The following is a 57,671-nucleotide window of genomic DNA, read 5'->3' on the forward strand; positions in this document are numbered from 1 at the left end:
GATAAAGGGCCAAGAACAGATTATATTCAAGTAAACTCCGAGCAGTCCTGGACTAAGGCCTACTTTTGGGAAGATTTTGAAAATGGGGTTGATATATCCGGTTCAACAGATGATTACTGGAATAAAACATATTTAGCTATTGCCGCGGCAAATACGGCTTTGCAATACATAGACAAACATCCGGAACAGGCTGATTTGCGCCCATACAGAGGAGAAGCTTTATTAGCTAGGGCTTATGCGCATTTTATGCTGGTGAGTTTATACGCAAATATCTACAAGCCAGGTGAGGCTAACAATAGTCCTGGGATTCCCTTCGTAACCGACCCCGAAATTACAGTTTCGCCACAATACAAGAGGGGAACGGTTGCGGAGGTTTACAATAAAATTGAACGGGATTTAACAGAAGGTTTGTTGTTAATTGATAATTCTGTATATAAAACTGCTCAAAAGTATCATTTTAGTCAGAACTCAGCCAATGCATTTGCGGCAAGGTTTTATTTGTTCAAAGGAGATTTTGCTAAAGTGATTGCACACACAGGAAAAGTGTTGACAAGTGGTGAGCAGGCAAAAAGTATGCTTAGACCCTGGAACAGCACTTATGCACCTATGATTGCAACGGCAATGGAAGTTGTGTTCACAAAATCATCACAAAATTCTAACTTGTTAATGGGGGAGGCGGAATCTGCCTGGGCAAGAAACTTTTATATCAGATATGGTTTAGGAAAGATTATTACCAATTCGGTATTGTTTGGCCCAAATATCTCGGGAGGTGAGTATGCGTATAAGGCGACACCATATGTAGAACCACTTTGGACTACTTGTAAATTCAACGAACTATTTTTTGAAACGACAATTGGATCTGGTTTTGGAGATCCTTATATCATGGTACCCTTATTTACCGCTGATGAATTGATCATGAATCGTGCAGAAGCTTATGCCTCAACCAATCAATTTGATTTGGCTTTGCAGGATATTAATACTTTTTTAAGTACGAGAATTACAGGATACAGTGTTGCTGCGAATGGGGTTACCTTAACAAAAATTGCCGATTACTACGGTATTGCAGATCCTAAAGCAGGTGTAATTAAGACTATTTTGGATTTAAAAAGAGCAGAGTTTGTTACTGAAGGTTTACGCTGGTTTGACATCCTGAGGCATGATCTAACAGTTAAGCACAATAAACTTGATGCGAATGAAAACAGTACAACGATTGAACTTAAGCCAGGTGATCCGCGCAGGGTGTTCCAATTACCGATTCCTGCACTTAAAGCGGGGTTAGCACTTAATCCACGATAAACTAAAAGTTATGAAAAAGATTTATTTATACCTGATTCTGCTGTTAACAGTAATGGCATCATGTAAAAAGGAGCAGGCTTTAAATGTTGATATTACCAAGTCAAATTTAGATACCTATGCAAAAGGGGAGCTTGACGATTGGTTGGAGACCAATTTTTTAAATCCATATAATATGGAGATCCTTTACCGATTTGATCGGTACCAGGCAAGTATTGATAAAGAAATCGCACCTGTAATGGAAGATAAAGTCCGGCCAATTATGGAGGGGGTAAACCTTGTCTTTATAAAACCATATTTAGAGCTGGCAGGAAAAGGATTTCTTTTACCTATACTACCTAAGGAAATTGCATTGTTTGGAAGTGGTGAATATTCTGACGATCAGCTTACGCTGGGTACAGCCGATGCAGGAAGACAGATTAATTTGTACGTGGTCAATAGTTATGACAAAGATGATGTTTTAAGTGTAATGGGGACACCGGAGCGACCGGCTGCTTTTCATACTATGCATCATGAATTTGCCCATATACTACACCAGAATGTTCCGGTACCTCCAGGTTATGAAGAAATATCATCCAGCTATGTCGGCTCGGCATGGGTGGGATCAGGTAATACAACTGCAACCGCAAAAAGCTTAGGCTTTATTACACGCTATGCCCGAAACAATAAGAATGAAGATTTTGCTGAAATGATTGCAACACTATTGGTGGGGGGGCAAGATCAATTTGATGCTTATGTAAATACAGCAACCAGTGAAACCGCTATTGCAAAATTAAGGGCAAAAGAGCAGGTTGTAGTGGATTACTTTAGAAATGGTCATGGACTCGATTTCAGAAACTTGCAGGCGAAAGTCCGGACGGCTATTGAAACCTATGCACCGGTTACAATAGTTCCGGTCCCTACCTGGTTATCACGAGGATCTTATAAAGGCTTTTCCGTGGATAAAAATGCGGATAGTCAAAGTTCTGCATTTGTAACTGCTTTCAATAGTGCAATTGCAGCAGCGAGTTCGCCTCAATATGATTCGCCTATCACTCCGACTTTCGAGTTGGTATTTGCGAACCCGGCAGTAAACAGAACGGCTATGATTCTTAAATTCACAGATGGTACTTATTCTTATTGGTACAATATGACAGCAACCGTAACAACTGGAGCATCAGGAACAATAAAATTAGTCAGGGCTGCACCAGGTACTACTGCGGCCTATGGAAATGGGACTTTTTTACAGGCTGCTGTAGCTCCATTATTGGATTACTTAACTACGAAGACTTTTAAAGTAAACTGGATAGAAGATGTGCTTCCGGGCTCGAGAAGCACTTTATTAGGCTTTTTTGATCAGTCAGATAGTAAACTAGGGTTTTATGGCCGTATTCAAAGATAACATGTCATAAATTGAAATCAGGATTATACATGAGAAAAATATTTATAATGGGCATTTTTGCATTATTGATAATGCAAGCCTGTAAAAAAAATGAACAGGAATTGATCGATGGGAAAAGACCGGAAGAGCGTGTTGCGGCCGATCTCGAAAAATACAGAAGTGAACTAGTTAATAGCAAGAACGGCTGGGTAGCTTATTTAAGTACTACGATTGTTGGCGGTGGGTATAGTTTTTATATGTCGTTTGATAAGGACAATAAAGTAATTATGCGTGCTGATTACAACAGTGATATTGCTCTGGAATCAGTTCAGAGTACATATAGGGTAAAACAAGTTATGGCGCCCTCAATTATCTTTGATACCTATAATCTGTTACATTTATTGCAGGATCCAGATTCTGAGTCTTTTAATGGTAATAATGCCGTGGGTTACGGATCTGATTTTGAGTTTGAAATTAGGGAACAAATTGGTGATACGATAAAGTTGATCGGTAAAAAACGGAATGCACCATTAATTTTAGTGAAAGCTACTGCTGAGCAAAAGGCATTTTACACCAGTGATCAATTTTCTGAAAGTATTGACGGAATCACTAATTTTGTAATTGATCACCCGTTTACGTATATTCTTGATCCAAAAAATAATAGTAAGAAAATACAGGTATCTATCAATACCGACGTTCGTTCCAGAGCTTTTTCGTTAATTTCTGCAAGTGGGAATGAAATTGTCACGAATTCGGGGATTTTTTCTTTCTCGGAAAGAGGTGTCAGATTAAATAACCCGGTTAAAAATGGTGACGAAATTTATACAGAGGTACTTTGGGATAAGGAGACAAAAAAACTCTTTCTAGTTTCAGTAACGGGAAGTAAAACAGAGCTACTTTCTTCTAGTGCTCCTATATTACCTTTGGATTTGCTTTTGGGGTCAGTTTATTCATCTATTACCGTACCTTATGCGACACAATATCCGGGATGGTCTGCAAATTTCGTCGCCAGGAGAGCAGCAGCAGCAAATGCTATATTAACTGGAGGTTATAATTTAAGACTTGATTTAATGCAGTTTTTATTTAATACTAAAGCGAACACTTTAACAATAAATGCTGCTGTATATCAAGGTGCAAATGGTTTTCTAGCAGTTTTTTCTTATACTTATGTAAAGGCTGCAGATGGCACTTTGAAATTTACTTTTACTGATGCAAATGGAAATGGATCTCTAATCATTTCTGGAATGGCACCGTTACTGACTGATCGCATAAATGCAGATAACTTTAAACTCGACTATTTTGTAAATCCAAATACCGGTGCTGTTTTGGGGCAGTTTATAAGTGTTGAACATCCCGATTTTACATTTTCTGGGACACTAGAATAAGAAACCTACGCTACCGATGTTTTCAAGGAGAGGATGTAGTATGATTATACATCCTCTTTTTTACCCTTTTTTAATATTTATCTATAGGAGAATTCTGTACGTTTCGAAATTATTGAATCACAGGATGATCATTTTTAACGATTTATAAAATAAATACTATGAAAACTAAATTCTATTTCTATTTCATACTGGGGCTGCTGTTATTCACGGTGTACTCATCTTGTAAGAAAGACAAGGGCAATGTAGCCTCTGAATTTGAATTAAGGCAATACAATTCTAATCTTAAAAGGTTAACTGGAGTTATTGGGAAACTTCACAATGAAGGCATCACAGAGGCCCTCTCAAATAACAAAGAAGGATTGATTGGTGCAGGCAAATCGCTATTGCCAATGTCACCTACAATATACACAACTCCTCCGTTGAACGGCACATACAATGAACTGGATCTTAAAAATATTATAAGTTCCATTTACGATTATGTACTAAGCCAACCTGAGTTTTTTGGATCAGAAAGAGGAATACCTCAGCAAGTGGTTCCCGATCTTGTCTCAATAGTTAATGAACCAAACCCTGCTACGATAAACCTTAAGATAGATGCTACAATAACATTGCTAAGACAACAGAACTATATATCTCTAAGAGAAGCTGGAATGATCAAAGAACTCCAAAACATCTTTATAAATGGTTATGCCTTAAATATGACTCAAATAAATGCTGGAATATATTTTACGGACAAACTAGATGAATTACGTGCAAAATATGCTGATATCGAATGGGGAATTAATGAGGGAGAAGGCTTTCTTGGTATGCTCGAAATTGCAACAAGTTCGAATCAATATTGGCACGAAGTACAGTCACTAGATCTTGAAGATCCTATCGTTCAGGTTGACATGGGTGCGTACGTTTTGGCTTGGGGATGGCTGGTGTATAATGAAGCGATGGCTGGGACTTTACAATCAAGAGATCAATGGAAAAGAATAAGCAGATCGACACAGGCGGCTATAACAGCTAGCACATTGCGTACAATAAAAATATATTCGGTACCAATAAATACTCTTATTGTTAACGAGGCAGTCTTGATACCTCCCAGGGTAATAGGTAAGCCAGATAGTCCAGCAGTTTTAGGACAATATTTCCCAGAACCATTGACTACAGATTTTGTATACTACTCAATGTTACCTATGCATATTGGAGTCAACCTTGCTCCGTCTGTTAAGATTCATATTTATAAAAAGGGGGATCAATACTTTTATGCTCCGAATTGTGATCCTCTTTATATATTACCTAATGGGTATTATGTTCTTAAAAAGGATTTGCTTACACAAAAATACTATCAAATTGTTAATGGTCGAGTATTTAAAATTGGCAAAGCTAGTAATAAGCCGAACGCCACACTTCCCCCTTATGTTTGGGAGAATCCATTTAAGCTAATACTTTAGTCGCATTATTAATGTCTAGATTATTTATTGACAAAAAAATAGTTTAAATATAGAGAGCCTGACTATTTAATGTTGACTTTAGATAGTCAGGCTTTTAAAAAAGTATTAATGTTGATAATCAATTGTTTGTTGTGTTTTAAGCATGGTTTTTTACACTAAATATGCAAAAAAATCAGTATTTTATTTTAAAACGTTGCAAGTTTTATTATTTCGATAGCGCTTATAAAAGAGTGCTTGGCAAAATGACCAGCAAGGAATCACCAACATTCTTCTTTACCGGAATAATTAATTAACATCTACCAATGTTGAAGTTTAAGGCCGGGGTACTTTGTACTTCCGGTCTTTTCTTTTAATGAGCCTAATGTTCTTTTACCTATATTTGCAGAATGAAAAGGATCGCATTCATATTCATCTTCATAATGCTGTCTGCTGTAGCAGTAAGTAATACCGCCAGTGCACAATGTGCCATGTGCTCGGTTAATGCCGAACAAAGTGTTAAAAATGGAAATACACAAGGTAAAGGACTAAATGCCGGTATCTTATACCTGTTGGCTATTCCTTATGTTTTACTTACAGGAATAGGAATTTTATGGTATACCAAATACCGTAAAAAAACGATTCAGGACATTTCACATTCCTAGATTAGTTCAATTACCCCGCACCAGGTGTGCGTCCCATAAATTATGGAAAAAAAAACATCCAAACTTTACGCTATAGTACATGGTAAATGCCCGCATTGCCGAAGGGGTGATATCTTTTTGGGAAGCTTATATGGGTTCAATATACAACGAACAAATACAGTTTGCGGACATTGCGAACAACGCTTTGAAATAGAACCGGGATATTTTTATGCGGCTATGTACGTAAGCTATGCGATGAACTGTGCAGAGATGATTACACTTGCCGTAGCTACCTATGTTTTATCAGGTGGTAACCTTGATTTTGATTCCTTCTGGTTGTATATCGGTGTAATTTTTACAGGATGTTTACTTTTATCTCCCTTCAACTATCGGTATTCCCGCGTGATTTTATTACATTGGCTATCTCCAAAAATAAAGTATAACGCCTATTACGATAAGCCATGATTAAGCCCGAAACACTTGCCTTTATATCAGATGTAGCCGCAAATAACAATCGCGAATGGTTCGCTGAAAATAAAGAAAGGTATGAAGTAGCCAAAGCCGATGTACTGGCATTTGTTGATCAGCTGATTCCGGAACTTGCTGCCGTAGACCCAGCCTTTTCAATAGATACCCAATCGAAGAAATGTTTGCTGCGTATTTACAGGGACGTCCGTTTTAGTAAGAATAAAGATCCTTATAAAAATAACTACGGTATCTTTTTCGCTGTAAAAGGTAAAGGTGTAAATGAACCCGGCTATTATCTGCATATACAACCTGGGGGCTGCTTTTTTGCAGCAGGACTTTGGATGCCGCAAGCTGCCGATCTTAAAAAAATCAGAGAGGAGATTGATTATAATACTTCGGAGTTCCTGGATATCATCCATGCGAAAGACTTTAAAAATATCTTTCAGTTGAGTGAGGAAGACAAGCTGAAAAAAGCACCTAAAGGATATGAAATAGATCATCCACAGATAGAACTTTTGAAGCTGAAGAGCTTTATCGCTACATTTCCGATAAAGGATGAAGAATTTTTTAAGCCGGAAATCGTTAATAAGTTGAAAAATGCTTTTAAGAGCGTTTATCCTTTTATCTTATTTTTGAGAAATGCAGTAGAACAATAGCCGCTGCTTAGGGAAAAATAAAACACAAATGAACTATAATGGTTTGCTATGTTGGTTTTTAGCTGACATACGCAAGCTTGTAATCCTTTAACAACCAATATACACTAATGAAGAAAATCAATTTATTTTTATTTGTTGCATTGTTTGCGAGTGCATTCAGCTCTTGCGTTGTTCTATCACCGCAGAAGTATAAGTCGCTGCTGGCAAAGCAAGATTCTTTAAACAAAGGCTGGAATGATTCGCAAATGATGAATGAGAACCTGGAAAGCCTGATTGCCAAATTGAGAAAAGATACAACAGGGCTGAGTAGCGCTTTAAACGATTTAAAGGGACGTTATTCGGAAATGGATAACAACTATAGTACGTTACGCAGTAATAGCTCCAGTGAGATTAATAAGCTGTCTGCTGATCTAAAGAAACGTGAGCAACGATTAAAAGAAGTGGAAGAGATTTTGCGTAAACGTGATGCGGCCACTAATCAGCTCAAAGAAAAATTGCAACAAGCTTTACTGGGTTTTACCAAAAACGGTTTAACAGTAGAGATTCGCAATGGTAAAGTATACGTTTCGCTAATGGATAAGTTGCTGTTCCCGTCGGGTAGCATTATCATTGATGAAAAAGGAAAACAAGCGTTAAGTCAGTTAGCTGATGTGTTAAAACAACAGCCAGAGATAAATATTGCGGTTGAAGGGCATACCGATTCTCAGAAAATCACTAACCTGGGGCAGATTAAAGACAACTGGGATTTAAGTGTTTTACGTTCTACTTCTGTAGTAAGATACCTGACTGAAGTAAGTAAAGTTGAAGCGGTACGTATGACAGCAACTGGTAAAGGAGAGTTCCAGCCATTAGGCCCAAATAATTCTGCGGAAGCAAGAAGTAAAAACCGCAGGATCGAGATCGTTCTTTCACCAAAACTGGATGAGTTGTATAACCTCATTAAGCAATAGATTTTTAAATCTTATACAAAAAAAGGATGAAGAAGCTCTTCATCCTTTTTTTGTATAACAATTCTGGTAGAGGTTTAGAAAGGACTTTTAAAATCTTTAAAATTGTCTAATCCCTGGTCTTTATCGGAAAGTAAAAATGTTGATTCCGGCATATATTGGGTCCATTCTATATTTAGATCCGGGTCATTCCACATCACGCCTATTTCAGAGTTTTTATCGTAATAGTTGCTCACTTTGTAAGTGAAAATCGTCTGGTCTTCCAGGGTTAAGAAACCATGTAGAAAGCCTGGCGGTACCCAAAGTTGTTTGTGGTTCTCTTCGCTCAGTTCAACCGTAAAATGTTCTCCATAGGTAGGGGAACCCTTTCTGATGTCGACTGCAATATCAACCACCATTCCCTGTAATACACGTACCAGTTTTCCTTGTTCAAAAGGCGTACTTTGTGCATGTAGGCCCCTAAGTGCTCCTTTTTGGGAAAAGGATTGATTGTCTTGTACAAATGTTACGTCGATGCCAGCGTCTGCATACATCTTAGCATTGTAGCTCTCGTAAAAATAACCCCTACTGTCTTTCCATACTTTGGGTTCGATAATCAATAAGCCTTCAAGCGGCGTTTTAGTAATTTGCATATTTTTGCTTAAACGATATATTCCATTAAAGTGCGAAAAGATACTAGTTTATTTTCATAAAGTGCGGTCACTTCAGCTTGTAATGCCGGGGCAAATTTTTCCTGATAATCCAGGTAATCTGCCATATGCTCCACAACATACTGTGCGCAATAGGTCACGCCTTCATTAGGGGAATCAAGCACCCTTAACAAGCGGTGGGATACAAATTTTCCAGATGCCATAACATTTGGAATGTGTACTTCTTCCATCCATTTCAGCCAGCTGTCAGCTGCTGTGTCATCAATTATTGTAGTTACATTGTATAATAGCATGCCGCAAAGATAATACTAAGTGCCAACATTATCACCGCGAAGTTTACGGAACCGTTTTCGCGCTTCGGTGGTAAACATGCTGCCCGGATAATCGTTAATTAATTTTTGATACAGGATTTTTGATTGCTCCGGATCTTTTAGGTTCTTCTCATATAAATCAGCAAGGGTAAAAATGGCGTCATCTGCCCAGATACTACTGCTTTGTTGCTCGATAAGTAGTTTAAGCGCTTTTACAGCGTTTTGAATCTCATTGGTTTTGATATAAATTTTTGATTTTGTCATTAATATATCATCAACAAGACTGTTATTGGGGAACACGATGGCTATACTGTCCAGCTTGGCAATGGCCTGTGCTGACAGGTTTCTGAATTGTAGCATTTCTGCATCAGCATACATCTTGAGTGCATTGCTGTCTAATGTCGACTGCAGGTTATCGGATATGAGTAAGCTTAGGTTTAAGGCGTCATTTGCTATTAATTGTGAGGTTGAGGCTTTTAAAACATCGGCCTGTGATTTGGCATAAACGAAATTACCCTGATAAAAGGAAAGTCGGGCCGAGCGGTACCTGGCCTCATTACCAATATCCTGGTTTTCAAATTGCTTGGCTACCTGTTCGTAGATCAAAAAAGCTTCCCAGGGCTGATTGGTTAAAATGTAAACATCACCCAATTCCAGTTTAATCTGTCCGGTTTCAGTTGCTGCTATGCCGGGTATAGTTAGCATACTCTCCAATAGCAGCTCCGCCTTAGTGAGGTCTTTAAGATAATAGGCCTGGAGATTCGCCATTCTTTTTAATGCAAAAAGAGTCTGATTGTTTTTGCCGTATTCATCAATGATCGTCTGATAGGCATTTGCAAGTTCTGAAATTGCCTTTTTTTCAAATTGTCCGCCAATAACCAGCTGGTACTGGGCATTGATCATTTCGACTTTTGATGGCAGGTAATAAGGGCTCCCTTTACCCTTTGTAAGCAAATATTCAAAAGCTTTTATGGCTGTAGTATAGGCTTTGTTATCAACGAAAGTACTGGCCGTATTAAAGAGGATCGAACCATCATCTTTAATTCTCTTATCCTGGGCAATGAGCTGTCTTAGCGCCATTTCATATTCCTGTTGCTGCAAGTACTGCCAGATGAGTAATTTGGTATAAATCTCTGTCTGAGGTTCTTTTTGTATCTTTTTTAAAAGAGCTGACTGTAAAGTCTGGTAATCAGTATTGTCTTCGAATACAGATGACAACACACTTTCTGCCTGTGGTAACAATTGTGGTATTTCAGGTAAAGCATTCAGGTATTCCTGGATCAGCATATTTTTATCTTTTTTATAGCGATAAATACTGAGCAGCTCGTAAGTAAAGGGTTTGTTGTCGTTTAATATTTTTCTACCTTGCAGAAAAGCAGTGATTGCGAGGTCGTAGGCTTTAAAATTGTAAAAATAATTGGCAATCTCCCTGATTTTAAACTCATCGGCAGGCAGGTTATTGATGAGTTGCATGTACAGTTTATTTGCCGCATCTACCTGGCCTTTATCCTGGTAAATTCTTGCCAGCGATATGCCATATTGAATGTTTTCTTTATCTTGTTTAATGAGTTTCTTTACAAGCTTTTCGGCGTCGTCGTACCTTTTTAAGGCAAGTAATGAGTTAAAATAAAGCTCAAAGTATGTGCTGTTCTTTGTTTTGTTGAATAGCTTTTCTAATAGTTCGGCTGCCTGTTGATACTGACCCTGTTGATAAAACTGATAGGCCAGGGCATCATCCACATTGTCTTGTGCCTGGCAAAACAAGTGTGTGAAAAACAATAGAACAAAAACAATTAATTTTTTCATTTGAGAATAAGAGATTCCGGAATCTAAAATTAACGATTTTAAGGCTAATATTTGTATATTAACTGTTGTAACAAAGTGTTTTCTCCTCAAGTAGCTGTGGCGTAAGCTGGCTTGGAAGAGTGGTTTCGAGGATGGGGTATTCTTTTGCTATCAGTTTGGCTTAATATTGGTTTTCTTTCGGTCTGAGCAAAAGGTTAGCAAAAGAAAAGCAAAAGGACAGCAAAAGCGGAGCAAAAGAAATGATGAACTTTTCTGGAGAAAATCACTTTTTTCGTACTGTATACTAACTGGGTTGTACCGTAACAATAAGGCTTTAAAGTAACAATATTGGTGTATTGCCTATTTGCAAAGCTTCGGTTGTGTAACTTTGCAAACTAGTTAGCGATATGATTGGATTAAAAAAATACTTTTTCCTTGTTCTTGTGCTCTTTTCTTTTGCCTGTCAGCAACACAAAGAAACCAGGATTATACCTGTTGATGATTTCTTCAAATCACAGAATAGGGTAGGCTACAGGTTGTCTCCTGATGGGAAAAAGCTCTCTTATCTTAAATCTGAAGGTGCAAGTAGGAATATTTATATTGAAGATATTGAGAGTGGTAAAGGGAAGAGCATTACCCATTTTAAAGGGATAAATATTGTTTTCTATTTCTGGGTAAGCAGTAATGAACTGATTTATTATAAGGAGGTTGACGCCGGGACCAATCAGTCGGACATGTATATTATCGACAAAGAAGGGAAGAATGAACGTCAGTTGGTAAGAAATGAAAAGAGCCGTTTAAGGATTATTGAAGATCAGTTGACTGATGATAAATACCTGTTGGTGTCTTCAAATAGACGCGATTCTACTGTTTTTGATGTATACCGTTTAAATGTTCGCAATGGGAATATGGAAATGGCTGCCAAAAATCCGGGAAATATCATCAGCTGGCGAACGGATTCTGAAGGAAAACTCAGATTGGCTGTAAGTAGCGATGGTGTGAATTCCACAATTCTTTATCGTGCAACTGAACGTGAACCTTTTAAGAAGGTCTTGACCAGTAATTTTAAGGATACTTTTACTCCTGTTGCTTTTAGTCATAGTGAACCGAATATCATTTATGCTATATCAGATATCAATAGGGACAAAACTGCATTGGTTGAAGTTGATTGTAATACAGGCAAAGAAGTCAAGAACCTTTTTTGTAATGATACTTTGAATATTACAGAAGCGCAGTATTCAAGAAAAAAGCAGAAGATGTCTTTTGTGGTTTATGAGACCTGGAAAAAGGAAAAGTATTTTCTGGATGATTCGGTAAGGAAGGTGTACGAGAACCTGGATAAGCTTTTACCTAAAACCGAGACCCGTATCTTTGATAGAGATGAGGCTGAAAATGTATTTATACTAAGATCATTTACGGATCGAAATCCAGGATCCTACTACCTTTATTTCACAAATACCGGGAAGTTAAAGAAACTGGGAGATTTCAACTCTTCTATTGATGAAAAGGAAATGTGTGAAATGAAGCAGGTTAGTTACCGTTCGAGGGATGGTTTACTGATCCATGGATATTTAACACTTCCTTTAAATCAAAAGGCCGAAAATTTGCCGGTAGTTGTGGTGCCACATGACGGGCCGGTCTCAAGAAATTTATGGGGTTATAACCCGGAGGTTCAATTTTTGGCCAATAGGGGTTATGCAGTATTTCAGGTCAATTACCGTGGCTCTTCGGGTTACGGAAAGAACTTTGTGGCTGCAGGATTTAAAGAATGGGGCGGTAAAATTCAGGATGATATTGATGATGGCGTAAAATGGTTAATTAGCCGTAAAATAGCTGACCCTAAGAGAGTCGCGCTTTGCGGAACTGGCTTCGGGGGATATATTGCATTAAATGGTTTGTGTTCCAGCAAGAATATGTACGCTTGTGCCATATCCAATTCAGGTGTGATCAACCTCTTTACTTATCTAAAATCTATTCCGTCTTATCAACAGCCTATTTTGCAGATGTATTATGAAATTATAGGTAATCCGCTAACGGATATTGATAAAATGCGCCAGGTATCACCTTTATTTCAGACAGATAAAATTAATGCCCCGGTATTGCTGGCTCAGAACATCAAAGATCCTACAAACAATTCTGGCGAAACCATGCAGTTCGTTAAAAACCTTAAGAAACGAAATGTAAACATTACTTACATTGAAAATGATGGCGATATTTTTGTAGGTAGAAATGAAGTCTTAAGGCACAATTTCTATAATGCTGTAGACGAATTCTTAGAATTTAACCTGAAAAGGAAGTAGATTCATAAATATGGCTTCAGAGAAAAGAGACGGTTACCGTAAGAATTTTTCGTTGATACTTACTTTCATCATTCTGATGTCGGTCCTGTTCCTGCTGTCTTTAGGATTGGCCTATAGGTTTAGTACAAAGTACATAGAAAATGAGTTTGTTTCTGAAAAGGTAAATGTACTTGAACAAACTATTAAACCTTACAATGATTTCTTTCAAAAGAAGCTTCCTGAGGTTTCTTTTTATAATGGATATCTGGATTCAGCCACGGCTTCGCATTTCGTAGATACAGTTTTGCAGGAATATCCTTTTGTCTCAAAAGTAATTTTTTACGATTCAGAGATCAGTAACACACCTGTTAGTGATGGGTTGAACACAGGTAAGTTTTCTTTTGGGCCAAAGAATATTTATCAGTTTGGTAGTCTTGTACCTCTTGATTCTGTCGAATTGTTTTCAAGAAGTAATACAAAAAATTTTATTGTTGGCAATGATTTTAATACACTGGCGTTAAAGCTGGTTTCCTATATTGAAAGTCTGGACACAACGCGAATGCCGAGTCAGGACGAGCTGTTTAGTAACTTTAGTAATGTACGCTCCAATAAGATTACTTATCTCAATATCCCCAGATTTGAAGATTTGAAAATTTACAAGGAGATGTTACGTAGGGAATTGCTGCCCAGTCCTGTTTATGAACAGGATATGTTGTCTTTCCAACTAGATCCTTATAAGTTAAGGATCATCAATACCCGGCCGAATTTATACCAGTACATCAAGATTGAACAGCTGACTTATGATCCGTTGGATACTACAGAGGTATATTTAAGTACAGAGATTACATTACCAGGGGCATTCTCTGACTACAAGTTATATTTTATTTCTTCAAAATCATTCGTAGAGCACGAGATCTTCAGCTACTTTCTGCCTATCGCATTGGCTATTTTCTTTTTTTATGGGATTTTGGTACTGGTTGCGGTTCTGATTTACAGAAACCTGAACATTAATCAGAAGATGTTTAAGCTTCAATACGATTTTGTGAATAATCTCACGCACGAGTTTAAAACGCCCGTCAGTGTGATTAAAATTGCAGGAAACAATATTAAGAGCGCGAATTCGCTGACTGATCGGGAACTTAAGTTATATGGGAGAATATTGGATGAAGAGGCGGATAAATTGAATGGGTTGATGAATAAATTGCTGGCTTTTACTCAGATAGAAAATAAATCTATACAGTTGAACCGTGATCGTATCAAAATTGTAGATTTTATAGAAAGTACAGTTGAATCACATCGCTTAAAACACCCTGATTTTGATTTTACCTATGAGGTTAGTGGCTTAAAAACTTTTGTAACGGATCCGGTGTTGCTGGGGTCTTTGTTTGATAACCTGGCTGAAAATGCGTATAAATACTCTCCGCCCGAGCGGAAAAAGCTTCACATTAGCGCCCGGTTAATAAAGGGAAAAGTAGTTTTCAGATTTATAGATGAGGGGATAGGTATACCTGCCTCAGAAATTAATAATATATTTAAGAAGTTTTTCAGGATCCAGAATCAGTACAATCAAAACGGAAGTGTCGGACTTGGGCTCGCTTTTTGTAAGGAACTGGTTAATTTTATGGAAGGGGAGATTACAGTGAAGAGTAAAGTAAATAAAGGATCTGAATTTAAAATAGTATTACCATATAATGATTAGAACATATGTCAAAAGGAGTTAGAATACTGATTGTTGAAGATGATGAGAACTTACGCTTTTTAGTCGTACATCGTTTAAAAACAGAGGGATACGAGGTCTCGGAAGTTGGTGACGGTGAAACTGCAGTGCGTGTTATTATGGCCGAAAAGCCTGATATTGTATTGCTGGACTGGATGTTACCTGGTAAACAAGGATCTGAAGTATGCGAAGAGGTACGTAAACAAGGTTTTGATAACCTGATCATTATGATGACTGCCAAAGCACAGGACGTAGATAAGATAGATGCCTATCATTTTGGTGTTTCTGATTATGTAACCAAGCCTTTTAATATGGATGTACTGGTTGCTATGCTGGACAGTAAGGTGAAGTTTATTTTAAACAATGAGCGTTCAGAAGTGCATCGTTTTGGAAATATGGAACATCATCCAAACGTACATACTTTGTTTAGAGATGGAAGAAAGATTGAATTAACAATCCTGGAAAATAGAATTTTACTTTATTTTTTAAGAAACCCTAACAAGGTAATTAACAGAGACGAGTTAATGCTAGTTGTTTGGGGATACAATTCTGACGTAAATACACGTACATTGGATATGCATATTGTTCGTTTACGTAAGAAGATTGAACAGAACCCTGATAATCCGCAATTATTGCAAACTGTTAGGGGGGTAGGATACCGCTTTAATCCTGCTTAAAATCTAAAGCTTACCAGTACAAGTATCAGGTATTGCAGTAACATTGTTCCATCGAGGTAAAAGAAATAGTAATACTCATTTTTTTCGATGTTTGATTTTAGTATGAGCCAGCCGGTGAGGAGTAGGGTCAGGGTTAAGGCAATGATATCTGCATTTATCGTTTGACTAAACAAGAGCAGTAAGACCAGGTATCCTGCAAGCAGGAACTGGCAGAAAAGATATGCCTTTTTCTCGCCCAATATAACTGGAATTGTTTTTAGGGCATATAGCTTATCCTGGAATAAATCCCTGATGTCAAACGGGATGGTAATTGCCGCAATGAATAGGAATCGCTTAGCTACCAGAAGCAATGTTTCTGCTGATGAAATGTTGATCTGGTAGTTGTGTTCCAATTCAACAACGGGAAGCAGTACGCAGCTTACAGACCATATCAGTGCAATTAAAAACAGTTTGATACCTGGTATGTTGCGTAAGCCTATCTTTTGGTTATTGAGCGTTAAAAAGGGGATATTGTAACCTAGCGCCAGTGCTGCGGTAAATATCATTAGCAACTTACCTTCGATGCTTAGAAAAAGCAAACCTAAAGGAATCAGACAAAGCACTGAAATTAAAGTGATGGATATGATTAGTCTATGATGCGAGAAAATCCATCTTACCCTAACGTAAGATGATTTTTCAGGGTGTTTAGGTTTGGATAAGAGCATACTAAAATTATATATCCCCAGTGTCCCAAAAAATATAATGGCAAGAATATACCTGTCTGGTTTCGCATCTAACAAATGGTAGGTGACCAACCCCTGGGCTACTGCGCAAATGGCAATAAACAAATTGCTAAAGAGCAAAAAGTCCAGAATTGACAACAGCACTTTCTTTATCATGCGTGGTTAACGGTTTGAATTAGGCTCGTTTCAATTCAAATATCGTTATTTCTGGTAAGATTCCAACTCTTCCGGGGTAACCTAAAAAGCCATAACCTACATTCACGTATAACTGTTGGTTTTGTTCCTGGTATAATCCAGCCCATTCTTTGTAAATGTACTGCACAGGGCTCCATTGGAAATCTTTGGTTCGCACGCCAAATTGCATCCCGTGTGTATGGCCGCTAAACATAGCATCTATTTGAGGATACTTTTCAAGCACCTGTCCACGCCAGTGTGAGGGATCGTGCGATAAAAGTAATTTTACCGGCAGGTCATCTGTATCTTTAACTGCAAGATCCATGCGTCCGTATTTTGGAAAGCGGCCCATTCCCCAGTTTTCAATACCCAGAATGCCGATCTCCTCGCCGTCTACTTTTAACCTTCGGTTTTCGTTCATTAACAAATCCCAACCCATTAATTTGTGCGTTTTTATTACTTCCTGAAGGTTTTTTGCCTTAGCAACGGAAGGTGCTTTGCCATAATAGTAATCGCCATAGTCGTGATTACCTAACGTTGAGTAGACCCCCAGTGGTGCCTTTATTTTTGCGAAGATATCTTGATAGTCACGCATCTCCGTAGCCTTGTCATTAACAATATCACCGGTAAAGAAAACGAAATCTGGTTTTTCTCCAAGTAACATTTCTACTCCACCAAGTACTGCTTTAGGATTGTAAAAACTACCAGAGTGCACGTCAGATATCTGGGCCATTTTTATGCCATCGAAAGCCTTTGGTAAGTTTGGCAGAATAAGCTTTTGGCGTTTTATTTTGTAGTCGTAAGCACCTGATACAATTCCCCAGCTTAAAGAACCGAGAGGTACTGCAGCAGTGAGCATTCCTGCTTTCACAATAAAGGCAGAACGGCTGATGGGTTCAGCACTATCAGTTATGGCAGTAACTTGTTTTGTTGCTCCTGTTTTTTGTTTCTTGTTTATTCTTATGAGTTTAATAAAGGCTCTTCTCAGGTCATCGAGTAGTAAAAAAGGCAGCATGACTGCTTTACAGCCAACAGTTAAAAAGAAAGCGACAAGAATGACCGCTCTTAGCGTTAGGTACAGGTTCATGTAGATCCCCGCAAACACGCCAATTACCAGCCCGATGGTATAAGTCCACCAGACGATGGTAAATGTTTTTTTTGTGCCTGGACTCCACTTTTTGAATACAGATAGTATGGCACGGTAGCAGTAATAGTCAAAAATTAATAAAAAGACGGATAAAAAGATGATTAGGGATAATCGGCCCATAGGTATTTAATTGTATTTTAATGAAGGTAAAGTATGTTAGTCTTCGGTTTGTAAATTAACGTTAAACAAGCTGTCGAACATATCAGAGAAACCGTAACCACCTTCCATATATCTTTTGCTTAGTTGAGAATGCTCGGCTAAAGCATGTAAAATTAACTCCATCAACAGGAAGCTCTGGTGTTCCAGAAGGTCTTCATGAAAAGCGTTAGCCACTTCCTCAAGTCCATTAACTCTTCTCAGTTCTTTTTTGTATTGAACGGTGTTCATTTTATCAGAAATTTCAATGGAATTTCCTTCAGTAAACCATTCTAATACCTTTATATATGGATTAACGGATTTTCGTTTTTTCTCTCTTTCAGGATCTGGTAAATATCTGGTGAAAAGTGTTTTTATGGCTTTGCCGATGAGCATGTGTGCTACTTTAGCAGGGCCTTCCAGTTCTCCTTCGTAAACCAGTTCGATTTTTCCGGTTATGGCGGGTATAATACCACTAAGGTCTGCTATACGTACCTCTGCCTTGGTTTCTCTTGTCAGTAGTGCCCTCCGCTCAGCGGTGCTGATCAGATTTTCATAAGCGGAAATGGTAAGTCTTGCTGATACGCCAGATTTCTGATCTATAAATTCACTTTTCCGCGCTTCAAAACCTACTTGTTCAATAATGTCTCTTAAAAGCCCGTCAAGGTGTACTTTTTTACGTTGTTCAGGGTGAAGTTTCGCTTCCTGGGTGGTAATGTCCCTTGATATGTCTATGTTTTTTGGGTAATGGGTAAGTATCTGACTTTCAATTCTGTCTTTTAATGGAGTAACAATAGAACCCCGATTGGTATAATCTTCCGGGTTGGCTGTAAATACAAATTGAATATCTAGTGGCAGCCGTAGTTTAAAGCCCCTGATCTGGATGTCTTTTTCCTGTAATATGTTAAAAAGTGCTACCTGTATTCTTGCCTGTAGGTCGGGGAGTTCATTAATTACAAAAATGCTTCGATGTGCTCTTGGTATCAATCCGAAATGGATTACGCGTTCGTCGTTATAGTTGAGCTTTAAATTGGCTGCTTTTATCGGGTCAACGTCGCCAATCAGATCGGCTACAGTAACGTCAGGAGTAGCTAATTTTTCTGTATAGCGCTCAGATCGATGTTGCCAGCTAACAGGTGTATTGTCGCCGTGTATTGATATCTGGTGTTTGGCATACCAGGAAATGGGTGTAAGTGGATCGTCAAAAATCTCACTTCCTGTTACATAAGGAATATATTCATCAAGTAAATTAACCATCAGTCGGGCGATGCGGGTTTTAGCCTGTCCCCGTAAGCCGAGCAATAGAATATTATGACGAGATAAAATGGCCGTCTGCAATTCCGGTATTACTGTATCATTATAGCCTATTATCCCTTCAAAGCCCTTTGATCTGGTTCTAAGTTGCTTGACAAGGTTTTTACGGAGTTCATCTTTTACAGATAATGATTTATATCTTGAAGCTTTTAGTTCGCCGAGGGTTTTAATCTTATTGTGATCCATGTATGTAGTTTTATCCTTGATCTTTGCTGCTATGATGTATGTTACCTCACTGTTTTCCTTCTGTTTTTAATATAATCTTCAAATATATATTCACCTAAACCAGTTAAAGAGCTATAAAAAGCTCTACCACCATTAATTTGCGTAAAATCGCGCACAAATTGTTGTAAATATGGGTCTTGTGCAATCATAAAGGTAGTGATTGGAATCTTAAGTTTTTTACATTGGGCAGCCATATTTAAGGTTTTTCCAATCACCTTTCTATCCAGCCCCATGCTGTTCTTATAATAGCGACCGTTTTCTTTTAAACAAGTGGGTTTACCATCTGTAATCATGAAGATCTGTTTATTGTGTGTTTTACGCCTCCGTAAAATATCTGCTGCCAGTTCAAGGCCAGCAAGCGTATTGGTATGATAAGGTCCAACTTTTAAATAAGGTAAGTCTTTAATGGTAATCGGCCATGCATCGTTACCAAAAACGACAATGTCCAAAGTATCTTTAGGGTAGCGGGTACTGATCAGCTCAGCAAGGGCCATCGCTACCTTTTTGGCTGGCGTAATGCGGTCTTCACCGTATAGGATCATCGAGTGGGAAATGTCGATCATCAAAACAGTAGAGGTAAGGGTTTTAAAGTCTTTTTCTTCTACTTCCAAGTCGCGTTCGGTTAGGGTGAAATTACCAATTCCATGATTGATTTGCGCATTATGTATAGATGCAGTCATGTCTATCTGGTCAAGACTGTCGCCAAAAGCATATTCCCTTCGATCTGCATTTTTTTCTTCACCTACTCCTGATATATTGCTGTTGTGATTTCCCCTTCCTGCTTTTTTCAGCTTACCGAAAATCTCTTCAAGTGCAGATTTTCGTATGGTTTGTTCTGTTTTTGCAGTAATACTTATTTCGGCATTTGACGGATTTTCTTTGATGTACCCTTTGCTTTTCAGGTCATCAATAAAATTACCCATAGCATAATCATTGCTGGTAAGTTTATACTGCTTATCCAGTTCGTTCATCCACGCCAGTGCATCCCCTGCATCACCCGCTGTATAATTTAGCAGTTGAGCAAATAGTTTAAGTAATTCGTCAAAGCTTCCATTTTGCAATGGATTAGTCTTGATTTTAGAAAAGTGGTACCCTCTCATATACTCAGTATTAACGAATTAATGAAGGTAATGATTTGCGGTATCAGTAATGTTATATAGTTGTAAAAATACCCCCTGTTTTTATTTGGGTTCACCCTTTGCCAAGGCTCTTTCTGCGTTTTTTATAGCGAGGCGTTCTCTCCATTTTGCATATGGAGCTTTAAATGCCATCTTTAATACACTGTCTAACCCACCCTTAATAGCCAGGTTAAATACGCTTTGTGCTTTTCTGGTAATAGAAGCGTCCCATGCTCTAAGGCTCAATGAAAAGGAGCCATCCAGATATTTCATCCAGTGCCACATTCCTGTAGGCATAAAGAGGGTATCACCATGCTCCAGAAATACCTCATATCCTTCTACCCCTTTTAAGGCAGGGAATTTTTCGAAATCGGGATTGGCTACGTCATAGTCCTCCAAAGCATAGGTTGCGTTCGGGATGCAGTAAAGCCTTTTTTTCCATTTGTTGTCGAATAATATAATGTGTTTCCTGCCACCAAAATGAGTATGGAAAAGGTGGGGCAAATCTATGTCGTAATGTAAAAAGGTAACAGAGTTAGATCCTCCGAAGAACATTGCTGGCATACTTTCTATAAAGCCGCCCATTAAATCTTTGGGGATAACAATGTCATCAACCAGCCCTGGTACATGTTTAAACAGATTAAAAAAGAATATTCTGAGTTCTGTAGGTTTAGATTTGATCAGGTCCAGGTAATCACCGAACTTCATTTCTGCTACCGATGCATTGATCGGTTTAGAAGGGTCGGCTTTGGAGTTGTCCATCAGGCTTACTTTTAAGTCGCCACCTATTTCTTTCAGATAATCAGTTGTCCATTTTTCTCTTGCAGGCCAGCTTTTTGTTAACCCTTTAATGATCAGGGGACGGCCTGCATCAAGGTAGTTTTTTTTAAAATCAGCAGGGCTGATGCTCTCTACGGTATCTACCGGCTTTAAAATAAAGCTCATACTTAATTAATGATAAGATACCTGTGAATAGCTTAATGCCAATTACCGACCTTATTTATAACAAACTTAGATAAAAAAATACAATTTTATCAAGGCTTTTGTTTAGATAAAGCTCTGTTTGCTCGTTTAACAGCCAGTCGTTCTTTCCAGTTCATATATTTCTCTTTGAAATTGGCCTTCATGAAATCATCAAATTTTCGTTGGATGGTAAGGTTGTATAAGCTTTTTGCTTTTACTGACCATGATTTGTCCCAGGCACGGAGGCTAATAGAAAAAGAACCGTCCAGATATTTCATCCAATGCCAGTATCCGGTAGGCATAAACAAGGTATCTCCATGTTCCAGAAATGCTTCTACACCTTTAACTCCTTTTAATGCAGGGAACTTCTCGAAATCAGGTTGTTCCACATCATAATCTTCAAGGGCATAAGTTGCAAAAGGGATTTGGTACAAGCGTTCCTTCCATTTGTTCTCAAACAGGATAACATGTTTGCGGCCGTTAAAATGTGTATGAAAAATGTGGGCCAGATCTATGTCATAGTGTAAAAAGGTAACAGAACCTTTTCCACCAAAAAACATGTTGGGATAGCTATCTAAAAAGCCACCCATTAAATCTTTTGGTGCCCTATAGTCTTCCAGTAATTTTGGGGCCTGTTTTATGGGGTCGAACAGAAAAATGCGAAGATCCGTTGGCGTATTTTTAATCAGTTCTATGTAATCTTCAAACTTCATTTCGGCCGCAGCTGCGTTAATCGGTTTGGAAGGATCTGCTTTTGAACTGTCATAGAGCGGAACAGTCTGATCGCCAACTATAGTTTTCATATAATCAAGACTCCATTTTTCATAAGCAGGCCATGTCTTAGACATGTTTTTTATGATGAGGGGCTTACGGGGATTCAGATAATGCTTTTCAAAATCGGCTTTGCTGATGTCATTAACGATATCGATAGGAGTTAGGTTAAACTGCATATAAATAGAATGTTAAGATCAAGCAAAATTATATAAACAATAATTTTAATAATAATGTTAGCTGAAAAAATTAAAAATAACTGACAAATGAATTGAAAAAGTCAGTTGTTTGAGTCGCGGTCAGCTGTTACGACTTGCGTAGATGATGCGAATAATATGAAAGCGGCAGATCATGATCCATGACCTGCCACTTTCACACACATCTCTCTCGGTCTTATTTTAATTTGGCATTAATACCGTGTCAATTACATGAATTACTCCATTTTTCTGCATGACGTTGGCAATAGTAACTGTTGCTCTACCTCCTTTTTCATCTTTAAGCATAAGTTTCTTGCCTTCCATCCATGCCCATAATTTACCTCCACTTACAGTAGTTAGTTCTGCTTTCCCTTTCCCTTTTTTAATGGCTTTATCGATATCAGCGGCAGACCATTTGCCTGCAACCACGTGATAAGTTAATATTTTAGTTAAGGTAGCTTTGTTCTCAGGTTTTAGTAGGGTCGTAACAGTTCCGGCGGGCAATTTATCAAAGGCCTCATTTGTTGGTGCGAAAACAGTAAATGGCCCGGCCGATTTTAAGGTCTCCACCAATCCTGCAGCTTTTACTGCAGCAACAAGTGTGGTATGGTCTTTAGAGTTCACCGCATTATCTACGATATCTTTTGTAGCGTACATGGCAGCACCACCTACCATCGGATTTTTTTGAGCGTAGACTTGCGTTGTAAATGCCATAGCTACTAGGGCAATTGCAGAAAGAAATATCTTTTTCATAGTTTTTAAATTATATAAGCAGATACGTAGTAATTTTTACCACGGTTTTAATCCTTATCATATTTTTATGGTCATAACGTTATTATGAAATAAAATACATTGTATGAAAACATCGGTAAAGGTTGTCTATTCGTTTGTGGCAGTGCTTTTTATCTCCCTATTGTGCTCGGCCTTTCAGAAGGAAAAACCTATGCCGGTAAAAATTGCGTTTCCCTATAAACAAGCAGGGTTAAATGAGCGACAGGCTGCGGCACATCTTTTAAGCCGGTTTACTTATGGAGCGAGGCCTGAAGACATTGATGAGGTGATAAAAATAGGGCTTGAAAAGTGGTTTTTGCAGGAGCTCGATGGAAAGAAGGAAGACGAACGGCTCAAGAAGTCGCTAAAGGAATATGATGATATCGATCTCACTAATACAGAAGTAGAAAATAAATATCCACGCCCCGGGGAAGCGCTTCGTATGGCGGTTAAAGAAGGCGTAATTAATAAAGATTCTGTTAATAAGGGCGACGGAGTTGTTTATAAGCAGCAGCTAAAGGCTTATATGGATTCAAAAGGTTACAAGCCACAGCAAGAACTTTTTCGTCAGTTTTTTAACCAGAAAATTCTAAGGGCCACCTATACCACCAATCAATTACACGAGCTGCTCACCGATTTCTGGTTTAACCATTTTAACGTTTCGCTGACCAAAAACCAAAGTGCTTCTTTTATCCCTGCTTATGAAAGGGATGTGATCAGACCAAACGTTGCCGGGAAGTTTCAGACTTTGTTGCTGGCTACGGCCAAGTCGCCGGCAATGCTGATGTACCTGGATAATTTTTCAAGCAGTGGGACACCTGTTATTAATAATGAGGGGATGGGGATGCAGGAGGAAGGGAATAAAAGAATCAACGTAAGGACAACGCCAGGAGTAAAATCGTCAGTATTAAAAAAACTTCAGCAAAAAAAGAAACAGGGAGGTTTAAATGAAAACTATGCCCGTGAGGTAATGGAGTTACATACATTGGGGGTTGACGGTGGATATACACAAAATGACGTTACGCAGGCCGCACGGGTTTTAACGGGCTGGACAATTGCCCCTATGGGCGAGAGTGGATATGGATCAGGAGCGAAAAAGATGCTGGAAAAAATCGATGAGGATGCGCTCGAAAAACGCGGTTTTGTACGTGATGGCGACTTTCTATTCATTCCTGCAAGACATGATAATGGAGAAAAAACTATTTTGGGTAAAAATTTTCCGGCTAACAGAGGCTATGAAGAAGGGGTAGCGCTTTTAACCATGCTGGCACAACATCCTTCTACCGCGAAGTTTATTTCGAAAAAGATAGCTACACGGTTTGTAAATGACAATCCATCTTCGGTATTGGTAGATAAAATGGCTAAAACATTTACTAAAACTAATGGAGATATCAAACAGGTGATGATTACGATGACCTGTGCACCTGAGTTCTGGAGTAAAGAAGCGTTGCGGGAGAAAACAAAATCTCCATTTGAACTGGCCATTAGTGCAGTGCGAAGTTTGAATGCGGAGATTACGCAACCTTATCAATTGTATAATTGGGTCAATAAAATGGGGCAACGCATGTACTATTACCAGGCCCCAACCGGATTTCCTGATAGAGGTCAGTACTGGATCAACACAGGATCTTTATTAAACAGAATGAACTTTGGCCTTGCCCTGGCTACTCAACGTATTTCTGGGGTTAAAATCAACCTTGCTGCTTTAAACGATAATCATGAGCCGGAAAGTGCAGATGCTGCATTGCTGATATATTGCAAACTAATTATGCCTGAACGGGATGTTCAGGAAACGGTAAGAAGATTAAAACCTATGCTAAATGATCCTAATCTGATTGATAAAGTAGAAACAGCGGCGGTAGGCATGCAGACAATGGGCACACAAGATAAAGTCGAAGTTAAAACTGCAAACAAAGGTTTTGGGAAAAAGACAAATAAAATAGTCACTGCAGCTGGCAACAATACGATGCTGGCGCAGGTGGTGGGTGTCATCATTGGCTCACCAGAATTTCAACGTAAATAAAACTGAGCAACATGACTTCAAGAAGAGGATTTATAAAAGCAGGAGGGTTAGCTTTATTCGGTATTGGATTAGGCGGTATTCCTGGTTTTTTAGCAGAAGCTGTGGCCGGAACAAAAGCTCCGGGCCTGTTTAAAAGGAAAAAGATAATGGTGTGCATCTTTCAGCGTGGAGCTATGGATGGTTTAATGGCCGTGACACCGTTTACCGATAATTATTTGAAGGCTGCAAGACCCACACTGTTTATGACTGCCGCTAAAGGTGGTAAAACGACACCATTAATAGATTTGGATGGGCGGTTTGGATTGCACCCTTCGATGGCTGGCTTCGAGTCTATGTTCAGAGAAAAACGTATGGCTATTGTACACGGTATTGGCTCACCAAATACGACAAGGTCACATTTTGATGCACAGGATTTTATGGAGTCGGGAACGCCTTTTAGAAAGGGTACGGAAAGTGGTTGGTTAAATCGTGCAGTTGGACTCCTGGGACATGATGCCGCTACTCCATTTCAGGGTGTAAGTTTAACTTCGTCATTGCCCAGATCGTTTTATGGTGACAATCCGGCTGTGGCTATTAGTAACCTGAAAGATTTTAATATACAACTGAAAGGGAATGCTAAAGGGGCGAATATGGCTGCTAAAAGCTTCGAGGACTTATATGATGCCACTTCTTCGGGCTTGTTAAAAGATACCGGAAAGGAAAGCTTTGAGGCGATTAAAATGCTTCAAAATGTAGATTCAAAAAATTACAAGCCAGCAAATAATGCGTTGTACCCAAATACAGCATTGGGTAATTCCTTAAAGCAAATTGCCCAGTTAATCAAAATGGATGTAGGAATGGAAGTCGCATTTGCTGAATCCGGAGGTTGGGATACGCACTTTAACCAGGGAGCAGAAACTGGTATTTTTGCGAGAAATGTAAATGATCTTAGCAATAGTATCATGGCTTTTTGGGTCGATATGGGAACTTACCAGGACGATGTAACTGTGATGACTATGACTGAATTTGGACGTACGGTAAAGCAAAATGGGACCGGAGGAACGGATCATGGGCGTGCATCCTGCAATTTTATATTGGGCAATGGTGTAAATGGTGGACTTGTTCATGGACTTGTAAATCCGCTTGCTGTCGAAAATTTAGAAGACGGAAGGGATCTTGCGGTGACTACGGATTTTAGAAGTGTATTTAGCGAGGTGGCTGATAAACATTTAAACATTCACAACGACAAAGTGCTATTCCCCGATTGGGAGGGTAACAAAATTGGCGTAATGCGCTAAGGCGTTTTTTTGCTATTTTTTTTATCATTAATTTAGCTAAGTGAAAAGAGCCATTTTATCCTTGTTTACCATATTAGTTATCGCTTCCTGTAATCAGAAGAACACTAAAACTGAATCTGCCGTTGAGACTGTAAAAACCGATTCCAGTTGTTGTAATGCCAAGCTTCCTAAACGATTTGGAAGCATTGTAGGAACTGACTCTTTGGGTTCTGGTGATAAAAAGGAAAAGACATCCCGTGAAGGGATGAAATTTGTCCCTACGGGAACATTTATGATGGGAGCCGCGGATAATGAAGGCCGGCCTGACGAATACCCTGTTCATGAGGTGGCCCTCGAAGGATTTTGGATAGATGAAACAGAAGTTACCAATGCGCAGTTTGCCCGTTTTGTAAAAGCAACCGGTTATGTAACGCTGGCAGAACGGAAACCTGATTGGGAGGAATTGAAGAAACAATTGCCCCCTGGAACCGCCAAGCCTGCTGAAGAATTGTTGCAACCTGCATCTTTAACATTTAAAAAACCAACAAACCGGGTAAATATCAATGATGTATCTCAATGGTGGAACTGGACCGAAGGTGCCAGTTGGAAACATCCGCAGGGGCCTAAAAGTAACATCATAGGAAAAGATAATTATCCGGTTACGCAGGTATCATGGATAGATGCTGCGGCATATGCAAAATGGGCTGGAAAGCGCTTGCCTACCGAAGCTGAATGGGAGTATGCTGCCAGGGGTGGACTTCAAAGTAAGAAGTATCCATGGGGTGACGAAGATTTGGCTAAGGGTAAGATCAAGGCAAATACCTGGCAGGGAGAATTTCCTTATAACGATTTAAAAACAGATGGTTTTTCAAGTACTGCACCTGTAAAATCATTTGCCGCAAATGGGTATGGTCTGTACGATATGTCGGGTAATGTATGGGAGTGGACTGCCGACTGGTATACCTCTGATTATTATAAAACATTAAAGGGACAGCAAAAAAATCCTAAAGGTCCAGCCAAGAGCTACGATCCTGAAGAACCCGGGATTCCTAAAAGAATTATTAGGGGAGGCTCATTTATGTGCCATTCTTCTTATTGCAAAGGGTATAGGGTGAGTTCTAAAATGAAGTCTTCAGAAGATACAGGACTGGAAAATACTGGGTTCAGATGTGTTGCTGATTAAGAAAATTCTCCAGTCCTTGTTTGGTCCTATGGTAATTTACTAAAGTCAATTACAGGATGTGGCTTCCCTGATTTATCTTTTTTCAACTCCGTGTTTTTAGGTGTAAAGTCATTAAAAAAACCACAATTTCTTAAGTAGAAGGCTTTGCCTTTTGTGCCGCCGGCATAATCTTTTCGGTAATTAATACTGGCTGTTGCATCTACAGTAAAGGTGGCTCCGGTTATTTCATACCAACTGCCTTTGCTATCAATAGCCCATTGGTTTTGGTAATGTCCACTGCGTTCCTGATCGCCCATTGTTGGTGAAAAGTTTTCTAAAAAGGAATGTAAACCTTTTAAATATACTGCTGATTGTGGCCTTTCAAAACTGGCAACCAGCTGCCAGTCGCCTTTAGCCACATCTTTAAAATAAGCAGTATATGTTGTCGTCTTTTTCGTTGTATTAGGTTGTGCGCGAACCAGGAAAGCATAGGCTTTTCCGGCCACCCATGGATATTGCATATAGCTTTGTCCGCCAGAACCCTCATTACCGAATTCTCCGGTTTTAGTGATAGGCCCCTTTTTCAATAAAACAACTTTCATGCTGTCTGGTATCAATTTGGGATCATCAGTTGAAAATGGGCTCCATATAGAGAATAGAACTCTTCGTTCTGTTGCTGAATTTACTTGCATACCAAAATAGCCTCCGCTAAATCCATTAGCCATATAGTAAGTGCCCAGTTTATCCTGCCCAACAGGAACGGTGATTTCATTATAAAACCATTCTATATCTTTTGCTGGTATTTCATATTTTAGGTGTACCGATGGGCCTCTGTGTCCCCAATAAAAGTAGTTCCCTTCGTTATTTTTTACATATGCAGCACCTTTTTCAAGTGCTGGTCCGCTAACGATAAGGTCGGAGATATTGGCAAAAACAGGACCGGTTTTAGCAAGGCCTTTGAGATCTATTTTTACATATCCAGGTTTTTTAACATGGATGGATCCGATGCTTATAATTTCTGAATTTCGGTTATTCAGCTCTTTGGTAAAGGTTTTTCCCTCGGCCGTTAAGCTTATTTTAGCATTCCCTTCAGGAACACTTAATTTTAATGAAAGCTGGGCATCACCTGCTGTCTCCGTACGAAAATAAACAGTGATGATATCTGAGGGGGCAGACCAGTTGGTTAATCCGGAATTGTTAATTCTGGCAGTCGCATTCTTGCTTAACCAGCCGTTACCTCCAAGCGGTACTGTAATGGTTCCTGGCTCTTCTGCGGCAGGTACATTCGCAACGCAGATTGAACTGAATATAAGAAATAGGTTAAATAGGGTTAAAGTGGTTCTTTTCATGTTTCATTTCATTATGTATCCATGAAAATAGGAAATGGTAAGCAGAATTACCTGACAAAATTTAACACAACCGTTTGCGTAAAATTATTAACGGGTAACTTTTGCTGTTCTCATGTACTTGGAGAATTTGTTTGGGAAGAAACGTTTAAACAATACTCCCTTTACTTCTTTACCTCCAATGTATACTTCTTCCTTATTTTTTTTAATGGCTGTTATAATCTGTTGTGCGCATTCTGCGGGTAACATTCCGTTTTCCTGACCATCATCCATTGTGCCTTGGGGGGTACCATTGGCAGTCAAGGCATTTATAGAAACATTAGTTTTGATAAAGCCAGGGCAAACCATGGTGATCTGAATATTTTTATCAAATACTTCGGAACGTAAGGAATCAAAATAACCATGTAAAGCATGCTTTGATGCAGCATAGGCGGAACGGAACCTGGTGCCGAATTTACCGACCAAACTACTGATGCAAACAATCTTTCCTCCACCATGATTAATCATATTTGGCAATACAGCTTTACTAAGCGCTACTGTTCCCCAGAAATTTACGTTTATCAGGCGCTGTTCGGTTTCCAATGTGGTTTCTAAGGCAAGCGCCCGTTGACTCATGCCTCCACAATTGATCAGCATATCAATACGGCCATAAATACGGATGGCATCTTCAGCTTTACCCGGTAAGGCTGCGGTCTGTTCCAGATCCAGAGGAAGTACATGTATATTTACCGGACTTTTACAAGCACTTTTAACCCTATAAAGTTCATCTCTGTTGCGCGATGACAGGATGAGTTTTGCCCCTGCATTGCTATAAGCATATACCAACGCTTCACCAATACCGGAAGATGCACCGGTAATCCAAACAACTTTATTCTTCATGTTTATCATATTGATGGTTAAAGATGGTCATCCTGAATCAAAAACAATTCAGAAGCGATATAATCTGCAAATAATTTACCTTCCTGTGTCAGAATGAGGTGATCATTCTGGTTTGTTAGCCATTGTTTTTCTATAAATGGTTGAATGGCCTTTATGGTATCATTTAGAAACTGTTTGCCAAAATCTGTTGCAATTTTATTTAAATCAGTTCCCCACATGGTACGCAGAGAAGTCATGATGTATTCGTTAAACCTATCGTATTGATCAAGCTCTTCAATGGTTTCTGCGAGTTCGCCCTTTTCTAAGTGCAGCAGGTAATGTGCATTGTTGGCTATGTTTAAATAGCGTGTTTGTCCATCAAAACCATGTGCCGAAGGACCTATACCCAAATAAGGAATACCTCTCCAGTAATTGGTATTGTGTACAGCATACTTTCCGGGCTGACTAAAATTAGAGATCTCATACTGTTCAAATCCACCTGTTTTTAGTTTGTCTATTAACGTCATAAATTGTGCGGCACTTTGTTCATCATTAACGGGTGGCTGCTGTCCCTTTTTTATCGCACTGGCCAGGGCGGTTCTGGGTTCCACAGTCAATGAATATGCAGAAATGTGAGGCGTTTGAAATTCAATGGCTTTATTGATGTTACTCAGCCATTTGTTATCGGTTAATAATGGATAGCCATAGATAAGATCAATGCTAAGGTTCTCAAAGCCGGCGTCCTGACTGCGCATAATACAATCCTCTGCTTCCTTGGCATTATGTGCACGGTTCATCCAGACGAGGTCTTCTTCAAAAAACGATTGTATGCCTATGCTGAACCTGTTTACCGGAAGTTGTCGTAGTTCTGCGATCTTCTTTGCATCCAGATCGTCTGGGTTGGCTTCAATGGTAATTTCAGCGTTAGATGAAATGGAGAAATGCTGCGTTAAGGTATTGAAAATCTTTTCGAAATTTTTTGACGGTAAGACGGAGGGGGTTCCGCCCCCAAAGTAAATACTGCCCACTTGATCTGTAATCCTGTTTTTCTTAAGTATGATTTCCTTGCAAATGGCATCAGTCATTTCATCCACATACTTTAAGGATGTGCTGAAATGAAAATCGCAATAGGTACAGGCTTTTTTACAAAAAGGGATATGGATATAAATTCCGGACATAAAGACAAAAGTAAGGGATATTAACTGTATTTTTCATTTAAAAGCTTATAGCTGTTATATGAAAAATGTAGTTCTTAGAACATTGTTCAGCGCTTTTCCTAAGCAGTTGACAAAGAAAAAGATAAATCAAATAGATAGCAAAGCTGCTTAATTTCATTTTCTCCTAAAAGAATTACTATATTTAGCGCTAAAATTAGCGCGTCGAATAAAAGTAATTATGTTGACTACTCATGTTTTTGATGAAACCAAGCTAGTAAAACGTCTTCGTAACGGTAATATTGAAGCATTCAATGCCATTTATTGGGAGTACCATGAACCAATATATAGGAATATTCTTCGGATAATTAAAAATGAGGAAACAGCCGCAGATATACTTCAAGATGTATTTGTAAAGTTTTGGGAGAAGCGGGAAAGTTTGGTCCCTGAGAAATCTTTAGGTGGATTGCTTTTTGTGATTAGTTATAACCTCGCAATTAATCATACTAAACGTGTTATGACTGATTTCTTAGTCAAAGGTGAAATATCATTGGTTAATGATGAAGGAAATGATGAATTTATGATAGTGGAGGCACAGCATGAGCTATTGGAAAGAGCAGTTGCCGAACTTACAATTCAAAGAAGGTTGGTATTTACAGGATGTAAACTGGAAGGTAAAAGTTATCAGAAAGTAGCAGAGGAATTAGGTATTTCCAAACATACCGTCAAAGAACATCTTTCTGTTGCCTCAAAAATGGTGAAGGAGTATGTATTAGCGCATTCAGACTCCGTGATGGCCGCATGGATAGTCCTATTTCTGGATAACTTCTAAGAAGAATAAGAATACCATCTTATTTTTTTAAATAAAAACATTACTGATACCCCCCCGAATTTCATAATTGATTGTATTTAGTATAAAATCGTTGTGGAGAACAATAAAGCAAGTATTCGAAATTTACTTCAGCAAGAGCGATGGACGGAAGAAAATGCTCATTTGATGGCTGAATACCTTGTGCAATCCGACCAATCGGATTTGCAAGAGGTAGCCAGAGAGCTGTTTGACTTAGATCAGCAGGATAAAGATAAATCGAATGAAAGGGTTGATGAGGAGCTTTTCAGACAGGTTCTAAAAGATATTCATCAACGCATCAACAAGCCTAAGAAGTTGCCTTGGTTACCTTATGCTGCAGCTGTATTGGTAATTACTTTTGCAGCCACATGGTTTTTAATGAGTAATTATGGTACTTCCCCTACGATTAGAAGTGCTAGCACAATTGTTGTCCCAGGAGGAAATAAGGCAACTCTTACTTTAGCTGATGGAAGAAGTATTAGTTTGAGCGATGAGAAAAGTGGGATAATTATCGATAGTGATGTTATCAAGTATAATGATGGAACGGGTATCTCTACTAATGATGAGAAAAGAGAAGTTCATTCCTCAACTCAAACTCAATTATCCCTTAAAACTCCGAATGGGGGCCAATATCAAATTACTTTACCTGATGGGACTAAAGTGTGGCTTAATGCTGCCAGTACTTTGCGATATCCAGATAAGTTTGGTAGTAAAGAACGTATAGTAGAGCTTGAAGGAGAGGCTTATTTTGATGTTTCTCATGTGTTTGATAGGAGCAATAAAAAGATTCCATTTAAGGTAAAGGCAAAAGATCAGCTTGTCGAGGTCTTAGGAACACAGTTTAATATAACAGCCTACACTGATGAGTCGACTATTAGCACAACCTTAGTCAAAGGACGGGTAAGGGTAGCTTCTTCAGCAGCCCCAAGTATAGCCCTTCTGCCAGGTGAGCAAGCTTATTTTGAGAATGGTCTTATGAGCAAGCGTACAGTTGATGTCCGGAACTATGTTAGCTGGAAAGATGGAATCATTATACTAGATCAGTCTGATGTGAATACTGTTATTCGACAGGTGGAGCGTTGGTATGATGTGAAATTTGATGCCATAGAATTATCAAAGTCTACAAAACTAAATGGTATCCTTCATCGTAATGCTCAGCTAGCTGGGATATTGGAGGTTTTATCAATTAATACAGGTAAAAAGTTTGAAATTAATGGAAGGAGAATCATGATAAAATAATTTATACATAAAATTTGCGAAGCAAAAAAACCGGATCCGACAGCCATCGGATCACGGCAATGTGCTAGGCAACCAAATACCGTTTTAAAGCAATTAAATTTAACCTAACCGTACGAATTTAGACAAAATTGACAACAATTTAAAGATCAATTTTGTGTAACTGCTTCCTGCAGATAAGTTCGTATTGTGCAAACAATTAAACCGATGAATTTAACCATTCATGCCTACGGCGCTATCCAGAAAAAACAATGGATACCAGTCCTATGCAGTAGAGAATTATTGAAATTTTTGATTATTATGAAGCTAATGCTTATACTGATCCTTTCTTTTAGCTTAACCGCATCAGCAGATGTTTTAGGACAGAAAGTTAATATTAAAGCCAAGAACCTGGCTTTAGCGTCAGTAATGAAAGAATTAGGCTTGCAAAGTGGCTATTCCTTTATTTATGACAATCAATATCTGATCAATGCAAAACCGATTACAATAGATATTAAAAATCAAGAGATTACAACGGTTTTGTCATTGATATTTAATGACCAGCCTTTTGACTATACTGTAAAAAATAATGTAGTCACTTTGATCCCAAAAATAAATTCAAAAAATAGGCTGTCGACAACTAAAAATTCACTTGAAAGTGTGATTAAAGAGGATGTTTTAGTGAGGGGTAAAGTTGTAGATGAATTGGGTAAACCATTACCTGGCGCGTCTGTTAAAGTAAAAGGCAAGCAATTAGGAGCAGTAACGAATAGAGATGGAGACTTTGCACTAATGGGTGTACCAGAAGATGGTACATTGGTGATAACTTATATTGGGTATCAGCATTATGAGATTAAAGTTTCTCGCATCCCAAATCCTGCTGTGTTTGCTTTAATACCAGTTACGAGTAGTTTAGATGAGACGATTATCCAGGCTTATGGTACCACTTCCAGGCGTTTAAATACAGGTAATATTGCTAAGATTAGTGCTGCTGATATTGAAAAACAGCCAGTTACGAATCCTTTAGCTGCCTTACAAGGAAGAGTCCCTGGTATGTTGGTAACGCAGACTACTGGTTTGCCTGGTGGAGCATTTAATATTCAAATTAGAGGTAGAACAGCTATTGATAAAAGCATCACCAGTGACGAGCCTTTGTTTGTGATTGATGGAGTTCCTTATGGTGCAGGAAATGAGAGTTTGTATAACAATATCGGTATTGCTGGATCTACCCAGCTTTTAGGTGCTGTACAAGCCGGAATCAGTCCTTTTAATGGGATTAATCCACAGGATATAGCCAGTATCGAAGTGTTAAAAGATGCTGATGCTACAGCAATTTATGGATCTCGCGGTGCTAATGGTGTAATATTAATTACTACTAAAAAGGGAAGTGAGGGTAAATTGTCTATTACCTTGAATACAAATCACAGCGTTTCTGCTGTAGGGAATCCAGTGAAGATGATGAATACACAGCAATACGTGGCTGCGCGTAAAAAGGCATTTGAAAATGACGGGATTACAATGACAGATGCTAACGCTTATGATATTAGAAAATGGGATACCACTCGTTATTATAATTATGCTAAAATGTTAGCTGGCGGTATGGCAAGAAATCACAACACACAATTGTCATTGAATGGAGGTTCGAAATTAACAAAGTTCTCGCTAAGAGCTGGACACAACTGGAGCAATACAGTACTTTCTAAAGACACACATGATAAACGTGTAAACGTAGGTTTCAATGTTTCTCAATCAAGTCAGGATGAAAAGCTCCTTGTTAATTTCTCAGGGAACTATGCGGAGACATCAAGTAATCTGACTAGTGCGGATCTTTCAGAGTTTAATAATTTACCGCCACATTTAAGACTTTATAATGATGATGGATCACTTTCATGGGCAGAAGCGGGTTATAGTTTTAACAACCCCTTAGGGGCTTATAATAAAAGGACAACTTCCAATGGAAGTATCCTGTATGCGAATGTGCAGCCGATTTATAAAATAAGTGATGAATTCAAAATATCAGCTAATGCGGGTTATAACATCACGACTAATAATCAGCGATTGGTTTCTCCTTCAACTGCAGCAAGGCCAGGTGGGTTAAATACCAGGGCAGTTAATTTGGGTACAACAGAAAATAGAAGCTGGACAGTAGAGCCTCAGTTGGAATACAATAAAGAAATATTTGGTGGACGTTTTACTGGATTAGTTGGTGGAACATTACAAAGTACTGAAGGTCGGTATCAACGTATCAATGCATTCAATTTTCCTAGCGATGAATCTATGAAAACCATTAACAATGCGCCAAACTCAAGTAGTACTGAAGGTAATTCGCAATATCGTTATGCTGCTTTTTTTGGAAGACTGAATTACAACTACAACAATACTTATCTGGTAAATTTAACAGGACGTAGGGATGGATCAAGTCGATTTGGACCTGGTAAGCAATTCGCAAATTTCGGAGCTATTGGAGCGGCATGGATTTTCACCAATGAAAAATTCATGAAAGATACTGATTCCTGGTTGAGTTTTGGTAAGTTAAGAACTAGTTTCGGATCAACAGGTAACGATAAAATTAGTGATTATCAATATTTGGATACTTGGGGCAACCAGTCTTTTGTGAAGCCTGAATGGGGTACATCTTTCCTTTATCCTACTAAACTATATAACCCAGACTACCATTGGGAGTCGACATTGAAGACTGAATACGCTCTGGATTTAGGTTTTCTAAAGGATCGGATTATGTTCTCTTCGGTTTACTTTAGAAATAAAAGTTCCAATCAATTGGTGCAATACAAGTTAGCCAAAATAACAGGGTTCTCTAGCGTAATTGCCAATTTACCAGCTACAGTGATCAATTCAGGCTTTGAATTCTCTCTTGGCACTCGTAATATAGAGAAGAGTGATTTTTCATGGAGTACGGATATTAATATTAGTATCCCGAAAAATAAGCTGGCTTCTTTCCCTGGTTTGGCGAACTCATCTTATTATTCTAAGTATGTAGTTGGACAGCCACTAAACGTGATTTATGCGGTAAAATCTTTAGGTGTTAATCCTGATAATGGACTTTACACTTTCGAAGATAGAAATGACGATGGAAGTTATGATGAGGATGATTTTCAGGTTCTTGGACATACTGATCCGAAATACTATGGAGGTATTCAGAATAGTTTCCGATATAAAAACTTCAATCTAGATTTCTTTGTCTTATTCCGTAAAACAACAGGGCAGAATTATAAACGTTACTATCGCTATAACAGCAGTAGTAATTTTACTAATCTTCCTATAATTAAAGAAAAAATATGGGAAAAACCTGGAGATATAGCAGATCTTGGTCGTTTATCTACCAACCTTACAAGTGACTTGTATACTTATGTTGCAAAGTCAAATGGTATTTATTCTGATGCTTCCTATATCAGCTTGAACAACGTTTCTCTTTCCTATAATTTACCAAAAACATTAATGAATAAATGGAAGGTCTCTAATTGTAGGGTGTATGTATTGGCTCAAAACTTATTGACCATCACAGCTTATGAAGTAGGAGATCCTCAAACACAAAATTATCTGTCTACACCGCCTCTTCAAACGGTAAGTGCAGGTCTTCAAGTAACATTTTAAAGAAATTGATATGAAGAAATTATTTTATATGGTTGCTTTAAGCAGCCTTACTTTACTTAGTTGTAGTAAATTTCTGGAAATTGATCTTCCAAATGATAAACAGACTTCAGAAAGTGTATTTAGCTCAAATGAAACTGCACAAGCTGCAACTGTAGGTATTTATGCAAGGTCGATGAGATTTGGGAATTCTTATTTTAATGGGATTACCACGATCTCAACTGGCTTACTTGCTGGCGAAATTTTACCTAAAAATCTAGTTGCCGATAATATGACACCATATTTATATAACGATATGCGGTCGGATCTTTCTAATGTCAGTCTGTTATGGGCAGCTCCTTATGAGATCATTTATCACTGTAATCTGGTAATTGAAAAATTGGTGCAGTCTGATGCTGTTTCAGCTGATCTGAAACAAAGATTGATTGCAGAGGCTAAGTTTTTTAGGGCACTACACTATTTTTATCTGATCAATGTCTATGGAGAAGTACCATTGGCACTTACTTCAGACTATCAGACTAATGCAATTCTGCCAAAAAGTAAGGCCTCGGAGGTGTATGCAGCAATCATTAATGATTTAGAGCAAGCTGAGCAGAACCTATCTGATGACTATTATTCTGCTGAACGTATACGAGCCAATAAATGGGCTGCAAAGGCTTTACTTGCTCGTGTACATCTATATTTAGAAAATTGGACAGAAGCAGAACGTTATGCACGTGAAGTAATTGGACATACGAGTCAATATAAATTAGCTGCTAATGCAAATGATGCGTTTTTAAATAGTAATAACGAAGCTATTTTCCAATTGTCTACCGCAAATAATAACACAGTAAATTGCTATGATGGTAGCATCTTTTTATACGTGAATAATACCAAGAATCCGGACTATTATATTCGTGAGGGATTATTGGATGTATTGACACTAGATCCTAAAGATGAACGTAAAAATTGGGCTCTGGCACAAACAGCTACGGATGGTACCACTTATCATTTATTAAACAAATATAAAGTAAGAGCTGGAGTGGCTAATGCTAAGAAAATTGAACATTTAACTTTATTAAGATTAGGTGAGCAATATCTGATTTTGGCGGAGGCACTTGCGCATCAATCAGGAAAACTAATTGAAGCAGTTGAAAATATCGACATCATTCGTGTTCGCGCTAAGGTCGATCCTTTGAAAGCTCCTGGAGTAACTTATACTCAAGATCAGGTATTGGACATGGTAATGGACGAACGTCAGAAGGAACTGTGTTTTGAATTGGGGCACCGTTGGTTTGATTTAAACCGTACAGGTAGAGCCGCGGCTTATTTTGCCACTTTTCCAGAAAAGAACTGGCAACCTACAGACCGTTTTTTCCCAATCCCTGCCGAGGAAGTATTGGACAATCCATTCCTGAAACAAAATCCAGGTTATCAATAAAACATATAAATCTTATTAATCTCTCCCAAAGTTTCTTCGAGTGTGGTTTTTTAAAATACACACTCGAAGCCTATGGAGGCTTTGTTTTGAAAATACATAGCCCTGTATGACTGCGTTTATATGCAGGACTTTTGATACAATTCTATTTAGACAAAATGAAACCTATTAATAAATAAAATGAGTACAGCAATTATCTCTGTGGAGAATCTCTCACATAAATACAACAGTTCCTGGGCGATTCGTGACATCAGTTTTGAAATCAACAAAACTGGAATTCTAGGCCTGTTGGGTTCTAATGGAGCAGGTAAATCTACTACAATGAATATCATGTGTGGCGTCTTGAATCAGACTGAGGGTAATGTTATTATCAATGGTATTGATTTGAAAAAAGATCCCGAAGCGGCAAAAAAGGAAATTGGTTTTTTACCTCAACAAGCCCCACTATATAAAGATCTGACAGTTGATGAATACCTGATTCATTGTGCTTATTTAAGACAAATCGAAAGATCGAAGATTAAGTCTGCGGTTGAGACTGCAAAAGAACGTTGTGGTCTGACTCATTTCAGTAAACGTCTCATTAAAAATCTTTCTGGTGGTTACCAGCAACGCGTAGGTATTGCACAGGCCATTATTCATACCCCTAAGTTGGTGGTGTTGGATGAGCCAACTAATGGTTTAGATCCGAACCAGATTATTGAAGTACGGGCCTTAATAAAAGAAATCGCTGAAGAACGTACTGTTGTTTTTTCTACTCATATCCTTTCAGAAGTACAAGTTCTCTGTAAGGATATCCATATGATTGAACAAGGTAAAGTAGTTTTTGCTGATACTATGGATGCATTTAATAATTACATCGCTCCACATAGTTTACGTGTAGAAATGGATCGCCCACCTGGTCAAGAAGAATTCATGAGAATTGAAGGCGTTACGAATGTAGAATTTCTAACAGAACGCAGCATGAAAATTTACTTCGATGGCGATCGGGATATCACTGATAGAATCATTAAAGCGAGTGTGCAAAAGGATTGGTCCCTTAGAGAGATTTATATGGACAAAGGTTCATTAGATGAAATTTTTGCTCAATTATCTAATCATACCAAAGTAAATTAATTATAAAGCTGATTAAAATATAAATGAAAACAATAATTAGAATAGCTCGTGTAGAGCTTAGTGCCTTATTTTATTCACCTATTGCCTGGTTTTTGTTAATCCTTTTTCTCATTCAGACTGGTATGGTCTACACGGGAAAATTGGAGTCCTTTGTAACGACACAAGATCTGGGCGGACAATTAAATAACCTTACTTTTAACTTCTTTATTCATCCACAAATGGGTGGTATTTTTACTACGGGTGTGTTGAATAATTTATATCTGTACATTCCTTTAATCACGATGGGACTGATCAGTCGTGAAATGAATTTAGGGACAATCAAGTTGCTTTATTCTTCGCCTGTAAAACTCTCGAATATCGTATTAGGGAAATATGTGGCTATGTTGATTTTTAACCTTTGTATGATTCTGATATTGGGTATTGTTGTAGCCTTTGCATGTATCCATATCGAAGGAATAGACATGGGAATGATCTTCAGCGGCCTTTTAGGGATTTTTCTATTATTAAGTGCATACGCTGCAATCGGACTTTTTATGTCATGCTTAAGTAGCTACCAGGTTGTTGCAGCAATTGCAACTTTCGCAGTTTTTGCTTTTATGAAGTTTATTGGTACGCTATGGCAAGATTATGATTTTATTAGAGATTTAACTGGTTACTTGTCGATCTCTGGTCGTACAGAAAAGATGATTTCTGGACTCATTACTACACGTGATGTGCTGTATTATATTTTGATTACTGCAATGTTTTTAACTTTTGCCTGGCTTAAGCTTAGAGGAGGCCGGAAATCTGTTTCCTGGATGAAATCCATTGCCAACTACAGTCTTGTAGTGGTGATTGTTTTAGCCATAGGTTATGTCACCTCTATACCGAACTATATCGGCTATTGGGATACCACTCATATAAAAATGAATACCATTAGTAAAGGTGCGCAACAAACGTTAAAGGACCTTGGAGATGACCCTGTGGAAGTGACCACCTATATCAATTTGTTAGACAACACTTATAATGCAGGAGCACCAAGAAATAGAAATCAGGATAAGGCACGATGGGAACGTTATATTAGGTTTAATCCAAACATCAAGTTGAATTATGTATATTACTATGATAGCGTTCAATTTGCACCCTTATACACGAGTAATCCGGGTATGACATTAGCTCAAATTGCCCAAAAGCAAGCTAATGTATTTAAGATTGATCTGGATAGGTTTAAAACACCGGCAGAGATCAGAAAAACTATTGATTTATCGGGAGAATTGAACCGTGTGGTGATGCACGTTAAATATAAAGATAAGACGACTTTCCTTCGAACCTTTAATGATATGTTGTTTTGGCCAACTGAAACTGAAACAGCGGCGGCATTAAAACGTTTAACCGTTCCGCTTCCTAGAATTGCCTTTTTACAAGGTGAAGAAGAGCGTAGTATTGATAAATTGGGGGATAGGCATTACAAGCTAGCTACAAGTGAACTCAATGTGAGGTCTTCATTGATAAACCAAGGTTTTGATGTGGAAAGTCTGACATTAAAAGATGAAGAGATTCCTGAAGGATTGGCGGCATTGGTGATTGCAGATCCTCGTACCGAATTTGCACCAGAAGTCCTACAGAAAATTGAAAAATATATCGGGCAAGGCGGTAATCTGCTTTTAGCAGGTGAACCTGGAAAGCAATCGGTATTGAACCCAATTCTTAAGCGTTTAGGTGTGCAAATAATGGATGGCATTTTAGTACAAGAGGATAAGGACTTCGCAGCCGATCAGGTGAAGTCTTATGTATCTCCTCTAGGTGCAGAATTTGGCAAAAGGATAGGTAATCTATATAAAGAAAAAGTTGCTGTGAGCACAAAAGGTGTAGCTGGTTTGACGTTCACTAATGATGGTGATTTTAAAATCAAAACTTTGTTGACTACCGATGGAGCTGTGAGCTGGAACAAGAAAGATAAATTGGTATTAGATTCTGCAGATGTGGTTTATAATCCACAGGCCGGAGATGTAAAGGCGTCTATAGCTACAGCTTTGGCGCTAACGAGAATGGTAAGTGGAAGAGAACAACGCATTTTAGTTACTGGTGATGCTGATTTCCTGAGTAATATGGAATTAGGAAGAAGATTTCCTAGAACTGGAAATGCTGATTTTTATCAAGGATTTTTAGGCTGGCTCAGTTATGGCACGTTCCCGATTGAAGTGAGCTGGGATGCACCAGTTGACAATAAGTTGAACATGACAGGTGATGGTGTATCGAGAGTTAAATGGATATTGTTGGGTATTATTCCAGGCTTGCTTCTTTTGGCGGGAACGATTCTCTTGATCCGCCGTAAACGTAAATAAATATGCATTTTACAACAGACCAACAGACACTGAATGACCTGAACATTTTCGGGAAGCCGGGGTCAGATTCGATTTTCAGTTTGTTTGACAAAACGCAAACCAGAGGTGGGTCAGCCTATATACAAGAGATGTTTCGCTATCCGATGGCTGATGTGGATAAGATCAATCAGCGCGTAGCTGTATTGCAGTATTACACAGATTCTGGACTTACTTTTCCTTTTAAAACTGAACTTTTTGATGTCATAGAACAGTATTTGGAAAATACAGATGAGCGATCAAAATTACCAGCAAAGGCACCCTCTGTTGCAGATAGACTGAAGGGATTGATTGCTGAAGATCCACACCTGAAAAATATAGATGCTGGAGTCATGGCCATTCAGGAGCTTTTTGTAGCACTGAAAATCTTTTTTGAAAAGCCTACCTCTAGTCAAGTAGAGATTGAGGTAGAACCAATGAGGAAGTTGCTTTTGGATGCTGATCTTGAAGACTTTTTAAGAGAAAAGAACGGGAAAAGTTTGACTTATGAAACACTTGCCATTTATGACGTGTTATTGCGCTTTCGTATGCGTGAACGAATTAAAACTTGCTTACAATCTATTTATCGATTAGATGCTTATTTGTCAATCGCAAAATTGGCAAAAGATAAAGGATTCTGCTATCCCGTTGCTTCGTCTGCCAATCATCAAGAGGTGCTATTAGCAGGTGTTTATCATCCACATGTAAAGGGTGCTATTGCCAATTCTCTAGAGATTGATCCACAAGGAAACGTCATTTTCTTGACAGGTGCTAATATGGCGGGGAAATCTACCTTAATGAAATCATTGGGTATCGCAATGTATCTTGCGCATATGGGCTTCCCTATAGCCGCTAAAAGTATGTCTTTTTCTGTTAGAGAGGGGATTTATACCAGTATCAATTTACCAGATAACTTAAGTAAGGGAATCAGTCATTTTTATGCTGAAGTATTACGCATCAAAAAAGTATCTCAAGAGCTTGGACAAGATAAAAACCTGTTCATCATCATTGATGAGCTGTTCCGTGGAACCAATGTTAAAGATGCTTATGAAGCTACAGTAGCCATTACAGCAGCTTTTGCAGGCAAGAGGAACTGCATGTTTGTAGTATCAACCCATATTATGGAAGCTGGAGAAACCTTGAAAGCAAAATGCAGCAATATCAGGTTTGTTTATCTCCCAACTAAAATGGAGGGCACCAAGCCTGTTTACACTTACAGATTAGAATCTGGTATCACAGAAGATCGACATGGAATGATTATCGTGAACAATGAAGGGATAGTGGAACTATTGAACAAGAATAAACCCAAACGCTAAATTATGAGTTTTTTAATCGATAAACAGAGTTTAGAAGATCTGAACCTGCTGGGGAAATATAAATCCAATTCGATCTACAGTCTGTTCAATAAAACCAAAACATCAGGAGGAGAAAAGCTGTTGGAAGCTTTATTTCGAACGCCATTGTCAGATGCAGATCAAATCAACGTGCGTAGTTCTATTTTTGAATATTTCCATCAACAGCATCTGGTTTTTGCTTTTCAACGTGAAAATGTAGAGGCAGCCGAAGGGTATGTGAGTGAAGGTGTAGAAGGTAATTTTATTTTATCTGCAATAGGTATTCTACAGAAAAAGGTAGGAAGCATCGTGCTTCAATCTGAAGAATATGGTGTCTTGACTAAAGGCTTGCAGTCGATGGTTCAATTGCTGCAAGATGCTGCAACTTTCTTTGGTCAGCTTAAGCAAAGTAGTGCTCATCCCTTTCAAGAAAAACTGGATAAAACGAAGTCTATTTTTAAAGATCAAGGTGTCATCAACCTGTTAAATGAAAAAGAAATTGAAGAGCTGTCTGTTTTAAAAATTGCAAAATACAATTACTTATTGCGTGGCTCTTTGCAGCGAGATATGATACTGCTTTTTGAAGTGTTATATGAACTGGATATGTACATTGCAGTGTCTGACGTTGCAAGATCTAGAGGGATGGGTTATGCTAAGGCATTGCCTGCTACTACATGTCAATTAAAAGCAACTGGATTAAAACACCCAGTACTTGAAAAAGCGATTGCCAATTCAATTTCATTGAATCGAAAAGAGAATGTGCTCTTTTTAACGGGTGCAAATATGGCTGGTAAATCAACCTGGATGAAAACAATAGGTGCTAGCATATACCTGGCACATTTAGGAATGCCACTTGCTGCGGATAGTTTTGAGTTTTCTGTGATGGAGGGTATTTATTCTTCCATTAATGTGCCGGATAACCTAAATATGGGGTATAGCCATTTCTATGCTGAGGTTTTGCGAGTAAAGGAAGTAGCGCAAAAGGTGAGCGAAGGCAATAATTTACTGGTGCTTTTTGATGAATTATTTAAGGGTACAAATGTAAAGGATGCTTATGATGCAACTCTGGCAGTTTCAGAGGCCTTTGCAGCTTATACAAATTGCTTGTTTGTGATTTCTACTCATATTATTGAAGTTGGGGAGGAGTTGAAAGCGCGTCGTGAAAATGTCCAGTTTAAGTATCAACCAACTGTGATGGATGGCTTGATTCCCAAGTACACTTATCAATTGAAAGATGGTATTACCAATGATAGGCAAGGGATGATGATTATAGAGAATGAGCGGATTTTAGAGATTATTGAGAGATCGATATGATCCCAAATCAGAGAAGAATGAAAATTGATTTAAAAGTATATTTATTAGCCATTGGACTATTGATTTCAATGCCGGAAAAGCAGATTATTGCTCAGCAGAAAATAGAAAAGGAAGCAAAATTGCCATATCCTCTACTTCCTATTGATAAAGATATATTGATAGGAAAACTTCCCAATGGATTTACCTATTATATCCGCAAAAATACAGAACCAGGCAAGCGAGTGGTTTTGTATTTGGTAAATAAAGTGGGGTCTGTTTTAGAAGAAGATCATGAGGTGGGATTGGCTCATTTTGTAGAGCATATGGCCTTTAATGGGACTAAGAACTTTCCCGAAAATGAACTGGTTAGTTATCTGGAGCGTATGGGGGTAAGGTTTGGTGCGGATCTGAACGCTTATACCAGTTTTGATGAAACGGTATACCAGCTTCCTATCCCATCTGATAAGCCGGAGAATATAACCAGTGCAATTCAGATCATGCGTGATTGGTCGGCCGACTTACTCATGGATGATAAAGAAATAGAAGCGGAGCGTGGTGTGATTTTAGAAGAAAGGCGTTTACGCAAAGGAGTTTCTGAACGTATTCGTGAAGTTACAATGCCTGCCATATTGAACAACTCTCGTTATGTTAAACGCATGCCAATTGGTACGGAAGAGGTACTGAAGACCTTTAAACCAGAAACAATTAAGCATTTTTATAAGAAATGGTATCGTCCAAATTTACAAGCATTGATTGTAGTAGGCGATATTGATGTTAAAGAAATCGAAAAACAGATTAAGGCGAAATTTTCTGATTTGACTAATCCGAAAAATGCTCCGGAAAGAATCACTTATACATTGAATTTGGAAGGGAAGAACGACTTCGTTGCGATCACAGATCCCGAAATATCAAGCACCTCAATGCAACTGTTAATTAAGAAAGCTCCCGCTTTATTTAAGACAGAGGCTGATCTTCGAAATTCGATGGTTAAAACACTGTTCAATGGTATGCTTACTACTCGGTTGGGCGAGCTAAGCAAGCAAGAAAAGCCACCCTTTAAAGAAGGAAAGGTTTCATTTCCGGAATTGTTGGCCGGACTGAATTCAGTAAGCTTAACTGTTATTGCAAATTCAAGTGGATTAGAGAAAGGTTTTAAAGCGGTGCTGTCTGAGGTAGAACGTGTACGACAATTGGGCTTTACGCAAACAGAACTGGATAGGGTAAAAGGACTTTTGATGGACGGGCAGGAATATAGATACAATGAAAGGAGTAAAGTACCATCGGCTGCTTATGCAGATGAGTATGTTAAAGTCTTTTTGAAAGACCAGGCTAGCCCTGGTTCTGATTTTATACATAACTTCTATAAAACGAATATTCAAGGAATTACATTAGAAGAGGTCAATGCAGTAGTGAATGAGCTCGATTTCCATATCAATAGGAATATCATCATTACGGCTCCAGAAACCGAGAAAGCCAATCTTCCTACAGAGGAGATCGTTTTATCTTGGATTAAAGAAGTTAAAACGGAGAAGTTAGCAGCTTATAATGACGTAGCATATAATCAGCCATTGATGACGAACCTTCCTGCTAAAGGGAAGATCCTTAAGGAAAGCTATAGAAAGGATGTTGGGATTACAACTTGGACGTTAAGTAACGGGATGAAAGTGGTATTTAAACCAACTGATTTTAATAATGATCAGATTCTGTTCAGCTCATTTAGTCCGGGTGGAAACTCTATTTATAGTGATAGTGATTATCAATCTGCACTAAATGCAACTAGCATGGTAGTGAGTAGTGGGCTTGGTGAATATGATTCAAGGACCCTTCCAAAAATACTTTCTGGTAAGTCTGTAAGTGTGTCACCTTATATCAGCGAACGGTATGAAGGGATCAATGGGCAATCGAGGATCAAAGATCTGGAAACCGCCTTTCAGTTGATCTACCTTTATTTTACCGCTCCAAGGTTAGACCATGCGATGGTTAATGGGGCGATAGAAAATGCAAAGGTTAATATTCTTAAACGTTATAATAATCCGGACAATGTAATTGCGGATACAATTGGTAATGTCTTAGGGCAGTATCATTACAGACGTACAGCGCCAAGTTTGGAGAAAATGAATCAGATCTCCCCAGAACGTGCTTTGGAAATCTTTAAAGATCGTTTTTCAGATGCATCCGACTTTACGTTTGTTTTCACTGGTAGTTTAAATATTGATTCTCTTAAGCCATTATTTGAACAATACTTAGCGGCTTTGCCAAGCTTGAACCGCAAAGAAGCCGGTAAGGATCTTGGTATTCGTTTGCCAAAGGGAGAAATTAAGAAAACAGTTTTTAAAGGGAAAGAGGAAAAGGCTACTGTTCAGTTGATGTTTAGCGGTAAGTATAATTATTCTGACATGAATAACTGGAACATGAAAGCTTTGCAAGAAGTGTTGAAACTTAGGTTAATCCAACGATTAAGAGAAAAGGAAGGTGGGGTATATTCATCTGATGTTTCTGTCACTCATACAAAATTGCCAGTGCCCAGTTATTCATTAACGGTATCATTTGGTTGTGCTCCTGAAAATGTTGAGCGATTAATACTGGCTACTAAAGAAGAAATGGCATTCTTGGTGAAGAATGGTCCCTCGGATATGGATATTCAAAAATATAAAGCTGAGGAAGGCCGAATGATCGAACTTGCATTGAAGAAGAACTCTTATTGGCACAATAATCTTGTTTTCCGTCTTCAAAGTAAGGAGGATCCTGCTGAGATATTGAAGGTGAGTAAATTGATAAATAGTATTACAAAGAAAAGTGTACAAGGTTTAGCTAAGAAGTACTTGGGGGTTAAGGATGTAATTCAATTTGTTTTGCTCCCTGAAAAAGTTAAATAAGTGGTTACAAATAAATAAAAGGGCATGTATCAAAAGTACATGCCCTTTTGCTTGCAATATTGTGAGACTAAAAGTTTTCTGTCTTACTATGGTTTATTTGTTGCCGGTTACTCATAGTCGATTGATAATCAGTCGAATATTCTATTTCGAACATTGGGCAAAGATAATGTACTAAAACTTTCCACTCGTCAATTTTTTAATAAGTTGGTTATTAAAGGTATTAAATTTCACTTTTCTCAACATTTAAAGTTGTATGTGAAGCAGATGCGGTTAAAATTGGTTTCCGGTTTTCAGGTCCTTCAATTGAAAGTTTTTGAATTCACCTATCCCTGAAAATGCTATATTGATACCCATCACATTGCCCATTGGGTTATTATATTGGGTGTTATATAATTCCCTGCCATCAATAAATAATGTTACTTTTTTATCCCTGACCTGAAATTTCAATAAGCCGCTATTACTTAAATCATGACCAAAAGCCCTGAGATCGTACTTACTTCCGTCTTTTCTGTTTTCCGAAAATTGATAACTTGTCCATACCGTACATTCCGGCTTCATGATGCTGAAATAATGTCGGTCTTTTTCACCATAGAGCGTAACATTTACTTGTGAGCACCTTACGCCAGCCCTGTTTGCAGAGGTTTTCAGCTCAACTGAAAGTTCAAAATTGTCTGCGCTGATATTGGTTGGTTTTACATTAGAGAATGCAAGAAAGAAAGTTTTTAGGGTATCCACACCAGCACGGAATGCATCGTTCGCGGAGGCGGCAATGGTTTCGTGCGAACCGATGTCACCACGAACGGGGACAGGATAAACCCTTGTAGTGTCGTATAGATTATAACCTGTAACTGACCAGTCTTTCGTTTGAAGATAAACATACGCAGTATCTATAACTCTGTTTTTATAGAATAACAGAGGATAATACCTGCCTGGAACCTCATAATAGTGGTTCAGCATGTTACTTGTAAATCGTTGTCTTTTCGTTCTTCCATCTCCGAATTCGATAGAAAACTGATCTGCTGAGTCTGGAAGGTTTTTCTCAGCTACTAATTTAAAAATTGCAGAGTGAGGTGTGATTCCATCAGGATTGACACACATCAATTGAATGCCTTCAAATGGGGGAACCTCCTTGTCTGTGGGTTTCAAAACAATTATTGCTAATAGAAAGGCTATGCCCAGAAAAACGGAAGAGACCAGCCATGTAGCCCTGTTTTTTGCCTGCATATTGGGCGTGTATTCCCTTGTTTTGATATTCGGAACCTGCAGCTCAACCTGATCCGTATCCCGAAATTCAAATTTATCCCAGTTCTCATACCCTATAAACTGTGCAAGTGCATCACGCGTTGCCTTCTGAGGGTAGTATCGTTCAGATGTTTTGGACTTACCAAAGATACGCTTGAGCGTACTTTCACTTAACCGGATCTTTGTTTTACGTGAAAGCAGTCTGCTGAGGTTAATATAATCACTATTTGTCCACTCGGAAATCTGCTTTTCTCCGATCAGTCCGGCTATCTTCTGGCAGCATATATCCAGCTGCTGAAAAAAAGATGAGTTTTCGGCATGTTCAGAGTGCTTGTTTGTCATTGCTAATTGTCTGTTTAGTAGCTGCTTGTGTTGTTCATAATATTGGATATCATTTTGAACAAGGCACTATAGTATGGTGCTCTAGATCCCTTTATAATTTTATGTCAACCAAAACTTAAATCAGGTTGGCAAAGAACAATGTTTTTTAAAACTTAACCAAATATAAATGAAAAGAAAACTACTACTATTAGCAATGTTTTTAGGGCTGCAGTATGCCGCCTTTGCACAAAACAAAAAGGTATCAGGAAAAGTTATTGACGCAGTCACAAAACAGGCACTTTCCGGTGTAAGCATTACAGTACCCGACACAAAACTGGGAACTAGTACTAATGCTGAGGGGATGTTTAGTTTCGATGTACCCACAGGCACCTCAAACATTGTCCTGACCTATATTGGTTATCTAGAGCAGCTTGTTCAGGTTACAGGTCAGCCGTTGCAGGTTGGTTTAGTGGCCGACAATAAAGAGCTGAGTGAAGTTGTCGTTACCGGTTACGGTACGCAAAAAAGGAAAGACGTAACTGGTTCTATAGGAACGGTAAGCGGACGCGATGTAGCTGGAAGACAAACGGTGCAAATATCTGAAGCGTTGCAAGGCGCTGTTGCAGGTGTAACGGTTACACGTAGCAGTGGTGCTCCAGGTGCCGGTGCAAGCATACGAATACGGGGCATTACTACCACTGGAAATAACGATCCCTTATATCTGGTAGACGGAGTGCCGGTTTCTAATCTTGACAATGTGAACCCTCTTGACGTAGACAATATATCTGTGCTCAAAGATGCGTCATCAGCAGCTATTTATGGATCCAGGGGGGCAGCCGGGGTAGTGCTCATTACCACAAAAAGAGCGAAAAGCGGTCAGTCTGATTTGGAATATAATTATGAGTATGGTGTGCAAAAGCCTACTGCGCTGCCAGAGTTCGTCGGCGTAATTGATTATTTAAAGTATTTTAATGAGCGCGCCATAAACGATGGCGGAACGGCTCAGTATACCAATGCTTATATAAACGGGTACCTTGATAGTGTTAAGACCAATCCTAACTACTGGTTCAATACAGACTGGCAAGATCTGACTATGCAGCGCAACCTGGCACCGCGACAAAGACATGATTTGGTTTTAACAGTTGGAACAGGGAAACTGAAAACCAAGGCGTCGATAGGCTATCAAAATGCTATGTCTTTTTATGATAATTATGATTACCAGCGTTATCAGGTAAGAATTAATAACGATTTGCAAATTTCTGAAAAGCTCTCCGCCAATTTAGATATCGCTTATAAAAGAACGGGCACTAATAACGTAATTAATGCTGCGGGTTATAGTAATCCTATCTACGAGGGAAGAGTTCTGCCACCCATTTATGGAGCTTATTTTACTGATGGAAGGTTTGCGGATGGTAAAACCGGACGGAATCCGATGGCACAAATTGAAAATGGAGGTTTTAATAAATTTCTGGGAAACCAGATTGTAGGACGGCTTGCTGTTAATTTTAAGCCTATCAATGATTTGACGATAACAGCACTTGTTGCTCCGAGCTTTGATTTTGACAAAACTAAGGTCTACGCTCAGCAGGTTAAATTTTATGATTTTTTGCAGCCGACGAGGCAGATTTCAATTAACAGAGCAACCACCGATTTAAGTGAGGGCCGTACTGAGGATCGGATTCTCAACGGCCAGCTATTGGCAAATTATACAAAGACGATTGCAAAACATCATAGTATAACGGCGTTGGCGGGATACGAAGAAAACTACCGCTTTTATGAATCATTGTCAGCCTCCAGACAAGGATTTCCGTTAACAGGCTATCCCTACCTTACTTCCGGTTCTCAATTATTAAGAGATAACGATGGTACTGCTTTTGAAACTGCCCTTCGTTCCTTCTTTGGTCAGGTTACTTATGGCTTTAAAGACAAATATTTATTCCAGGGAAACCTTCGATATGATAAATCTTCCAGATTCGGAACTGCATACCGCGACGCGGTATTCCCATCTTTTTCCGTAGGCTGGGTACTTACACAAGAAGACTTTATGAAGGGCATCAAATGGTTATCGTTCTTTAAATTAAGAGGGTCACTGGGAGAAGTGGGAAATGAAAGGATCGGTAATTATCCTTATCAGGCCAATTTATCACCCAGTACAGCTTTACTCTACCAAGGTGCTTCAGTGGTTCCGGTAAATGGCTATGCACAGGTTGTGTTCAATATTCCTGATATCACCTGGGAAACTACACGTACTGCAGGTATTGGTGTTGATATGGCTTTTTTTAATAACAAGCTAAGTGTGACGGCAGATTATTTCAATAAAAAAACAAGAGATATCCTGTTGACCCGCGATATACCCAACTATGCAGGCTATGCAGATCCAACAGATAACCTGGGTATTGTCGGTGCTAAAGGTTTTGAGCTTGAGCTAAGCTGGCGTGATCGTATAGGTGAGCTAAACTACTCAATAGCCGCGAATATTTCTGACGCCAAAACGAAGGTGTTGGAAATTAGCAATATAGGAGCTTTGGGTAGCACTGTAAACATCGTCGGAGAGGAATTCAATTCCTGGTACGGATATAAATCTCTGGGAATTTTTCAAACTGCTGAAGAAGTAACCAATAGTGCCAAATTTACAAATAGCAAACCTGGCGACGTCAAATACCAGGATATGAATGGCAACAATGTGATCTCTTCGGTTGAGGACAGGGTAATCCTGGGAGGATCATTACCGCGATATTCCTATGGTGGAAATATCAGATTAGACTATAAGGGGATTGATTTTGGCTTGGTATTTCAAGGTGTGGCAAAAAAGTTAAGCCTTATGCCGTTTGAGCAGGCACAACCTTTTGCTGAAGATTTTGGAAACATGCCGGCAGCTTTGCCTGGAAGATTCTGGAGTACCAATAATACGCCTGAACAAAATCTCGATGCTAAGTTTCCAAGGCTTTCGAGGGCATCTAATGGCAATAATTATACGGTCTCAGATTTTTGGCTGTTAAGCGGCGCATATTTCAGACTAAAGAACATTACGGTTGGTTATACATTGCAACCTTCTTTTTTAAAGAAAGTAGGTGTTAAATCACTAAGATTCTACGCTGCTGTCAATGATTTATTTACTGTAGATAATTTCCCGAACTACATTGATGCGGATCCCGAAGCAGCCAACTTTGGATACCCCATCGTACAAACGTTTATGGGTGGGGCTGTTATCAAGTTTTAATTAAATTATATAGAAAGATAATGAAAACGAAAATTATATACCTGATAATATCAATTGCGCTAACATCTGCTGGATGTTCAAAACTCGATCTTAATCCTTTAGATGGCCCGTCCTCTGCGTCATTTTATGCTAACCAAAATGAGTTAGAGCTTGCCGTAAACGACTTATATAGACTGGATTTCTGGTCAAATGACAATGATTTATTTACTGATGATTTTTGGCACAGGGCTCAGCTGGGAAATGCTGTAACCTTCGGGACAATGAATGCCGATGATGGTACGGCCAATACCTTATGGACTAATGCTTACCGTGCCATTTCGAGGGTGAATACCTTCATCGCCAATAAAGACAAAGCCCTTGCCAACACTTCTGCAACAGTAATTAAAACCTACGAGGCTGAAATGAGGTTAATACGTGCTTATCAATATTCAAGATTAGTAACCCATTTTGGAGATGTTCCATTGATTACACAGCCAATTTCACTTGAGGAAGCTTATAAAGTTACCAGGGCCAATAAAGAGGAAGTACTGACTTTTGCTTTTTCAGATTTTGATTATGCTGCTGCCAACCTGCCGTCAACTTACACCGGCACACAAATGAAACGCCTAACAAAAGGTGCTGCATTGGCACTGAAAGCCAGAACTGCACTGTATGTCGGGAAATGGGAAATGGCAAGAGATGCTGCCAATGCAGTAATTCAACTGGGTTCAACAGCATACGACTTGCATCCGAGTTATCGTGATTTATTTTTAAAATCAGGCGAAACAAGCAAAGAGATTATCATCAGTATACCCAGAGACCAGACGCAACAAGTATTTAGTGGCGCGGCGTATGTTCAGGATTTTCTCCCACGTAACGCTACAGGTTTTGGAGCACAAATTCCGACCCGGGAAATTTTTGATAGCTACGAATGTACGGATGGCAAGCCCATCGATGAATCTCCGCTATATGATCCGAAGAAGCCATTCGCCAATCGCGATCCAAGGCTGACAGCAAACATTGTTGAATTTAGTACTCAGTGGATAGGATATTCTTATCAGCCCCACCCTGATACGCTTACTGTTTACAGTTCAAAGACCGGAACTAGAGTTCGCAATAATGATACAAGGACCAATGCCCAGTTTGCGAGCTTAACAGGTTTTTTGTGGAAAAAAGGAATTGACCAATCCTGGGCTGACCGGCTCGCAGAAGATAATGATCGAATCATTTTTAGATTGGCAGAAGTACTGTTGATCTATGCCGAGGCCAAAATTGAATTGGGAGAGGTGGATGCGTCTGTATTAAACGCAATCAACCGCGTCAGGGCAAGGGGATACGGAGTTGCAGTTACAGCTACATCATCTTACCCGGCTGTTACCACCTTCAACGCTGCTGAATTGAAAAAGATAGTAAGAAGAGAAAGGAGAGTAGAGCTAGTACTTGAGGGGCTGCGCTACATGGACTTGATCAGATGGAGGTTAGCTGAAAAAGCGCTGACACGTCCTGTTATAGGTTTGCCGGATCCTGCGGTACAGAATAGGTCTAAATGGCCTTTCCCTGGTGTAACGCCAATTGACGACGACGGTATCCCTGATTATACAGGGTTTGGAAAAGATGTAAAGGTGCTGGCTGAAAGAAACTTTGATAAAGAACGCCAGTATCTCTGGCCTATTCCTAACGTGGACAGGCTTCAGAATCCAGGATTGGGTCAAAACTTAAATTATTAACATAACTAATTATGAACGCGAATGGCTGAGGAATTAGTTCAGCCATTTTTTAATTACACAAATGAAAATAACATCAATTTTACAAGGCGGCGTATTTCTAAACTCGCTCCTGTTTATCACTCCATTTGCGATGTCGCAAACAAAACCATTGAAAGTGAGCGGTGTTTATCCACACCTTGCTACTTTTAACGAAAGCTGGACCTTACCGGGAGCCTCAAAGAAAGCAGGTGGAGATGGTGGCGAAAATGGTATTGGAGCGATTACACCCTGGGCCGGACAACTATGGATGATAACCTATTCACCGCACTTGCCAAAGGGTAGTTCAGACAAACTGTACAGCATTGATAAAGATCTCAATGTTACTATACATCCGGAAAGTATCGGTGGTACACCAGCCAATAGGATGATACACAGGGAGTCTAACCAGCTGATCACCAGTAATTATTTTATCGATGATAAAGGCAAAGTAAGGGTAATCCCCTTTACAGTTATGCCTGGCCGTATGACAGCGACTGCACGTCATTTAACTGATCCGGCCAACATGGTTTATTTTTATGATATGGAGGGGATGTTGTACGAAACAAATGTGCATACCCTCGCCGTAAAAAAGTTGTTTCATAAACCAGTGCCCGGATGGCATGGTAAAGGTGCATATACTTCACAAAAACAACTCGTAGTGGCCAATAATGGGGAAGAGGCTGTGTTTAAGTTGAAAAAAGAAGACCTCGAAGCTGGAGATCTGCCTAAAAATGAAGAAGATAAAGGAGTATTGGCAAGCTGGGACGGTAAAACCTGGAAAATCATTGAACGCAGACAATTTACCGATGTTACCGGGCCGGGAGGTATTTATGGTGCTCCGGATGACAAAAGTCCCTTATGGAGTATCGGATGGGATAAACGTTCGGTTTTGCTGAAGTTATTGGACAATGGACAATGGTACACTTACAGAATGCCAAAGGCCGCCCATACTTATGACCACAGGGGTGGGTGGTACACGGAGTGGCCTCGTATCCGCGAAGTAGGGAATGGTAAAATGTTAATGGACATGCACGGCATGATCTATGATTTTCCAAAGACATTTTCGAGAGGCAACAGCGGTGGAATTGTACCTTTAAACAGCCATTTGCGCTACATCCCCGATTTTTGTAGCTGGAACAACCAGATCGTGATATCCACAGACGAAACCACAATTCTGGAGAACCCGATGGCAGGACGCTCGCAATCTAACTTATGGTTTGGACAATGGGACGATTTGAAAACCTGGGGCGGTGCAACAGGTTGGGGTGGCCCGTGGGAAAATGATGAGGTTAAAGCTGGAATGGCATCTGACCCTTTCCTGATCAAGGGGTTTGATAAAAAGATCTTGCACCTTAGCCACAGTGCTGCGCAATCCGTGAGCTTTACCATTCAAATAGACAAAGCAGGGAATAACAAATGGACTGATTATAAGACTATCTCAGTGCCGGCCAGCGGTTACGAATATTTTATATTTCCTGCAGGTTTCGATGCCAACTGGGTTCGTCTGAAGTCGAATAAAGATTGTACAGCTTCTGCATTCTTCCACTTTACCGGTAAAATGCATGTAAAGAAAGATCCGATGTTCAATGCCATCGCTGATATTACAGACAAGGGGAGTGTTAATGCAAACCTGATCAGACCAGCAGGGCACAATAAGAACCTTCAGGTTTTAAATATCTCCGGTGATAAAAAACAATATAGTGAAATTGATGAAAAACTACAGGATGTAGCTAATGCTGCAGACAGTACAGCTCAAATGGAAAGAATACTGGCTTTAAAAAAGAATTATACGATAGATGAGGCCTCTGTGATCATTAAGGACAAAACCGGTACTTTCCGTATTCCTAAAACTTCAGCTGAGTATGAAAATTTTGCTTCACGAGACAGACGTGAGGTTGAATCTGAGCGATTTATGTTAAATATTCAGGGGACCTTTTATGAAGTAGGCCGTGAATCTGGCTTTATCGCTGTTCGACCGGTTACCACTCATAATAAGAGAATAACTGATTTTTGTACATGGAGGGGCTTACTCGTAATGAGTGGTACTAAGCAGGATGCAAAACCAGACGGACATTATTTTGCCAACGGCAAAAACGGATTGTGGTATGGGGGAATTGATGACCTTTGGAAACTTGGAAAACCAGTAGGAGAAGGCGGCGTCTGGAAAAACAGTGATGTAAAGGCAAATACACCATCATTACCTTATTTAATGACTGGCTACGACAGGAAATCTGTTAAGCTGACTTCAGGAGTGGATGTAAACATCACATTGGAAGTTGATTTTGATTTGTCGGGCTTTAAAAAGTTTAAAACCATTCATGTACCCGCAGGAAAAACTGTGGAATATGGATTTCCGGAAGGCTTCAGCGCACACTGGGTAAGGGCTGTGGTAGATAAAGACTGTAAAGCTACAGTCTGGTTTACTTATCAATAAGGAGGATAGGTATGACGAAAGAAAAAACATCCATTCAGCATTTACTGAGTGCCCCTGTAATTATAGCGGCACTTGGTTATTTTGTTGACATTTATGACCTGTTGCTTTTCGGAATAGTACGCGTTCCAAGTCTTACAGAACTGGGGCTTGATGAAGCTGGGGTTTCCATACAAGGTGCAAGTATTCTCAACTGGCAGATGAGCGGTCTGTTGATCGGAGGTGTACTCTGGGGGGTGCTGGGGGATAAAAAAGGCCGTCTATCAGTCCTGTTCGGCTCTATAATAACCTATTCCGTTGCGAATTTCGCCTGTGGATTTGTGCAGGATGTTACAACCTATAAACTATTCCGTTTTATAGCAGGTATAGGTTTGGCAGGCGAACTCGGGGCCGGCATTACCTTGGTTTCAGAGACTCTCCCCAAAAGGCTCCGTGCTATAGGAACCTCGGTAGTTGCTGGGGTAGGCCTTCTGGGGGCTGTGGCCGCTTATTTTACTGTCGAACTTTTTACATGGCGATATGCCTACTTCACGGGTGGTGGACTAGGCTTATTACTGTTAATTCTTCGTATTGGGGTTTTTGAATCTGGCATGTTCAAGTCCATGCAGACTTTCGAGGGGCTTAAAAAAGGTAACCTCGCTTCTTTCTTTACCAACAAAGACCGGCTAAAGCTATATTTGAAGTGTATTGGTATTGGCTTACCCACCTGGTACGTCATCGGCATACTCACTACTTTTAGCAATGAATTTGGCAAGGCACTGCATATTACCGAGAGCGTTAAGCCGGGGTTGGCCGTGATGTGGTGTTACGTTGGGTTGGCTGGAGGCGATCTTTTGAGTGGGATCATTAGTTATTATCTCGCGTCACGCCGAAGGGCTGTTACATTATTTATGATATTTACTCTTATAGGCAGTATTATCTATTTGTATGGAGGGGTGAAAACCGTTACTGGCCTGTACATCATGTGTGGCTGGCTTGGATTCGGTATAGGTTATTGGGCAATGTTCGTTACCATAGCGGCAGAACAATTCGGAACCAACATCCGTGCTACCGCCGCAACCACAATCCCTAATATGGTAAGGGGCACTGTTATAGGTATGACAACATTATATGCCTTCTTAAAACCTGTGATTTTTGAACTTCATGCCGCCGCTATAGTTGGCTTGATTTGCTTTGTAGTCGGATTTTATTGTATAATGACTGTCCCGGAAACGCACAACAAGGATCTGGATTTCATTGAGCCGGAATGACAATTTTTATAAATTAAAGCATTTTTAAATTTGACATAATACGTTTACCCGGCCTTCTGTTCTCCCGAACAGAAGGCTTCTTAGGTTTTACTCTTCCTTTTCCTAACCAAAAGGTAACAAATATATAGGAGTAAAATCCATCCAGGGATCAACTCAACAGATATTTTTAATCCTGTTACCCACATAATCACTAAAATACCTAAGAGAAATATGAGGCATATATAGTTTGATATCGGATAGATAAAAGAAGGGAATTTTGTTTTTATCTGATCTGCTTCCTTACTCTTTCTGAATTTCAAATGGGTAATGCTGATCATCAGCCAGTTGATGATTAGTGAAGATACGACCAGCGACATCAAAATCTCTAATGCCTTCTCGGGCATTAGTTTGTTGATGATAATACATATCGCAGCAAATAAGCTGGATATTAGAATTGCATTTATAGGTACCGAACTCTTATTCAGCTTCGATAAAAACGAAGGGGCATTTCCTTGTTCAGCTAAGCCAAATAACA

General features: G+C 39.1%; 42 protein-coding genes (2 of these 42 cut by a window edge). 27 read left to right on the forward strand and 15 right to left on the reverse strand.

Features of this window, described 5'->3' with window-relative positions:
- The 8 genes from R2Q84_RS13465 to R2Q84_RS13500 all read left to right on the forward strand — a co-directional run.
- On the forward strand, positions 1-1,296 hold the 3' portion of the coding sequence (locus R2Q84_RS13465; RefSeq protein WP_316817072.1) for a RagB/SusD family nutrient uptake outer membrane protein. 198 nt of this gene lie to the left of the window's left edge; only the last 1,296 of its 1,494 coding nucleotides appear in the window; its start codon lies off the left edge, out of view; it ends in the stop codon at positions 1,294-1,296.
- A gap of 10 nt (positions 1,297-1,306) precedes the next feature.
- Entirely contained in the window at positions 1,307-2,674 is a 1,368-nt protein-coding gene (locus tag R2Q84_RS13470; RefSeq protein WP_316817073.1) for a substrate import-associated zinc metallohydrolase lipoprotein, read from the forward strand.
- A gap of 29 nt (positions 2,675-2,703) precedes the next feature.
- Positions 2,704-4,038: a DUF4302 domain-containing protein gene (locus R2Q84_RS13475; protein WP_316817074.1), complete on the forward strand. Its 1,335-nt coding sequence runs from the start codon at positions 2,704-2,706 to the stop codon at positions 4,036-4,038.
- 158 nt (positions 4,039-4,196) lie between these two features.
- Complete coding sequence (locus R2Q84_RS13480) at positions 4,197-5,477, forward strand: hypothetical protein (RefSeq protein ID WP_316817075.1); 1,281 nt, start codon at positions 4,197-4,199, stop codon at positions 5,475-5,477.
- A 386-nt stretch (positions 5,478-5,863) separates the two neighbouring features.
- Entirely contained in the window at positions 5,864-6,118 is a 255-nt protein-coding gene (locus R2Q84_RS13485; RefSeq protein ID WP_316817076.1) for a hypothetical protein, read from the forward strand.
- Between the two features lie 42 nt (positions 6,119-6,160).
- Positions 6,161-6,562 (forward strand): DUF983 domain-containing protein, encoded by a 402-nt coding sequence (locus R2Q84_RS13490; RefSeq protein ID WP_316817077.1) that lies wholly within the window; start codon positions 6,161-6,163, stop codon positions 6,560-6,562.
- The gene (locus R2Q84_RS13495; RefSeq protein ID WP_316817078.1) at positions 6,559-7,221 is read left to right on the forward strand and encodes a DUF2461 domain-containing protein; all 663 of its coding nucleotides are present in this window, start codon (positions 6,559-6,561) and stop codon (positions 7,219-7,221) included. Before R2Q84_RS13490 ends, R2Q84_RS13495 begins: the two co-directional genes overlap by 4 nt.
- A 107-nt stretch (positions 7,222-7,328) precedes the next feature.
- Positions 7,329-8,171: a flagellar motor protein MotB gene (locus R2Q84_RS13500; RefSeq protein WP_316817079.1), complete on the forward strand. Its 843-nt coding sequence runs from the start codon at positions 7,329-7,331 to the stop codon at positions 8,169-8,171.
- A gap of 74 nt (positions 8,172-8,245) precedes the next feature.
- On the opposite strand, the gene rfbC is transcribed toward R2Q84_RS13500, so the two are convergent.
- Genes rfbC through R2Q84_RS13515 form a run of 3 tightly spaced genes read right to left on the reverse strand, consistent with a single transcriptional unit; the run spans position 8,246 to position 10,935 of the window.
- The gene (gene rfbC / locus R2Q84_RS13505) at positions 8,246-8,800 is read right to left on the reverse strand and encodes a dTDP-4-dehydrorhamnose 3,5-epimerase (RefSeq protein ID WP_316817080.1); all 555 of its coding nucleotides are present in this window, start codon (positions 8,798-8,800) and stop codon (positions 8,246-8,248) included.
- Positions 8,801-8,808: 8 nt separating this feature from the next.
- The gene (locus R2Q84_RS13510; protein WP_316817081.1) at positions 8,809-9,111 is read right to left on the reverse strand and encodes a DUF4286 family protein; all 303 of its coding nucleotides are present in this window, start codon (positions 9,109-9,111) and stop codon (positions 8,809-8,811) included.
- Positions 9,112-9,126: 15 nt separating this feature from the next.
- Positions 9,127-10,935, reverse strand: a complete 1,809-nt coding sequence (locus tag R2Q84_RS13515) for a tetratricopeptide repeat protein (RefSeq protein WP_316817082.1) — start codon at positions 10,933-10,935, stop codon at positions 9,127-9,129.
- A 386-nt stretch (positions 10,936-11,321) separates the two neighbouring features.
- Here R2Q84_RS13515 and R2Q84_RS13520 point away from each other — a divergent pair, with 386 nt between their 5' ends.
- Genes R2Q84_RS13520 through R2Q84_RS13530 form a run of 3 tightly spaced genes read left to right on the forward strand, consistent with a single transcriptional unit; the run spans position 11,322 to position 15,587 of the window.
- Positions 11,322-13,214: a S9 family peptidase gene (locus R2Q84_RS13520; RefSeq protein WP_316817083.1), complete on the forward strand. Its 1,893-nt coding sequence runs from the start codon at positions 11,322-11,324 to the stop codon at positions 13,212-13,214.
- A gap of 10 nt (positions 13,215-13,224) precedes the next feature.
- The gene (locus tag R2Q84_RS13525; protein ID WP_316817084.1) at positions 13,225-14,892 is read left to right on the forward strand and encodes a HAMP domain-containing sensor histidine kinase; all 1,668 of its coding nucleotides are present in this window, start codon (positions 13,225-13,227) and stop codon (positions 14,890-14,892) included.
- Between the two features lie 5 nt (positions 14,893-14,897).
- Positions 14,898-15,587: a response regulator transcription factor gene (locus R2Q84_RS13530; RefSeq protein ID WP_316817085.1), complete on the forward strand. Its 690-nt coding sequence runs from the start codon at positions 14,898-14,900 to the stop codon at positions 15,585-15,587.
- Here R2Q84_RS13530 and R2Q84_RS13535 read toward each other — a convergent pair.
- The 7 genes from R2Q84_RS13535 to R2Q84_RS13565 form a co-directional block, all read right to left on the reverse strand.
- Positions 15,584-16,465, reverse strand: coding sequence for a hypothetical protein (locus tag R2Q84_RS13535; protein WP_316817086.1), 882 nt, complete (start codon positions 16,463-16,465; stop codon positions 15,584-15,586). The two genes, R2Q84_RS13530 and R2Q84_RS13535, sit on opposite strands and share 4 nt — an antisense overlap.
- 19 nt (positions 16,466-16,484) lie before the next feature.
- Complete coding sequence (locus R2Q84_RS13540; RefSeq protein ID WP_316817087.1) at positions 16,485-17,750, reverse strand: metallophosphoesterase; 1,266 nt, start codon at positions 17,748-17,750, stop codon at positions 16,485-16,487.
- A gap of 36 nt (positions 17,751-17,786) precedes the next feature.
- Complete coding sequence (locus R2Q84_RS13545; protein WP_316817088.1) at positions 17,787-19,265, reverse strand: sigma 54-interacting transcriptional regulator; 1,479 nt, start codon at positions 19,263-19,265, stop codon at positions 17,787-17,789.
- A gap of 41 nt (positions 19,266-19,306) precedes the next feature.
- On the reverse strand, positions 19,307-20,404 hold the full coding sequence (locus R2Q84_RS13550; protein ID WP_316817089.1) for a vWA domain-containing protein: 1,098 nt from the start codon (positions 20,402-20,404) through the stop codon (positions 19,307-19,309).
- Between the two features lie 81 nt (positions 20,405-20,485).
- Positions 20,486-21,367 carry a cupin-like domain-containing protein gene (locus tag R2Q84_RS13555; RefSeq protein ID WP_316817090.1) on the reverse strand — a complete coding sequence of 294 codons (882 nt, stop codon included), beginning with the start codon at positions 21,365-21,367 and terminating at the stop codon, positions 20,486-20,488.
- Positions 21,368-21,456: 89 nt separating this feature from the next.
- On the reverse strand, positions 21,457-22,335 hold the full coding sequence (locus tag R2Q84_RS13560) for a cupin-like domain-containing protein (RefSeq protein ID WP_316817091.1): 879 nt from the start codon (positions 22,333-22,335) through the stop codon (positions 21,457-21,459).
- Positions 22,336-22,554: 219 nt separating this feature from the next.
- A complete protein-coding gene (locus tag R2Q84_RS13565; RefSeq protein ID WP_316817092.1) occupies positions 22,555-23,106 on the reverse strand; it encodes a fasciclin domain-containing protein in 552 nt (183 codons plus the stop codon).
- 103 nt (positions 23,107-23,209) lie between these two features.
- Here R2Q84_RS13565 and R2Q84_RS13570 point away from each other — a divergent pair, with 103 nt between their 5' ends.
- The 3 genes from R2Q84_RS13570 to R2Q84_RS13580 are packed head-to-tail and all read left to right on the forward strand — an operon-like array spanning position 23,210 to position 27,586.
- Positions 23,210-25,147 carry a DUF1800 domain-containing protein gene (locus tag R2Q84_RS13570; RefSeq protein WP_316817093.1) on the forward strand — a complete coding sequence of 646 codons (1,938 nt, stop codon included), beginning with the start codon at positions 23,210-23,212 and terminating at the stop codon, positions 25,145-25,147.
- 11 nt (positions 25,148-25,158) lie between these two features.
- Positions 25,159-26,424 (forward strand): DUF1501 domain-containing protein, encoded by a 1,266-nt coding sequence (locus R2Q84_RS13575; protein ID WP_316817094.1) that lies wholly within the window; start codon positions 25,159-25,161, stop codon positions 26,422-26,424.
- A 40-nt stretch (positions 26,425-26,464) separates the two neighbouring features.
- On the forward strand, positions 26,465-27,586 hold the full coding sequence (locus R2Q84_RS13580; protein ID WP_316817095.1) for a formylglycine-generating enzyme family protein: 1,122 nt from the start codon (positions 26,465-26,467) through the stop codon (positions 27,584-27,586).
- Positions 27,587-27,612: 26 nt separating this feature from the next.
- On the opposite strand, the gene R2Q84_RS13585 is transcribed toward R2Q84_RS13580, so the two are convergent.
- From R2Q84_RS13585 to hemW, 3 genes are all read right to left on the reverse strand, one after another.
- Entirely contained in the window at positions 27,613-28,914 is a 1,302-nt protein-coding gene (locus tag R2Q84_RS13585) for a DUF3472 domain-containing protein (RefSeq protein WP_316817096.1), read from the reverse strand.
- An 87-nt stretch (positions 28,915-29,001) separates the two neighbouring features.
- The gene (locus R2Q84_RS13590; protein WP_316817097.1) at positions 29,002-29,790 is read right to left on the reverse strand and encodes an SDR family oxidoreductase; all 789 of its coding nucleotides are present in this window, start codon (positions 29,788-29,790) and stop codon (positions 29,002-29,004) included.
- A 17-nt stretch (positions 29,791-29,807) separates the two neighbouring features.
- Positions 29,808-30,947 carry a radical SAM family heme chaperone HemW gene (hemW, locus tag R2Q84_RS13595; protein ID WP_316817098.1) on the reverse strand — a complete coding sequence of 380 codons (1,140 nt, stop codon included), beginning with the start codon at positions 30,945-30,947 and terminating at the stop codon, positions 29,808-29,810.
- A gap of 217 nt (positions 30,948-31,164) precedes the next feature.
- Between hemW and R2Q84_RS13600 the strand changes: the two genes are divergently transcribed.
- The 9 genes from R2Q84_RS13600 (at position 31,165) to R2Q84_RS13640 (ending at position 46,969) form a co-directional block, all read left to right on the forward strand.
- A complete protein-coding gene (locus R2Q84_RS13600; RefSeq protein ID WP_316817099.1) occupies positions 31,165-31,755 on the forward strand; it encodes an RNA polymerase sigma factor in 591 nt (196 codons plus the stop codon).
- Positions 31,756-31,848: 93 nt separating this feature from the next.
- A complete protein-coding gene (locus tag R2Q84_RS13605; RefSeq protein WP_316817100.1) occupies positions 31,849-33,012 on the forward strand; it encodes a FecR family protein in 1,164 nt (387 codons plus the stop codon).
- Between the two features lie 204 nt (positions 33,013-33,216).
- Positions 33,217-36,600 carry a SusC/RagA family TonB-linked outer membrane protein gene (locus R2Q84_RS13610; protein WP_316817101.1) on the forward strand — a complete coding sequence of 1,128 codons (3,384 nt, stop codon included), beginning with the start codon at positions 33,217-33,219 and terminating at the stop codon, positions 36,598-36,600.
- Between the two features lie 10 nt (positions 36,601-36,610).
- The gene (locus tag R2Q84_RS13615; RefSeq protein ID WP_316817102.1) at positions 36,611-38,017 is read left to right on the forward strand and encodes a RagB/SusD family nutrient uptake outer membrane protein; all 1,407 of its coding nucleotides are present in this window, start codon (positions 36,611-36,613) and stop codon (positions 38,015-38,017) included.
- Between the two features lie 177 nt (positions 38,018-38,194).
- The gene (locus tag R2Q84_RS13620; RefSeq protein WP_316817103.1) at positions 38,195-39,127 is read left to right on the forward strand and encodes an ABC transporter ATP-binding protein; all 933 of its coding nucleotides are present in this window, start codon (positions 38,195-38,197) and stop codon (positions 39,125-39,127) included.
- Between the two features lie 23 nt (positions 39,128-39,150).
- On the forward strand, positions 39,151-41,451 hold the full coding sequence (locus R2Q84_RS13625; protein ID WP_316817104.1) for a Gldg family protein: 2,301 nt from the start codon (positions 39,151-39,153) through the stop codon (positions 41,449-41,451).
- Between the two features lie 2 nt (positions 41,452-41,453).
- Positions 41,454-42,782 (forward strand): MutS-related protein, encoded by a 1,329-nt coding sequence (locus R2Q84_RS13630; protein ID WP_316817105.1) that lies wholly within the window; start codon positions 41,454-41,456, stop codon positions 42,780-42,782.
- 3 nt (positions 42,783-42,785) lie between these two features.
- Positions 42,786-44,114 (forward strand): MutS-related protein, encoded by a 1,329-nt coding sequence (locus R2Q84_RS13635; protein ID WP_316817106.1) that lies wholly within the window; start codon positions 42,786-42,788, stop codon positions 44,112-44,114.
- A gap of 17 nt (positions 44,115-44,131) precedes the next feature.
- Complete coding sequence (locus R2Q84_RS13640; RefSeq protein WP_316817107.1) at positions 44,132-46,969, forward strand: M16 family metallopeptidase; 2,838 nt, start codon at positions 44,132-44,134, stop codon at positions 46,967-46,969.
- Positions 46,970-47,239: 270 nt separating this feature from the next.
- On the opposite strand, the gene R2Q84_RS13645 is transcribed toward R2Q84_RS13640, so the two are convergent.
- Positions 47,240-48,553, reverse strand: a complete 1,314-nt coding sequence (locus R2Q84_RS13645; protein ID WP_316817108.1) for a hypothetical protein — start codon at positions 48,551-48,553, stop codon at positions 47,240-47,242.
- Between the two features lie 166 nt (positions 48,554-48,719).
- Here R2Q84_RS13645 and R2Q84_RS13650 point away from each other — a divergent pair, with 166 nt between their 5' ends.
- From R2Q84_RS13650 to R2Q84_RS13665, 4 genes are all read left to right on the forward strand, one after another.
- Positions 48,720-51,752, forward strand: coding sequence for a TonB-dependent receptor (locus R2Q84_RS13650; protein WP_316817109.1), 3,033 nt, complete (start codon positions 48,720-48,722; stop codon positions 51,750-51,752).
- 20 nt (positions 51,753-51,772) lie between these two features.
- Entirely contained in the window at positions 51,773-53,458 is a 1,686-nt protein-coding gene (locus tag R2Q84_RS13655; protein WP_316817110.1) for a RagB/SusD family nutrient uptake outer membrane protein, read from the forward strand.
- A gap of 61 nt (positions 53,459-53,519) precedes the next feature.
- Entirely contained in the window at positions 53,520-55,910 is a 2,391-nt protein-coding gene (locus R2Q84_RS13660; RefSeq protein ID WP_316817111.1) for a hypothetical protein, read from the forward strand.
- Between the two features lie 11 nt (positions 55,911-55,921).
- Complete coding sequence (locus R2Q84_RS13665) at positions 55,922-57,157, forward strand: MFS transporter (RefSeq protein WP_316817112.1); 1,236 nt, start codon at positions 55,922-55,924, stop codon at positions 57,155-57,157.
- 80 nt (positions 57,158-57,237) lie between these two features.
- Here R2Q84_RS13665 and R2Q84_RS13670 read toward each other — a convergent pair whose 3' ends face one another.
- On the reverse strand, positions 57,238-57,671 hold the 3' portion of the coding sequence (locus R2Q84_RS13670; RefSeq protein ID WP_316817113.1) for an amino acid permease. 1,000 nt of this gene lie beyond the right edge of the window; only the last 434 of its 1,434 coding nucleotides appear in the window; its start codon lies off the right edge, out of view — the gene reads right to left on this strand; the stop codon is at positions 57,238-57,240.

It is taken from the genome of Pedobacter nyackensis, from assembly GCF_032678475.1.
GTDB lineage: Bacteria > Bacteroidota > Bacteroidia > Sphingobacteriales > Sphingobacteriaceae > Pedobacter > Pedobacter nyackensis_A.

Excerpts from the sequence above, each read along its gene's own strand:
- hemW (WP_316817098.1), bottom strand. The coding sequence starts at position 30,947 with ATGTCCGGAATTTATATCCATATCCCTTTTTGTAAAAAAGCCTGTACC.
- R2Q84_RS13615 (WP_316817102.1), top strand. The coding sequence starts at position 36,611 with ATGAAGAAATTATTTTATATGGTTGCTTTAAGCAGCCTTACTTTACTT.
- R2Q84_RS13575 (WP_316817094.1), top strand. The coding sequence starts at position 25,159 with ATGACTTCAAGAAGAGGATTTATAAAAGCAGGAGGGTTAGCTTTATTC.
- R2Q84_RS13530 (WP_316817085.1), top strand. The coding sequence starts at position 14,898 with ATGTCAAAAGGAGTTAGAATACTGATTGTTGAAGATGATGAGAACTTA.
- R2Q84_RS13620 (WP_316817103.1), top strand. The coding sequence starts at position 38,195 with ATGAGTACAGCAATTATCTCTGTGGAGAATCTCTCACATAAATACAAC.
- R2Q84_RS13610 (WP_316817101.1), top strand. The coding sequence starts at position 33,217 with ATGAATTTAACCATTCATGCCTACGGCGCTATCCAGAAAAAACAATGG.
- R2Q84_RS13540 (WP_316817087.1), bottom strand. The coding sequence starts at position 17,750 with ATGGGCCGATTATCCCTAATCATCTTTTTATCCGTCTTTTTATTAATT.
- R2Q84_RS13515 (WP_316817082.1), bottom strand. The coding sequence starts at position 10,935 with ATGAAAAAATTAATTGTTTTTGTTCTATTGTTTTTCACACACTTGTTT.
- R2Q84_RS13570 (WP_316817093.1), top strand. The coding sequence starts at position 23,210 with ATGAAAACATCGGTAAAGGTTGTCTATTCGTTTGTGGCAGTGCTTTTT.
- R2Q84_RS13500 (WP_316817079.1), top strand. The coding sequence starts at position 7,329 with ATGAAGAAAATCAATTTATTTTTATTTGTTGCATTGTTTGCGAGTGCA.
- R2Q84_RS13470 (WP_316817073.1), top strand. The coding sequence starts at position 1,307 with ATGAAAAAGATTTATTTATACCTGATTCTGCTGTTAACAGTAATGGCA.
- R2Q84_RS13545 (WP_316817088.1), bottom strand. The coding sequence starts at position 19,265 with ATGGATCACAATAAGATTAAAACCCTCGGCGAACTAAAAGCTTCAAGA.
- R2Q84_RS13560 (WP_316817091.1), bottom strand. The coding sequence starts at position 22,335 with ATGCAGTTTAACCTAACTCCTATCGATATCGTTAATGACATCAGCAAA.
- R2Q84_RS13660 (WP_316817111.1), top strand. The coding sequence starts at position 53,520 with ATGAAAATAACATCAATTTTACAAGGCGGCGTATTTCTAAACTCGCTC.
- rfbC (WP_316817080.1), bottom strand. The coding sequence starts at position 8,800 with ATGCAAATTACTAAAACGCCGCTTGAAGGCTTATTGATTATCGAACCC.
- R2Q84_RS13550 (WP_316817089.1), bottom strand. The coding sequence starts at position 20,404 with ATGAGAGGGTACCACTTTTCTAAAATCAAGACTAATCCATTGCAAAAT.
- R2Q84_RS13525 (WP_316817084.1), top strand. The coding sequence starts at position 13,225 with ATGGCTTCAGAGAAAAGAGACGGTTACCGTAAGAATTTTTCGTTGATA.
- R2Q84_RS13590 (WP_316817097.1), bottom strand. The coding sequence starts at position 29,790 with ATGAAGAATAAAGTTGTTTGGATTACCGGTGCATCTTCCGGTATTGGT.
- R2Q84_RS13480 (WP_316817075.1), top strand. The coding sequence starts at position 4,197 with ATGAAAACTAAATTCTATTTCTATTTCATACTGGGGCTGCTGTTATTC.
- R2Q84_RS13565 (WP_316817092.1), bottom strand. The coding sequence starts at position 23,106 with ATGAAAAAGATATTTCTTTCTGCAATTGCCCTAGTAGCTATGGCATTT.
- R2Q84_RS13655 (WP_316817110.1), top strand. The coding sequence starts at position 51,773 with ATGAAAACGAAAATTATATACCTGATAATATCAATTGCGCTAACATCT.
- R2Q84_RS13640 (WP_316817107.1), top strand. The coding sequence starts at position 44,132 with ATGAAAATTGATTTAAAAGTATATTTATTAGCCATTGGACTATTGATT.
- R2Q84_RS13645 (WP_316817108.1), bottom strand. The coding sequence starts at position 48,553 with ATGACAAACAAGCACTCTGAACATGCCGAAAACTCATCTTTTTTTCAG.
- R2Q84_RS13600 (WP_316817099.1), top strand. The coding sequence starts at position 31,165 with ATGTTGACTACTCATGTTTTTGATGAAACCAAGCTAGTAAAACGTCTT.
- R2Q84_RS13510 (WP_316817081.1), bottom strand. The coding sequence starts at position 9,111 with ATGCTATTATACAATGTAACTACAATAATTGATGACACAGCAGCTGAC.
- R2Q84_RS13535 (WP_316817086.1), bottom strand. The coding sequence starts at position 16,465 with ATGATAAAGAAAGTGCTGTTGTCAATTCTGGACTTTTTGCTCTTTAGC.
- R2Q84_RS13635 (WP_316817106.1), top strand. The coding sequence starts at position 42,786 with ATGAGTTTTTTAATCGATAAACAGAGTTTAGAAGATCTGAACCTGCTG.
- R2Q84_RS13485 (WP_316817076.1), top strand. The coding sequence starts at position 5,864 with ATGAAAAGGATCGCATTCATATTCATCTTCATAATGCTGTCTGCTGTA.
- R2Q84_RS13495 (WP_316817078.1), top strand. The coding sequence starts at position 6,559 with ATGATTAAGCCCGAAACACTTGCCTTTATATCAGATGTAGCCGCAAAT.
- R2Q84_RS13665 (WP_316817112.1), top strand. The coding sequence starts at position 55,922 with ATGACGAAAGAAAAAACATCCATTCAGCATTTACTGAGTGCCCCTGTA.
- R2Q84_RS13555 (WP_316817090.1), bottom strand. The coding sequence starts at position 21,367 with ATGAGCTTTATTTTAAAGCCGGTAGATACCGTAGAGAGCATCAGCCCT.
- R2Q84_RS13625 (WP_316817104.1), top strand. The coding sequence starts at position 39,151 with ATGAAAACAATAATTAGAATAGCTCGTGTAGAGCTTAGTGCCTTATTT.
- R2Q84_RS13520 (WP_316817083.1), top strand. The coding sequence starts at position 11,322 with ATGATTGGATTAAAAAAATACTTTTTCCTTGTTCTTGTGCTCTTTTCT.
- R2Q84_RS13585 (WP_316817096.1), bottom strand. The coding sequence starts at position 28,914 with ATGAAAAGAACCACTTTAACCCTATTTAACCTATTTCTTATATTCAGT.
- R2Q84_RS13630 (WP_316817105.1), top strand. The coding sequence starts at position 41,454 with ATGCATTTTACAACAGACCAACAGACACTGAATGACCTGAACATTTTC.
- R2Q84_RS13475 (WP_316817074.1), top strand. The coding sequence starts at position 2,704 with ATGAGAAAAATATTTATAATGGGCATTTTTGCATTATTGATAATGCAA.
- R2Q84_RS13490 (WP_316817077.1), top strand. The coding sequence starts at position 6,161 with ATGGAAAAAAAAACATCCAAACTTTACGCTATAGTACATGGTAAATGC.
- R2Q84_RS13650 (WP_316817109.1), top strand. The coding sequence starts at position 48,720 with ATGAAAAGAAAACTACTACTATTAGCAATGTTTTTAGGGCTGCAGTAT.